This is a genomic window from Actinomadura sp. NPDC048394 (assembly GCF_040651755.1).
Classification (GTDB): domain Bacteria; phylum Actinomycetota; class Actinomycetes; order Streptosporangiales; family Streptosporangiaceae; genus Spirillospora; species Spirillospora montaniterrae.
The window spans coordinates 1-57671 of the sequence record NZ_JBEZJL010000068.1; the positions used below are offsets into that span (position 1 = coordinate 1).

Below are 57671 nucleotides of genomic sequence, written 5' to 3' on the forward strand. Positions count from 1 at the left end.
TCTGCGCCGGCTACGGCCGGATGCAGATCCTGCACGAGATCGACCTGGAGGTCGGCGCGGGCGAGATCGTCGCGCTGGTCGGCGCGCCCGGCCCGCAACGTCCGGCGGCCATTCCCCTGCAGGGCGCACGGTCGTCGCGCGCTCGTCAACCGCGTGGTCCACAACGGACCGTGTGGACACGATCGCCGCCGGCGCCGAACGCCCCGCGTCCGCCGAGGCCCCCCGCCTTCGCGCCACCCGCTCGCTCTTCGTCCGCTGGACGCCCCTCGCCCGCTTCACGGGCCTCGCCGCCCTGCTCGCCGCCGGTGCCGTCGCCGCCCCGGCGCTCCTGCGCTCGACGCCCCTGCGCGCGGCGCTCGCCGCCGTCGGCGACATGCGCTGGGGCTACCTGCCGTTCCTGCTCGTCCCCGCGGTGCTGCACTACGTCTTCGCGGCCATCGGGCTGCGCGGCGCGTCCGGTCACACCCTCCCGCTCCGCGAGACGACGCTCGCCCAGTTCACCGCGGCCGCCGCCAACCGCGTCACGCCGGGCGGGGTCGGCGCCGCCGCCGTCAACACCCGGTACCTCGTGTGCCGTGGCCTGCCCCTGCCGCGGGCGGCCGTCGCCGTCGCCGTGCAGCAGGCCGCGCGTCCGGTAGGCGGCCTGGTGCTGATAACGGCCGCGCTCGCGTGCGGCGGCGGGAGCGGCCGGATGACGGAGACGGTCGCCGGCCACGCGGCGCGTGCGGCGGGCGCCGTCCCGCCCCTGCCGGTGCTCGCGGTCGCCTGCGTCCTGCTCGCCGCCGCGGCGCCGTGGGCGCGCAGAGCCCTGCGGTCGGCCGCGGCGCGGCGGGCCGCCGCGGGCTTCGCCGAGCTGCGCCGGCGGCCCCGCGACCTCGCGGTCACGCTCGCCGCGTCGGCCGGGGGCACGCTCGTCCTCGGCGCCGCGTTCGCGGTCAGCGCACTCGCCGTCCCCGGGACGGGCGCGGGGCCGGCCGACGCGCCCGCGCTGCTCGCCGCCTACCTGGCCGGCGCCACCGCCGGCGCGGCGGTGCCGGTGCCCGGCGGCATCGGCTCCACCGAGGCCGCGCTGGTCGCGGCGCTGGCCGCCGGCGGCGTCGCGCCCGGCCCGGCGCTGCACGCCGTGCTGGTGTTCCGGGCGGTCACGTTCTGGGCGCCTGTCCCGGTCGGCGTGCTCGCCTGTCGGACGCTGCGCCGGTGATCGCCTTTACGTTGTAGATCATTAAATCCGGAAGACCGCGCGGGCGTTGCCGGACAGGAACGCCTCGCGCGCCGCGTCGTCCAGGCCCAGCTCGTCCAGGCCCCTCAGCGCCCGCTCCGGCGCGATCATCGGGAAGTTCGTTCCGAACATGACCTTGTGGTGCCGGTCCTGCGCCATGTATCGGACGAGCTCCGGCGGGTACCGGCGGACCGTGTACGCCGACGTGTCGATGTAGACGTTCGGGTGCTTGCGGCACACCGCGACCATCTCCTCCGTCCACGGGTACCCGATGTGGCCGCCCACGATGACCAGCTCCGGGAAGTCCAGCGCGACCTGGTCGACGTACGGGATCGGACGCCCCGTCTCGCTCGGCCGCAGCGGACCGGTGTGCCCGACCTGCGTGCAGAACGGGATCCCGAGGTCCACGCACGCGGCGAACAGGGGATAGAACCGCCGGTCCGTCGGCGGCAGCTCCCACAGCCACGGCACCACCCGCAGCGCCTTGAAGCCCAGCTCGTCCACGCACCGCCGCAGCTCCCGGACGGCCTCCATCGGCCTGCGCAGGTCGACCGACGCCACGCCCGCCAGCCGGTCCGGCGCCTGCGCGACGAACGACGCGACCTCGTCGTTGCTCACGAGCGCGCCCTCCGGGCCGTACCAGGCGCTGATCAGCCCGACGTCCACCCCGCCGGCGTCCATGGCGCCGACCGTGACCGAGACCGGCACCTCCTCGTCCGGCGGCTTCTGCCCGGTCCACCGCCACAGCGAGTCCAGCATCTCGTGGCGCAGGAACCGGACCGTGCCGTGCTGCATCCACGCGTCGACGATCATCCCGTCTCCTCTCGACGAGCCGATTATCGTGTGGAGCCCGCGCCGCCGGGCTGGTAGCCTCGCGCCCATGTCCGGCCCGGAGGCGAACAGACGCTGACCCCCGGCGCGCCCGGCCCCTCGACGGCCGCCGCGCCGCGGTGCGGGCCGCCCTCCGACGCGATCGCGTCACCGTGAGGGCCTTCTCTTCTCGCCGCCGCCGTCGCTGACGGCCGTCCGCGGCACCGCCCCCACCGATTCAGCGCACCCACCGTTCGCCGTCTCGGGAGTTCCGCCTTGCCTCTCGCCGTCTACGTCCTCGGCCTCGCCGTGTTCGCCCAGGGCACCTCGGAGTTCATGCTGTCGGGCCTGCTGCCCGGCATCGCCGCCGGCCTGCACGTGTCCGTGCCCGCCGCCGGGCTGCTCACCTCGGCCTTCGCCATCGGCATGGCGGCCGGCGCGCCGGCCATGTCGCTGCTCGCGCGGCGCCGGCGACGCCGCCGCGCCCTGCTCGCCTTCCTGTCCGCCTTCATCGCCGCGCACGTGCTCGGCGCCGTCACCACCAGCTACGCCGTCCTGCTCGCCACCCGCGTCGCCGCCGCGCTCGCCAACGCCGGGTTCTGGGCCGTCGCGCTCGCCGCCGCCGTCGCGCTCGTCCCGCCGGACGCCCGGGCCCGCGCCACGTCCGTCGTCGTCGGCGGCGTCACCGTCGCCTGCGTCGCGGGCGTCCCCGCCGGCGCGCTGCTCGGCGGCCACTTCGGCTGGCGCTCGGCGTTCTGGGCGGTGGCCCTCGTATCGCTGCCCGCGCTCGCCGCCATCGCCCGGACGATCCCGGACGACCGCTCCCCCGCCGCGAGCGCGGCCGGCGAGCTGCGCGTCCTGTCCTCGCGGCCGCTCCTCGCCGCCCTCGCGACGAACGCGCTGTTCCAGGGCGCGACGTTCTGCACCTTCACCTACCTCGCGCCGCTCGCGACGCACGTCACCGGCATCGGCACCGCCTGGGTGCCCGCGCTGCTGGCGCTGTTCGGGCTCGGCTCCTTCGCCGGCGTCACGATCGGCGGCCGCGTCGCCGACGCCCACCCGCGCACCCTGATCGTCGCCGGGATGACCGCGCTGGCCGCCGGCTGGACCGCCCTCGCCCTCACCGCGGGCTCCCCCGCCGCCGCCGTGCCGCTGGTGTTCGTCCAGGGCATGCTGGCCTTCGGCACCGGACCCGCGCTCATCGCCCGCGTCCTGCACCTGGCCGACGGCGCGCCGACACTCGCCGGCGGCCTCACCACCGCGGCGTTCAACGTCGGCGCGACGATCGGCCCGTGGCTCGGCGGCCTCACGATCGGCGCGGGCTACGGCTACCGCTCCCCCGCCTGGGTGAGCGCCCTGCTCATGGCCTGCGCCCTCGCCACGGCGTCGGCGCCGCTTCTCAGGTCTGGTTCTGCAGCGACGCCTTCGCCGACCCCGTGAGCGCGGGCAGGTAGCCCAGCCGATGCCCCTTGGCGGTCGGGTGGTAGCTGGAGCCGATCGGGATCGTCACCGCGTGCAGCCAGTCGTCGCCGGAGCACAGCTCGTGCCCGGAGAACTCGTCGCGGACGTCCGACCAGGTGAACCCGGCCCGCCCGGCCGCCGCCTTCACGACGCCGTCGAGCACGTCGGCGGCGCCGTTCAGCGCCGTCCGCTTGGTGTTGCTCAGCCCCACGCACACGCTCACGATCTTGTAGAGGTGCGGGTACCCGAGCACCACCACCCGCGCGCCCGGCGCCTTCGCCCGGACCTTGCCGTACAGCGAGTCGAGCCGGCCCGGCAGCGTGTTCTTCATGAAGCTCTCCGCCGACGCCACCGCGCTCTGGCACGTCGACGCCGAATGCAGCACGCACGTCTCCATCACGTCGCTGAACCCGGCGTCATTGCCCCCGACGGTCATGCTGACCAGCGTCGTCGCCGAGCTCAGCGCGCCGAGCTGCCCCGACGCCACCGTCGCGGTCGTCGCCCCCGAGCACGCGGCGAACGTGAACGAGCTCGTCCCGTTCGCCGCGGCCCACAGTTTCGGATAGGCGTTGTTGCTCCGGTTGCACGACCCGCTGGCCGGGTCGTAATCCCCCGCCCCCGTGCCGGACGAGTAGGAGTCGCCGAGGGCGACGTAGTTCGTCCCGGCCGCCGAAGCGGACCCGGACCAGGTGATCATGCCGGCGGCGAAGGTCACCGCACCGAAAACGGCCATACAGGGGCGGGAGAGGCGCATCTGCACTCCGGGGCGACGTACCGAATCGAGTCCCCCACCACATACCCGCCCCGCCATTCCCCCAAGCCCCGACCTGATCAACTTTATTTCGTCACATTCCGCCATTGAAATGTCGATGCTTCACAATTCCGCCATCTTCGTAAACCGAGTCCTCATGCCACCAAACCCCACCAGCCCCATAGGTCTCATAACCCACAATATCGCCAGTAGCCGTTCACTGAGCTACCGCATATCGGCGGCTATCGCGACAGAGGATCGGCTCGTCCCCGACCACCGAGCACGCGGTTACACCCGTCTGGCGAACCGGGGCACCGGCGCCGGAGCGCAGCCGACCGACCGTACGCTGACTCGAATGACGAGCATCGACCACCTGGCGAAGCGCCTCCGGGCGTTCGCAGCCGAACGCGAATGGGGCAGGTTCCACACGCCCAAGAACCTGTCGATGGCGCTGGCGGGTGAGGCCGGGGAGCTGCTGGCCGAGCTCCAGTGGCTGACCGCAGAGGAATCTTCGAGGGTCATGGACGACCAGGAGGCGGGCGCGCGGGTGCGGTCCGAACTCGCGGACGTCTTCCTCTACACGATCCAACTGGCCGACAGCCTGGGCATCGACCTGCTCCAGGCGGCCCGCGACAAGATGGAGGAGAACGAGAGCCGCTACGACGTGGCCACGTACCGGGGATCCGCCCGAAAAGCTCCCCCGCTGCCCTGAGCTCCTCGCCTGGCGGGTGCTGGCCGACCGTAGCGACGTCGGATCCGTCGTGAGCCAAGGGCATCTGCACACAAATTCGCCATGCCACCCCAATCCCCACTCGGGGCGATCCCAGAGATTTCGTCTTTTCGGTGACATATCAGGCGCTATATTGTCAGTCGAACAGTTGACCTGGCATTCGCCCAGGCGATACCTGCCGTACGTACTGCAGAAGACGCGGGGAGATCCGTGACGTCACCACTGGAACCGGCATATCGCTCGTCCGCTGAAACCTTGTTCAGAGCCCTCACCAACCCCGGTTCGGCAGCCGACCAGGCGTTCGACGACCACCTCGCCACCGCCCTCAGCGAACGGTCGGGGCGCCGGGCCGGGAAAGCGCAGAAGCGAGCGTGGCGCAACAGCCTGACCGCTCTCGCCGGGGACCTCCTCGACGCGGGACTCGGCCAAGTCGAGGTACTGGTCGAGTACCCCATGCCGCACAAGCCCAGTTCCCAGGCCGACGTCGTCCTGGCCGGCGTCGACAGATACACCGGCGGCGATCTCTTCATCATCGTGGAACTCAAGCAGTGGAGCAGTGTCGACTTCTACGAAGGCGACGAGAAGCAGGTCGTCTGGGATCCCAAGTACAGCCCGGTGCAGCACCCGGCCCTGCAGGTGAGGGGCTATCGCGACCAGATCGCCAAATTCTGTGCGACGGTAAAGGACCATCCGGACGCGGTCCGCGGAATCGTCTATCTCCACAACATGCCCGCGCACGAGGCGCGCAAGCTGGTCGGGCTGGCCGACGAGTTGAAGATCGGCGTCTTCACCGGGTCGGACCGCGGCGACCTCCTCCGCTTTCTTCGAGGGCAGTTCGAGGCCGCGTCCGGGGCGAAGGCCGCCGATCGCCTCCTCGACAGCCGCATCGAACCCCGACGCGACCTCCTCGAGCAGGCGCGCCTGGCGTTGAAAGGCCGAGACGGCTTCATACTCCTCGATCGCCAGGTTGACGCGTACCGGGCGGTCCTCCATGCCGTCGACGCCGCCTTCCACGCCAACTCGAAGAGAGTCGTGGTGATTTCAGGCGGTCCGGGAAGCGGGAAGAGCGCCATCGCGCTGGAGTTGCTTGCGAAACTCGTCGGTGAGGGTCTTCGCGTACGGCACGCCACGGGCTCCAGCGCCTTCACCAAGACTCTCCGTTCTCATGTCGCCCAGGGACGCGACAGAGCGAAGCTTTTCACCTTCACTCTCGACTATGCCCAGACGCCGCCGAACGAGATCGATGTGCTGATCGTTGACGAGGCGCACCGATCGCGCAGCAAGTCCTTCAGCCGATACGACCGGAAGAAGCGGAGCGACAGGCCGCAGATCGAATCGATGATCAACGCCGCACGCGTCCCCGTGTTCCTCCTCGACGAGAACCAGACGGTCGCGCCCGGAGAGCTCGGAACGCTCATCGCGATCAAGTCGATCGCCCAACGGCTCTCCATCCCGTTCCAGCACGTCGCGCTGACCGGGCAATGGCGCTGTGGCGGGAGCGAGAAATACGACCTGTGGGTCCGCCGGCTGCTCGGCCTCGGGGACGAGGACGGCGCGTGGAACGAGGACGCACTGCCCGAGGCTTGGACCGCTGACCCGAATTTCACCGTCCGCCTGGCGGAGTCCCCCAAAGAGATGGAGGACTTTCTGAGCGAGAAGCTGGCGGAGCAGTGGTCGGCGAGGATCGCCGCCGGCTACTGCTGGCCGTGGAGCAAGCCGCGGGTCGACAAGACCCTGGTTCCCGATGTGCGCATCGGTGACTGGGCACGCCCATGGAACGCGGACTCGTTGTCGCGGGTCGGCGAAGCGCCTCCGAAGCAGCTGTGGGCCACCGGAGAGGGCGGCTTCGGGCAGATCGGCTGCATCTACACGGCCCAGGGCATGGAATACGACTGGGCGGGTGTCATCATCGGTCCCGACCTCGTGGCGAGGGGTGGCAGGCTCGTCCCCGAACGCTCCGGCAACCTGGATCCCTCGCTGGGCAAGGCATCCCCCAGGACCGTCCCCGACGAACAGTTCAACCAGCTCGTACGGAACATCTACAAAGTCCTCCTCACCCGCGGCCTTCACGGAACAGTTCTGTACGCCGTGGACACCGAAACCCAGCAATTCCTCAGGAAGCTGATCCCTTCCTGATGAGCGAAGCGACGTGCCATTGACTTGGCAGCGGGGCGGCCCCTCAGGGATCACATGAAGGTGGAGAAGCGGTGCGGTTCGGTGAGGGCGAGGGCGGCGTGCTCGAGGTCGGCGAGGCGTTCGGAGAGGGTGGCTTCCGCCAGGTGGCGGGGTAGGGCGGCGGAGAACTTCAGGCCGTGCAGCGCGCGGTCGTCGACCTCGGGGAGCACCAGGTGGTCGGCGAGTGACGCGGCGACCGCGCGCCAGCCCTCGGGACGCAGGTCGTCGCGCAACCGCAGGTGGCTCTCGCCGATCCGCTGGGTGGGGTCGGCGAGGTCTCCGAGCGTCGCTTTCAGGGTCGCGTTGGCGCGGTCGCCGGCCCACGTCCACCAGCGCAGATCCCCGGACGAGCCACGGCAGATGACCGTGCCGCCGGGGTGGACGCTGAAGTCGAGCTCCTCGCGGACGCGGGCCAGCGCGGCTCGGGCGCGGCGGGTCAGGGCGACGGGCGGGTCTTCTCCGAGCAGGACGTCGCGGGCGGCGCGGGCGAGTTCGAAGGAGACGATCCCGGTACCGGTCCCTATCCAGCCTGCCTTGCCGCCGCCTTCGGCCGGTTCGACGTGGCAGCGGCGGCGTTTCCAGTCGATCCAGGTGACGCGCCAGCTGTAGCCGCCGAGGAGGAGCAGCCGGGGGCCGGTGACACGCTCGGTCAGCAGCACGGGATCGGTCCGGCCGACTTCGGTACGGCCGCTCAGCACCGTGAACTGCGGGGCGGCGGTGAAGACGGCGGTGAGATCGCGGAAGTGGATGCGGCCGAACCGCTTCTCGGCCTCCGGGCCGATGAACAGCATGCCGTTGTCGGAATCGAGGTATCCCTGCTCGACGAGATGGCGCGCGATGGGTGCGGCAGCTCGGAACGGCGCGAGGTCACTCCACCATTCGTTCCACAGTTTCTCGCCGACCTGGTTCTCCTGCAGGCAGAGGGCGAGAAGCTGCTGGGCGACGATGTGGCGCGGTTCGGGCGGGGCGGTGACCGGTTCGACGAAACCGCGGCTCCACTGGAGGAGCAGGGCGGTGGTGGCGAGGACGTCCTCCCGGCCGATCGCGAGGAACAGGCAGTTGCGGCTCGATCCGGCGCGGCGTCCGGTGCGGCCGAGGCGCTGCAGGAACGAGGCGACGGTGGGCGGGGCGTTGACCTGGATGACACGGTCGAGGTCGCCGACGTCGACACCGAGTTCGAGGGTGGACGTGGCGACGATGACGCAGTCCCGGGCGTCGGCGAACGCCTCTTCGGCGCGGCGGCGCTCGTCCAGGGACAGCGACGCGTGGGAGAGGAACGTGGTGACGCCGAGGGCGCGCAGCGCGGCGCCGAGCTGTTCGACCAGCCGCCGGGAGTCGCAGAACACCAGGCGCTTCTCGCCCTGATGCAGCGCGGAGATCACTTTGGCCGCGTTCTCGACCGAGCCGACGTGGTCGAGCTCGATGGAGGGCTCTGCGGTCACCCCGGTTTCCGGCGCGACGACCGATCCCGCGCGCCGCTCGGCCGCCGCCCCCTGGAGCCAGGCCAGCAGATCGCCAGGGTTGCCGACGGTGGCGGACAGGCCGATCCGCTGGATGGGGCGTCCTGCGACGCGGGTGAGGCGTTCGAGGACGCAGAGCAGGTGCCAGCCGCGGTCGTCGCCGGCGAAGGCGTGGACCTCGTCGACCACGACGGCCCGCAGCCCTCGGAACAGGTTCGTGTGGTCGACCTTGACGCTGACGAGCATCGACTCGATCGACTCGGGGGTGGTCAGCAGGATGTCCGGAGGGTCGGCGAGGATGCGCTGCCGTCGCGGCTGGGAGACGTCGCCATGCCAGAGCGCCACGCGGCGCCCGAGCCATGCGGCATAGGTCTCCAGGCGCGGCAGGAGATTGTTGAGCAGCGCCTTCAACGGGCAGACGTACAGGATCGACAGGCCGGTCCAGTCCTTCTCTGCCATCGCCGACAGCAGCGGGAACATCGCCGCCTCCGTCTTGCCTCCAGCGGTGGGCGCGAGCAGCAGCGCGTCCGAGCCGTCGAGAACCGGCCCGACCGCCGATTCCTGGAGCGGGCGAAGCGACGTCCATCCCAGCACGTTCACGATGTGGTGCCGCAGGGACGGGTGCAGGCCGTCCATCACAGGTCGAGCTCCACCTCGTCGGCGGTCGCGGCCCGCACTGTGGAGGCGGCGGCGTTGCGTTCGACCTCGCTGAGCTCTGACGAGGTCAGTGTGAGGTGGTAGTCGCGCCGGGGGTCGAAGCCTTCGACATAGTCCACGCGGTCGAGCACGTCGGCGACCAGCTTGCGCAGGAAGACCCGCGGGGCGATGCCCACCTGTCCGCCGAGCCCGCCGCTGACGGCCTTGGCGAGGTCGGTGACGTAGCCGTCGTCGACGAGCGCGGCGACCCGGTCGGGGTGGCGCGCGCCGGCGCGGAAGAGCTCGCGGACGCTGGTTCCGAGTTCGACGAGTTTGGGCAGGTCGAAGCCTGTCAGCCGGAGCTGGATGGCGCGGGGCGAGTCGAAGCGCGGGTCGGTGGAGAAGTCGGTGGCCAGCCGCTGCGCCAGCGGTGGCAGCCGCTGGGCGCCCTGCTGGCCGTCGAAGAAGGCGGGTGTGCCGGTGATGACGAGGAACAGGCCGGGAAAGCGGCCGTTGTCGATCTCGTCGATGAGCTGGCGCAGCGCGTTGAGCGCCTTCTCCCGGACGTCGGAGCGGACCCGCTGGAGGGTCTCGATCTCGTCGAGGACGACCAGCAGCCCCGGGTGGCCGCAGTCGCGCAGCACGGTGAGCAGGCCTTGCAAGAATCCGAGCGCGCCGAAATGGTCGAGGTCGCCGCGGATGCCGGCGGCGCGCTTGGCGCTCGCCGCGACGTTCGGCTGGCCGCCCACCCAGGCGAGCAGCGCTTCGGCGGTGGCGTGGTCGTCCGCGAGCCGTGCCCGCCGGTAGCCGCGCAGGGCGGCGGCGAAGGCGGGGGTGGTGCGGGCGACGTCGGCGAGACGCCGTTCCATCAGCTCGTCGACGCCGGCGGCGAGCACGGCGAGGTCGGGCTGACCGTCCGGGCCGAGGGGCACGGCCCCCGCCGCGAGGACCTCCTCCTCCAGCGTGAAGAACCAGGCTTCCACCACGTCGCGGAGTGCGCTGGGCTGGTAGGACGCGGTGGAGAGTCGTTCGACGAGCCGCCGGTAGACGGTTTCCAGCCGGTGCAAGGGGGTCTCGGTCTCGGAGATCTGGATCTCGGTGGCGGCCATGCCGCGCCGTTTGGCGCGCTCTGCCAGCCAGCGGGCGAAGAAGGTCTTTCCCGAGCCGTACTCGCCGCGGATCGCCCTGAACACCGCGCCGCCGGAGACGACGGAGGCCAGCTCGTCGTCGATCGCGGTCTCGAACCGGCCGAGGCCGACGGCGAACAGGTCGAGACCCGCCTGCGGGACCGTCCCGCGGCGCAACGCGTCCACGACCTCGCGGCGGCGGGCCGCGCTGACCGGCGCCGCCATCAGCCGCCCCCGAGGAACTGCTCGCGCAGCAGCGGGACGTCGAGGGCGACGGTGCGGCCGCCGTCGGTGACGGCGAGCACCTGGTAGCCGTCGACGTTGAGGAGCCGGACCACTGTGGAAACGTACCCGTGCATGCGTGCGGGGAGCTGGCCGGCGCGCTGGGCGGCGACCGCGATCGGCAGCTTTCCGCCGCTCGCGGCCAGGGCGTCGATCAGCGCGGTGAGCCCGCGGTCGTCGACGGAGGTGCGGTTGAGGAGGTCGCGCTGTGCCGCGAACAGTTCGGAGGCGACCACCCGGGCGCCGATGCCGCCGGTCCGCTCCCGGCCGGACGCCGAGTCCTGCGCGGGAACGTCGAAGAGAGGTTCCTCGGCGCGCGGCTTGGCCGCTCTGGGCCCTGGTACCTTGCGAGATTCCGAATCCGGCGCGGGGTCGGAGAACGGTGTCCACCAGACCGGCTCGTGCATGGCCTGGCTGTATTTCTCCCATCCGTCCGGGATGAGGTGGTCCGACGGGACCAGCACCACGATCGGTACGACCATCTCTGCCAGGGAGACTCCGCCGTGGTAGCCCTCCTTGCGCGCGTTGTACCGGATGCGCTCGTTCCACGGCACCACAACGGTGCCTTCGGAGGCCAGCACGCGCGGCCCCGACACCTCGACCTCCCCCTCCCCCGGCTGCCCGGTCCGGTAGCGTGCGGCCTCGGCCTTGACTGTACTGACTGCTTCGCCGCGGTCGAGGACGTGACCGTGGTCTGAGGTGATGACGACGGGGCGCCCCGCGTTCCACGCCTCGTGCATGAGCCGCGGGAGCCCGGCGATCCCGCTCGCGTGCCAGTCGGCGCCGCCGTCCGCGCGCCCCTTGTCGAGGCTGTCGTCGACGGCGTTGAGGACCACGGCGACGACGGTGGCCCGGTCGGCGATCGCGGCCGTGACGTCGTCGCTGATCCCGTCCCTGACGTCGGCCTTGTGGAAGAGCGCGGACCGGCGGGTCGTCCAGAAGTCGCGGAAGCCGCGGTGCTCGTCGGCCTGCTGCCCGGCCGTGAGGTCACCGCACAGCAGGCTCGTACGGGAGAAGGCGGTGATGGACGGGACGGTGGCGAGCGCGCCTTCGCGGCCCTGCGCGTGCCGGCCGATCTCGGTCCACCGGCCGCCGGCGGCGGCGAGTTCGGAGGCGATCTCGCCGGCGATCGCGGCGGTCATCCCGTCGATGACGACGATCAGCGGGGCGATCTCGGCGGTGACGGGCCGGGCGATCGCGGCCAGCAGGTTCTCCACCAGGACGAGTTCGCCGGCGGTGCCGGAGACGCCGCTCCAGGCGGCCAGCCGTTCGGCGAACTCCTTGTCGAAAGCGTCGCGTCGCGCGCGTACGGCGTCGAGGAGGCCGCCGTAGCCGTTCTGGCCGCTGTAGCGGATGCGGGTCACGGCACGGTCGGCCCAGGCCAGTTCCCGGACATGCCGGTCGACGTGCTCGCGAAGGGACCCGGATGGTTCGGGGTCCTGGGCCAGCCACCGGACGAGCCGTGCCGCCATGACGGCCGTTCCCGTCTCGGGACGGACGTCGTGCAAGTGGTGAGCGGTGAGTTCGGCCAGCGCCTCATCGACCGCCGCAACGTCGGCAGGCCGCGGGACGGGGACGGCCTCGTCGACCGCGGCGATCAGGGTGTGCAGGCGCAGAAGGTATCCGGCTTCCAGGATCCTGCTGGTATCGGCCAGGTCACCGACCTGGAGTTCGTCCAGGAGTCGCTGCGCCCGTTCGAGGATCGGCTCGGCCCGTGCGCTGTCGGCTTCGATGCGGCGCAGCAGCAGGGACTCCGACGCCTCGGCGAACGCCGTCAGTGCCGGGATCTCCGGAAGGGCCCCGCCGAAGAGCCGCTCCGCCCGGACCCGCGCGGCCAGGACCGCATGCCGCCGTTCCTTCGTCCCGGTGCCGAACAGGATTCCGACGATCAGACCGACGGCGACGGCGTCTGCGGCGTGGCCGGCCCTGACGAGCCGGAACAGAACGTCCGCGACGGCCCCCATGCTGCGGCCGAGCCATTCGGCGATGCCCTGCTGCTCCTGCTCCGCGAGCGCGGTGAAGCGGGCGACGGCGGCGAGCTCCTCCGACCACTCCAGCAGCCCGGCGGCGTCGCCCGTGCCGTCGAGGCCGAGCCGGGCGGAGGCGACCTCGCCGAGCGCGGTGTCGAGGTCGAGGAGCGCGCCCTTGATCTTGGGCCAGCCGCCGTCCGGCTGGGCCTCCAGCAGCGCGTCCGACAGCCAGGCGTTCTGCGGGGCGGTGAGCCGCGCGTCGAGCTGCTTGGCGCCGAACGCGTGCCGTACCAGGTCCCAGCGGTTGACGGCGATGATGTCGTGCCCGATCGCGTGTGCGAGCAGGGTGTCGCCGAGTTCTCGCCGCTCGAAGGGCGACAGCACCACGAGGTAGTCCGTCGTCCGGGTGGACACCGCGTCGAGGATGGCGAGCAGCGTGGCGCACGGTGCCACCTGGGCGCTGGCACCGTCGATGTGCAGGACGCCGGGCCCGCGCCATTCCGGGGCGGCGCGCAGGAAGAGCGTTCCGCCGCCGGGCGAACGGCGCAGGGCGCGCCTGACCTCGGCGCTGACGATCCCCGGGGTGGCGACCGGCGCGGCGCGGCGGGCCGGTGTGACGGTCACGGGAGGCTCCGCCAGGTGATCTCGAACTCCGCGCCCGGGCGCTCGGCCATGGCGGTGCGGATCCGCTCGACGACCCCGTCGAGCCCTTCGGCGAGCACCTGCGCCTGTCCCGTGACCCGGGCCGGGTCCGGCGGCGGGGGCGGCGGCGGTACCGGGTCGGGGCCGGGGTCCACGATGATGAGATCGAGGGTGCTCTGCCGCGCCTCGGCGAGCGCGGAGGCGAGGGGTGCCGCCTGCTCGTCGCGGCGGGCCACCGCGCGCAGCCGGTCCATGATGAGAGCGGCCCGCTCGGCCTTGTCCCCTCCGCCCTCGACCAGGGTGGTGAGCCGGTCCAGCACCTGCCAGTCGGCCCTGGCCAGCGCCTCGGACACGGAGCGGGCCTCGCGCAGGGTGACGCCGAGCGCGGTCGGCTGGACGTCACCGAGGCCGAAGCCGGCGAGCGAGCGCAGCAGCGGCGTGTCCTCCTTGCCGACGAGGTCCTCGATGAGCCGCTGGGCCGTGCGGGCGGTCGTCGTGCGGTCGTCGTCGCCGAGGCCGAGGAGTTCGGCGTGCCGCTCGAGTTCGGTGACGAGGGCCTCGGTGTCCGGGAGCAGCGGCCCGGCGGCGCGGCGCAGCTGGTCGGCGAGCGCGTGCACCGAGCGGGGGCTGCGCACCTGCTGCCGGCCCAGCTGGAACAGCTCGTGGGCGCGCCGGTCGGCCGCCTCGAACTCCTCGGCTGACGGCAGCTCCTGGGGCCGCAGCACGTAGTCGCCGGGGATGTTCTTCACGTCCGGCTGCGGGACGACGCGGCCGCCGCGCACCCACGCGCGTGCGCGCATCAGCGCGTACGCGCAGACCACTACGTTCGCTACGTCGGTCGGCAGGCCGGGCTGCTCCTCCTCGATCCAGCCGCGGACCTGGGCGACGGTGACGTCCCCTGCCCCCGCCCCGGCTGCGGCGGCGCGCCGGTCGAGCGCCATCGGCCAGTTGTCGTTGAGGACGAGCGCGGCCTCGCCCATGGCGCCGAGGTCGAGCGGGTTGACGATGCGCCGGATGGTCGGGATGTCGGCGGTCGGCGGCTCGTACCGGCGGACGTCGTTCTCCATGGCCTGCTCGATGGCGCCGAGCGCGGTCTGCAGGTCCTTCAGCCGGTACGGGGTCTGCTTGCCCGGCGGAGCGAAGTTCGGGTGCTTGGGGTAGCGGTGGTCGAGGAGCTTGCCGCAGATGTGCTCCAGCGCCGCGTCGAAGCCGAGGGCGGCGGGCGGGCGGATGTCGACGGCGGCGTCCATGCCCATGATGTGCTGGTCGATCTGCTGGCCGATGTCGGCGTCGTCGTGGGCGGCCAGCCCGTACGCCTTCTTCAGGACGTCCCGGAGCCTGGTGTCGAGGGCGTTGCGGCGGCTCTCCAGCTGGGTCCGGGCGTGGTAGCGGTCCTCCTCGGTCAGCAGCGGGGTCTGCTCGCGCAACCGGTCGCGTTCGAGAATGTGCTTGATGACGACCAGCTCGCCGAGGTCGGAGAGGCGGTCGGCGGACAGGAACGACGGCAGCCAGCACAGCGTGGTCAGGTTGGCGCGGCGCGGGTCGGCCCGCAGTTCCTCGACGCGGTTGCGGTCCTCCGCCGGACCGTAGACGTCGTCGAACGGGTAGTCGACGATGACCCGCAGCGCGCCCGGCTCCTCGGCCGCGAACACCTCGGCGGACGTCCGGGGGTCGGCGACGTTGGCGAACACCAGCTCGACGACGCGGGAGGTGCCGCGCCAGGTGACGGCACGGCGGCTGACGAACGGTTCGGTGTCGCCCCCCTTCAGCTCCTCCCAGAGGATCTCCTTGAGCAGGCGCCGCTTGGCGGCGTCGTCGTCGACGTTGCGGACCTTGTCCAGGATGCTCTTGGTGTCCACGCCGATGAGCGCGACGTCCACGGTGGGGTTGCCCTCGCCGTGCAGCCGGATCTCGCCGAACTCGCTGGCGAGGTCGCGCAGCGTCTTGTGGACGACCTCGCCCTGCCGGCCGGGCAGCATCGAGGGGATCCAGCCGTGGTTGAGCGCGGCGAGCCGGCCGGGGTTGAGGGTCTTCAGCGCCGGGACGTTCGGCACCAGCGCCTTGAGCATCAGCGTCTTGACGACCAGGTCGTCGCCGCGGAAGGCGTGCGCGGGCGGCAGCGCGGCGGCCTTCTCCTCGTCCAGCCGGTGCCGGGCCAGCAGCCATGGCCGGAGCCGCTCCAGGTAGAAGTTCTTCGCCTGGTCGAACTCCGATCGGAGCTTGTCGCTGAACGGGTCGACGCCGCCGGTCAGCAGCACGTCGAAGATCGCGCCGAGCGGGACGAGCTGCCCGGCGGGCAGCGTGTCGCGGTGGTCGACGAGCAGCTGCAGCATCAGCTTCAGCGCGGTGCGCTCGCGCTGCAGCGCGCTGGAGATGTCGACCATCGTGTGCAGGAACGCCGGGCTGAACGGGTAGACCGACCGGAACGCGGCCTGGTCGGTGCCGCCGCCCTGGGAGTCCAGCAGCGCCTCCCACACCTGGGCCTGGGCCCGGGTGATCCGCTCGAACCCGGCCTCGATCTCGGCCGCGGCCGCCTGGTCCTTCGGTTTCAGCAGCCGTTGCCGGACGATCTCGGGGAGGTTCGCGTCGGCGAGCTTGATGAAGTCGAAGCGCCCGTCCCAGTGCTTGAGCGTGTCGAACAGCGAGGTCTGCTGCGCGCCGGCGACGTCCCGCCCGACGAGTTCGCGCAGGTCGCGCTGCCGCGGCACGAAGCTGATGATCGGCGCGGGCCGCCGCCAGTCCGCCGCCTCGACGAGCTTGGCGACCATGCTGGCCTGCTCGGCGACGAAGTCGGGCTTGGCGAGGTGGGTGTTGAGCCACAGCACCAGCTCGTCCAGCAGCAGGATGAGGGCGTCGTAGCCGAGGACCTCCTTGGCGTGCCGGCTGATGATCGCCAGGCCCTCGTCGAGCGGGACGAAGGCGCCCGCGTCCCCGGCGACGGCCTGCCGGTACGCCCCGAGGTGCGTGGCGAGCAGGTCGGCGACGAGGTTCTGCCGTTGCGGGTCGCCGTGCGGTGCGTCCAGGGCGGCCTCGAGCGTGCCGGCCGTCCAGCCGGTGGGGGTGCCCCACTTGTTGTCCTGCTTGGACGGCAGCCCGGCCAGGAACGCCTCGTCCCCCATCGACGCCCGCAGCCTCTTGGCGTTCTCCAGCAGCAGGTCGTCGCGGTACACCGGTGCCGGGGAAGCGTCCGGGTGCAGTGCCGCGACATGCTTGACGTAGTCGCCGAGCACGGCCGAGGCGAGGGTCGCCGAACCGCTCAGGTGATAGGGCACCAGGAGGATCTTGCGGCCGGTCAGCCAGGTGTCGTGCTTGTCGACGACCGGGCGCAGCAGTTCCTTGCTGCGCGCGTCCGGGTCGTGTTTCACCAGCGCGTGCAGCATCGCCATGAAATGGCTCTTACCGGAGCCGAACGATCCGTCGATGTAGGCGGCGTGCGACGTCCCGGTCTCCACGGCCGACTGCACGATGCCCAGCGCCCGGTCGAACGACTCTGCGAGCTGCGGCGTCACGACGTACTCGGTCACCGTATGGTGATCGGCGATCCCGGCGGTCAGCTTCAGCACCAGGTCCCCGGAGTGCACCCGCTCGGGGATGTCGATCAGATCGCGTAGCAGCTTGGTCATCGGCTCTCTCAACTCGCGAAACGTTCGCCCAAGTATCCCGCCTGCCGCCCGGTGCGCGAAACCTGATCGCCGGACTCCGCGTCACGTCCCGGACGGCGGCCAGGGGCGGCGCGGGAGGGCGTCGGCGAGGGTCTCGAAATAGGGCAGGTCCCGCCACTGGTCGTGGTTTCCGATCACGAACAGCCGGCGTTTGGCCCTGCTGACGGCGACGTTCAGCAGGTTGGGGGTCTCCGCGGCCCATTTCCGGGCTCCGCCGCCGCGGCGCGCATGGGTGCCGAGCACCAGGAACACCACGTCCGCCTCCTTCCCCTGCATGGTGTGGACGGTCCCGATGCACTTGTCGAGGAACTCGCTGGTCTGGGCGCGGTAGTCGGCTGCACCGGGCGGTGGGACGTGGGTCCATTCCAGGTCTCGCACGGTCCGGCGGCAGCCGGCGACCACGTTGCGAAACGGGCTCAGCACGCGAATGCGGTCGAGGTCGACGCCGGCCTCGCGGTGGAGTTTCGTCAGCATCCGCGCCAGGGCCCGCCCTTCGGCGGGTACCCAATTGCCTTCGACGTCGTCGCTCGTCACGTCCACCCAGCAACTGGCGGGGTAGGGATCTTGGTCCTCCCCTGGGAACGGCGCCTCATGCGTTCCATACACCATGAGTCCGCCATAGGCGATCCCGTTGCTGACGGAGAACATGGGCTTCTCGCAACGGCGGTGGACCCGCAGCGGCGCCCCGACCCAGACCGGCGCCGGCTCCCCGTCCGGCCGTCGGGTGGGAACGTTCGTCCCCCAGCGGTTGACCCGGTCGGCGAGGGCTTGGGCGGAGCCGCGTGCGGGAAGCCATTCGGGTGCCACCTCGTAGCAGACGCGCAGCAGTTCCTGGACTCCCTCGGGCACCTGGATGACAGGCTCCAGTTGGAGGGGGTCGCCGACCACCACCGCCCGGCGCGCTCGCCACAGCGCTCCGGCGGCCGCCTGCGGGGTCGCCTGGCCCGCTTCGTCGATGAGCACCCAGCCCAGCGTCTCGGACCCGAGCGACTCCAGCAGCCGCCCGCATGAGGCGAACGTGGTGGAGACGACCGGCATGACGAGGAAGAGGGTCTGCCAGGCGGCCAGTTCCGCGTCCGGCGGCGGGGCGCCGGGTTCGCGCTTCAGCGTCCTCGTCAGGTGCAGGAGGTTGCGGCGGATCGTGCCGGCGGCCCCGGCCGTGAACGCGCGGTGCAGGTCGAGGGCGGCGAGGAACACCCGGGTTCTGGCGCGCACCCAGTCCGGGTCCGCCCAGGGCGCCGACTTCTCGCGGTCCTCGTCGCTCCGTTCGGACCACTCGTCCAGGTCACCGGGGAACCAGTCGGGCCATCGCTCCCGCGCGTACGCGACCCAGTCCCGTGCGTCCTCCTCTTCCTCCTTCAGTCTTTGCGCATCCCGGCGGGCGCTTTCGGCGGCCGCCCTGGCCGCCGAGACCCGCGCGGCGGCCTCCTGGGCAGCGTTGTAGGCCCCGCGCCACTCGGCATACCGCTGGGAGTAGTCGCCCCTGAGCCGCTGCTCAACCTCGTCCCACACCTGCCGTGCGCTGCCGAACCGGGCGCGCAGCCCGCCCGGACGTACCTGTACGTGCGCCGCCAGTGCCGCCTCTGCCTGCTGCATCGCCGCCGCGGTCGTACCGGTGAGCATGTCCGCATGCTGGTACTGCCGTTGTTCCCGAAGCCACTGCTGTTCGAGCCGGTCGGCCTCGGCGGCGGTCTCCCGCGATGGGGAGGCGGCAAGGACGGCAAGGGCGTGGAACGCCTCCTGGCGTTCCCACCTCAGTTCGGCTTCGTGTTCCAGTGCCGCCTGGAAGCGGCGGACCGCGTCCTGCCAACCAGTCGGTGTTGGGGCGGTGCCAGGCGGTACGGGCGCGGGGGCGTCGCCGGTGTGGCCCTCGGGGAATCGTTCGCTGGCGGGAGGATCGTGGAGCGCACCGCCCTGCTCCAGGTTCTGCAGCAGCCGCTGCATGCCGGTGGCAGACCTGCCTCCCCACCAGAACCGCTGCGCGAACTCGTTGCGTTTCGCCTGGTTCCCGAGCGGGGCGGCGACCGCTCCCCATGCGGGTGCGCCTCCGAGGAGCGCGGATGCCTGGTCGACGAAGTAGGAGGCTTCCGGCCGCCACTCCTCGCCGATGGCGTCCAGCGATGGCAGTTCGGCGGTGATGTTCTCCACCGCGCCGTTGTTGGAGGACGCCACCACGATCTCGAAGCCGGTCACGGCGGGCACCGGCAGATGGACGGTGTGAGTGCGGCCGTCGGCCGCCCAGGTGCGGGTGCCGCGGAATGCCGCCTGCGGCCGCGGCAGCTTCGCCAGCTCACTCGCGCGCTCGACGACGATCGCTGCGATGAGGTCGCGCAGCAGCGTGGACTTTCCCGTGCCGGGCGGCCCGTTCACCGAGAAGAGGCCGGCGCCGTCCATCAGCTCGGTGACGATCGTGTTCACCGCGAACTGCTGGCTGAGCGCCAGCGGATGCTCCGCGGGCGCGGGCCATCTGCCCGCGGGCGTGGAGAGGGGCTCGGTGCCGACGAGCGCGGTAGTCGGATCGGTGCGCACGTCACATCGATCCCGCAGGTCGATCAGCGCGGGATCGCGCAGGTAAGCGGCCAGCGCAGGCCCGTATCCGGCACTGTCCGAGGCGGCCCTCTCCAGATCCGGAGGGAAGAGGCTGTTGAGGAACGCCGGTTCCGGGTCCGGCAGTGACCCGTCCTTCTTGCGCGCGACAGGTCTGCTCTCTACCCGGATCTTCAGCCGATCGATCCCGACCAGGTCCGGCACCCCGCACACGTGCGCCACGTGCGCGGCGAACGCGACCAGGTCGGGCAGTTGGACGGGACGCGCGTCGCCGGGCGCTTCCTCATCGGATGCGCCATCGGACTCGGCGGGCGGTCCGTCCGCCGGTCGTTCCGGGGCTGGTCCGCCGGCGTGTTCCGCGTCCTCGGACTCAGCCGCCCGCCTTCCGTCCCCGCCGGCGTCGGGAGGATTGAGCCTGCGCAGGAGCGGTTTGACGGCGCCGCCGGCCAGCCCGGCGCCGACCGAGCCGAGCGGCCCGGCGGCGAGGCCGCCGATCAGTGCGAGCACCGCGCCCTCGGCGCTGGATCCGAGGATCTCCCTGACCACTCTGCGCCAGCTGGCCGTGCTCCGGCTTGCTGGGTCCTGCCCCGCCGCGACCGCGCTCCTGCCGGAGGGCGGAAGCGGAAGCGTGTAGGGGATGTGACGGCGGGTGAGAAGGTCCACCGCCTGCTCGCAGTCCATGCCGGCCTTCTCGAATCCGTCCAGCCATCCTGGTGCGTCGGGGCCCGGGTCGAAGATCCGGCCGGTGGCCCAGGCGCACGCGTTGAGGATCACGGTGCCTTCCAGCAGGCAACCGCGTTCGTCCACGGTGAACGCGAACAGCGCCGTGTCGCCGGACTTTCGCCGTCCGCCGTAGTCCTGTTCCTCTGCGCCGTTGCCGAATCGTTCGACGAGCGCATCATGGACGGCGGAGACAGGGAACACGCCTCCGAAGACGGTGTGCCGCCAGGAAGCTCCATACCTGCCAGACTCCGGCTGCTCACCGTGGATCGGGTGCCCAGGCTCCCAGGGCAACGGCGACAGCGGCCTTCCGGGGACGGCCTCGATCTCCTGTACCAGTTCCCGGCCGGCTTTCCGGCGTGCACCGGGACGCGTCACGCGGGGGATGGTCTGCGGGTCGAAGAGTTCGATCGCCCGCCAGTACCGCAGCACATCGGCCATTCGCTTCTGCTCGCGCCGCAAGGCCCTCCCCGCTCTTCTCGCCGGCAACGGTCAAAGATCTTGACATCGAGGGTGCGGAGGCCGGACGCGCTGGCCACATGCGGTCTGGGGCCTCAGATCCGGCCATCGACTCGTTTGCACAAGAGGGCTGTTTCCGTCATAACGCTCGCAGGACACACCCTTTCCTGCAGAATCGAGCGAGCTGTGAGCACGCTGACCGCAGAAAACGCTACCGGAGCGCAGGACGCGCCGCCCCTGCAATTGTGCTAACTCACCTCGAGACCGACTGGTTCGTGCCCCTTGAACCCCCCAGTGAGTCGGTCAACCTACTTGGTAAAGTTCTGGCCGCCGCCCACTCCCCCGGTGAGGACGTCCATGACTCTGATTCGCGCCGAGTTCGCCGCCTTCAGCGAAGCGGAGCGCTGTTTCCAGAAAGCTCTGCGAGATTTCGAAACCGTGCTGGACGGGCTTGAGAAGTCGCTTGCGGGGTCGCTCGCGGAATGGGACGGCGACGCGCGGAACGCCTACACCGCGGCACACGCTCGCTGGGACAAGACGGCCAGGGACCTGCATGCCGAGTTGGACCGGCTGCACCGCGCCATCGGGCGCGCGCATCGGAACTTCCGCAGTTCGAGCAGCACGAACGTACGAATGTGGTCGGCGTGAGCCGCGTCTGGATCGATACGGTTTTCGTGCAGGGGGCCGCCCAGCACGTCGCGGCCGCCCAGAACAGGACCGGCGGCACCTGGCACAACCTCGCCGACGCACTTTCCGCGGTGATGGGCATGGCCGGCAATCCGGGCAAGGACGAGGCGGCCGCGAAGTTCGTCAGCGCCTACGCACCGGCCGCGCAGGCCGCATGGCAGGGCTTCGCCGCCCTGCACCGGTCGGTCGGCGACATGTCCCGGGGCCTCGCACAGACCGCGAAGAACCATGCGAAAGCCGACCAGTATTCGATGATCGGCAGCGGCTCCCCGGTGCTGCCGCGCCAGACGGTCCCTTTCCGGGACCGGCTCCTGGGCTATGCGGTCTCGCCTCCGCTGAACCTGCCCGGACCGCCGTCGGCGGCGGGGCCGGGAGAATCGGCACCGCATTCGCTGCTCGGATCCCTGACCGGCATCGAGATCGACATCTCCGGATACTGGCCGACCGGAGACCCGAACGGGCTCGCCCAGGCATCCCATGCCTGGAAGACGGCCCAGGACGCCCTGACAGACATCCGAAGTCAGCTGTCCGCCGAGGTGAAAGGCATTCTGGGGCACGGCGACGCACCTGACATCGACGCCTTCGAGAACTACTGGAAGAGGATCGACGCCGGCGGCGACCAGGCCACGGTGCTCGAGGGCCTCCCCCGGCTCTGCGGAGGAATCTCCGAAGCCTGCGCCCAGTACTCCACCGCACTGAGAGATGCGCAACTGCAGGTCAACGACGCGGCCGGCAATCCCGTCGCGGCGCTGCTCGAGGTCGCCGCTCTGCGCGCCACGCTCGCCTCCATCGCAGGCAAGCTGGTGCAGGTGGTCGGCGGTATCGCGGTGGGCGCTCTGGCCGAGCACCTCGTCACGTCCGTCACCATCGGCGCCGGGAACGCACCGAACCTGCGGATCCTCGAGGCCGAGGTCGAGAGGGAGGTCAGCGAGACGCTCCATTCGACGCTCCGGGGCGGCGACGGGGACCGGGACATCGATCCGAAGGAGGTCATCGAGAACGCGGACGACCTCTACTATGACGAGAACGGCAACCAGGTCTTCGTCTGGCGCCGGGGAGACCGGCAGAGCCAGGTCACCATCCGCAATCCCTCGAACGGGAACATCCTGACCAACCAGTGGTCCTCGGACGCGTGGATCCAGCGGCAGCTCGACAAGGAGAGATGGTACGGCCTCGATGACTGAGAACTCCTACACCGAAGGATTCACCTGCGCATTCTGTGCCGGCAGCATTCCCGCCTCGTCCCCGGAGCTGCGCAGGGTGACGGTCGCGGTGATGGGGGGATTCCCTTCCCAGGAGCTTTTCGCGCACCGCGCGTGCGTGGTGAACGCCATCTCGCCGAAGATACCGCTGGGTGAGGTTCTCGACGAAGACTGATTCGTCAGAGCGTGCCGTTCTTGTAGGCGTGGTACTGCCCGATCAGGGTGGCGGTGTCGTAGTCGGGCCAGAGGATCAGGGCGCCGGTGTTGCGGTCGATGATGAGGACGCGGTCGGGCACGCTGGGCGGCGAGGTGGCCGGCCGGGCGATGAATCCTTCGTCGAAGGACTCGATGGACAGCAGGACGGGGTGGCCGACCGTCGTTGCGTACCAGGCGTCGGCGCGGCGCCAGGCTTCCGACCGGTCGATCGGATGGGTCCGGATGTCGTAGGCGGTGAGGACGTCGGATATGGCGCGGACCGTCCGGCAGTGCTCCGTGCCGCATGCCAGGCAGACCATCCGGTCGTAGGGATCTCGTCCGAACCGGTGCGCGGTGATGATGGTGCTCAGAGCCGCGGACGTCGCGAGCATCAGCGTGCGCGCCGTCCGAAGGAAAGGCAGGGTGAAAGCGTCGAGGCCGTCGGCGTTGTGCTCGGCGAGCGCGTCGAGGGCGTGCGGGTCGGCGCGCATGGCGGTGGTCATCGTGGACCGGACCCGGGCGACCGTGCGTTCGCGGAGTTCCCGGGCGGTCACGCGGCCTCGCACAGGGACACGGCGTTGGGAGTGAACAACGCGGCGACGGTCCGGGAGCGGTCGTTGCCGAACCATCCCCAGCCGGTGGCGAGCAGCGACACGGTACGCAGGCCTCGACCGGATTCAGCGTCGTCGCCGGCGTCGGCGACGGCGGGTTCGGACGGTGCCCCTTCGTCGGTCACGGCGACGGCGACCGAGCCGCCCCAGCGGGCGATCTCAACGGTGAAGATGCCGCCGGGCCGGCCGGATCCGGTGTGGCGCAGCGCGTTCACGACCAGCTCGTCGACGGTGAGCAGGATGTCGTCGAGCACGGGGCAGCCGGGCAGGAGCAGGGTGGTGAAGCGACGGGCGGCCGCGGCCTGGTCGGGAGTGCCGGGGAACGGCCGCCGCCAGCGCTGCGCGTCGGGGGCCGCGGGGAAGACGGGAATGGCAGGGAACATCGGCTACCTCACTGGAAGTGTGCGTCGTCGCGGGTCTGTCGCGCTCATCGTCACAGCAGGTGGCGGGGCGTGCACGCGGTATCGGGGCCGGACTGGGGATTCGCACGCCCAGCCGGTGAACGTTCGGATTCCGCACGCTCGGGAACGTGATTCACCAGGGAATGCACGTTCGGGATTTCGGGGGTCACCGCGGTACTAATATCGCCTTCAAGTAGTCCTTTTCAGACACGGCGGCCGTGGACGACGGCCAGGATCGAGCCACGATTCCGTGAAGACGACCACCCCGCCGGTCGAACGCCTCACCGGCCGGCCCCCGGCGTGCGGCGCACAAGCTGCTCGCCCGCGCCTGGAGAAGGCTGGGCGGCCGCGCACAGTGGCGGCTCGCCCGGCTCCGGCATGACACGTTCCTGGTGTACGCGGCGGGGATCGTCCGGGACGAGCGGGGGCGGATCCTGCTGCTGAGGCACCGGCTCTGGCCGGAGTACCGCGCCTGGGGCCTGCCGGGCGGATACGTCAACGCGGGCGAGCGGCTGGAGGACGGCGTGGCCCGCGAGATCCGGGAGGAGACCTCCCTGGAAGTCGAGGTGGAGGGGACTCCGCTCCGCGTCGCCAGCGGTTTCCGGCATCGGGTGGAGGCCTACTACGAGGCCCGTGTCACCAGCGGGCGGCTCGTCCTCGACCCGGCGGAGATCCTCGAGGCGCGCTGGTGCGGTCCGGATGACCTGCCCGCCGAGATATCGGCCCGGTTGCGCCCCCTGATCGTCGGCTTCCTCCGGCCGTGACGGCGCCTGCCGCACGGCCAGCCGTGGACGAAGCCGCGAAAGCAAATTCATCACTCCCGTTCCCTCCTGTAGGACGAATATCAGCGACCGATCTCACCTTGACTTCAACAAGGTCGGAGAGGGGCAGCCTCGCTGACGCGCACGTGGCGGGTAGACCGTTGTGAGGCCAGGGGCGGCGAAGGTAATGTGATGCCTTCACCCGGGGAAGATCCGTTCTTCCTGCCCAGGTCCAGGAGCCAATGATGGATGACGAGATTCAGCTGCTCAGTGACGGCGATGGCTTAGCGGTCATCGGGAATCCGAAGGCCGTCGACCGTTTCCTCGTCTCCGAAGGGCTGCCGTCGAAGGATCTCGGGCTGAAACGGCTCGGATCCGCTTTCAATGCCGGGGCCGCCGCCGCACAGGCGGGCTCCGAAATCGCCGCCAACTCGGGTCGCTGGGTGAAGTTGACCGAGAAGTCCGCGCGAGCGATGAAGAAGTACCCCCTGATGAAGGGTTCGGAACCGGGTGCCGGCCGCGCCGTGCTGATGGACAACGCCAGGACCAAGCACATCCTTGAGTTGGTGAGGACGCCTGGATCGTTCCTGACCAACCCGGCGCTCCTGGCCGGTGCCGCGGGACTCATGGCGCAGCTGTCGATGCAGCAGACCATGGACGAGATCACCGACTATCTCGCCTCGATCGACGAGAAGGTCGAGGACGTCCTGCGCGCCCAGAAGGACGCGGTGCTGGCGGACATGATCGGTGTGGATCTCGTGATCGAGGAGGCCATGACCATCCGGGACCAGGTGGGCCGGGTCTCCGAGGTGACGTGGTCGAAGGTGCAGTCCACTTCGTTGGCGGTCGCACGGACCCAGGCGTACGCGTTGCGCCGGCTCGACGCGGTCGCGGAGAAGCTGGAGAACAAGAGCAAGATCGGCGATCTCGCCAAGGCGTCCAGGGACGCCAAGGTCGAGGTCCAGGAGTGGCTCGCCGTCCTGGCACATTGCTTCCGGCTGCAGGACGGGATCGGCGTGCTCGAACTCGACAGGGTGCTCGACGCGTCTCCTGAGGAGCTCGACCAGCACCGGCTCGCGCTTCGAGCCGCCCGGCAGGACCGGCTGGAACGCATCTCGCGGTACACCGAGCGTCTGATGGCCCGCATGGACGCGGCCGCCGGCACGGCCAACGCGAAGGTGCTGCTGCACCCGAGCGCATCCCGAGCCGTAGTGCAGTCGAGCAACGATGTCGCGGTCGCCGTCGTCGACTTCCACGGGCGGCTCGGGATCCAGCGCGGCCGGGAATCGTTGGAGGCGAGGCGATGGGGGGACGCGGCCGCGGAGGTGAGGGACAAGGTGCTCGGGACGGGAGCGGAAGGCATCGGCGCCGCCAAGAACCTCGGTAACGAGACCCTCGACCGGGCCAAGTCCGTCAAAGCCAAGCTCTCCAGCGAGATCGCCGAACGAACGGCCCGCCGACGCGCGGACGGCGAGGAACTCGATGCGAAGGGGTGATCCCCGGCGCACGAATGGACAGGTGCTGCGGATGCGTTCCGCGACGGCCGCGGGCAAGGCTCAGGTCGCCTGGCACCCGTCCAGGTCGATGTCCGGCGCTGCGGCACCAGTGCTCGGCATGCCGTTGGCGCTGCGGCACTGCCACCTCCACGTGATGGCCCACTGCGCCTCACGCAGGTATTCGGCCTGGTGCGTAAGAACCAGCGGACGGGCGCGCAGCTATACCTGATGACGCGGCGAGCCGAGCGAATCGACCATTCGCAGTGTCGACGGCCGAGGCAGGGACAGTGACGCCCTGACGGCCTGGTCGAGGGTGACGACCGTGGCGGATGGCCGAACCGAACTCAGGGCGACCGTTCCGTCAGATCGGTTCGCGCGAGCGCCTCGAGCAGGTCGGCTCGCGTGCGCACACCGACCTTCCGGTAAACACGGGTGAGATGCTGCTCGACGGTGCTCGGCGTGACGTGCAGCCGAACGGCGATCTGCCAGTTGGTCAATCCCTTTGCGGCCAGCTTCGCCACTCTCGACTCTGCGTTGCTGAGTTCATGCGATGCCTGCTGGGGCGTCGGGGGCTCTTCCTGGCGTCGCGGCTCGCGCGGTCGGCCCACAGCCATGGCGCGCAGGCCGGGCAGGTCGACGACGGTGATCCTGCGCCAGCCGGTGCGGATCAGGCCGGCGGCGCGCAGCCCGGCCATGGCCCGCGCGACGGTCTCGCGGGAGGCGTCCATCCAGCTGCCCAGCTCCTGCTGGGACAGCGGCGGCCCGATGACGATCGACCCGTCCGGCGCGGGCGGTGCGTGCTGCGCCGACAGTTCGGCGAGGTCGGCCAGCAGCCGCGCGAGCCGCTCGGTGCCGCGGCTGGCGACGTGCGCGCGCAGCCGCCGGTCGGCGTCGTCGATGCGCTGCACGAAGGTACCGGTGACGAGCCTCCACACGTCGGGGTGCTCGTCCAGGAAGTTGGTGAACCGGTTCGCCGGGACGACCAGTGCACGCACCGGCGACAGCGCGGTGACGGTCGCCGAGCGGGTGCGGCCGCCGAGCACCGCGCTCTCGGCGATCAGGTCGCCGGGCCCGCGCACGGCCAGCACGACGTCGTGACCGTCCTCGGTGGACGAGGTCACCTTCGCCCAGCCCCGCTCGATGATGATCACATGTTCGGACTCGTCGCCCTGGTAGACGAGCGGCGCCTTGTCCGCGTAAGTGCGGGGGCGGGCCACCCTGCGCAGCGCGGCCCGCTCCGGCTCGTCCAGGGAATCCCAGAAGCTGTGCTCCATCAGCCGCCGTAGATCCGCGGCAGTGTGTACAGGATGGGCGGTAGCGCCACGATCACGGAACCGATCGCGGTGAGGATCGCGACGGTACGGCCGGAGGGACTGTCGGCGGTCCGGTGGACGACGTATCCGATGAGAACGAATAGGCCGAGGACAACGATCACGACACCCGCGATCAGCGCCAGGGTTACGAACACCTGGCCGATGGGCGCGTCGGGTTGTGGTTGGGGCATCGAAGGGGCTCCTCGCGAGTCTCTGGCTGGGACTTGGTCGGTGCGGGGCGCGGTGATGCTGGCCCGCCGAGCCGGGTCCGCAGGACCCTCGAGGAGGTGGAGGGTGCAAGCCTCTGCCTCTCCCGCGTCGCGGCGGCGAGTTAGTCAGCACGGTAACCCGGAAGGGAGAGAGAGCACCAGAGGCGAGGGAACGCCGAGAAACGCCGAGTAGGCGGGAATCCGGGCTTGCACCTCCGGACACCGCCTACCAGCGGGCACACAAAGTCCCAGCCAGAGACATGGATGCCTACGCCCGATTGAAGACGGCTCGCCCCCCTAGCAGTGCCGTCAGGTGCCACATTTAGGGGGGCCCAAATCTGGCCGCAGCTCTGCTGAGCGCCGCCGGAGCCCGCATCGGGCGCGCGTCGGCGCTTCGCTCGCGCTTGGACGAGAGGCGAACGCCAGGGCGCCGAGTGCGTCGACGACACGCCGGCCACGGACCGGGGAGTCGGATCGGATGAGGCGTGCGGCGGTGCATGTGCCGCCGTCAGCGAGGAGGCCGCCGTTACACCAGCGGATCACGTTCGCCATGCCCGATCGCCTCCCGAGGCCGCAGTGGTTCCGATGGTAACCCCGACGAGCTGGACGGCGCTTTGCTCAGATCGTCGCTGGCGCTGACGCGCAACCATCCGGCCACGGGACGAGTAGCCAGAGAGGCCACCGGAAGGTGGCGCAGGGGCGCCGACACCCGATCGTCGCTGCGAAACCGTGCGGCCCCACCGGGACCCATCGGTGAACCAGGACGGCATCGCGCGACCCGTAGTGGAGGCGGCCGTCCCGGCACCTCGGAACTGGCCTAGAAGCGTGTAAGCCGCAGCACGGGACGCGCAAACGGGCACCGATCGTCGGTGTCTCGCTCTGCCGCACCAGTTCTTTAGCCGATTGACTACATCGCGACGGCGGAAGACGAAGGCACGCGCGCCCGAACCACTTCGAACAACGCGAGCTCGTTCGATACGAAAGTGTGGCCTTGTTCGGCCTCCGACACGGTCCAGTTCAGCGGCGAACCAGCATCCGGTCGTGTACATAGAGTAGTTAAGCTGTCACGATCCTGCCCCGGAGGTCGCCATGGTCAGCCCCTTCGTCCGACGTCGGCGTCTCGCGGCCGAACTCCGCGCCCTCCGCGAGGAGCGCGAGATGACGGCGGACGAGCTCGCCAAGCGCATCCACTACTCCCGTATGAAGGTCAGCCGCCTGGAGAACGCCCACGGCCGCCCCGACGTCGCGGACGTCATCACCATCCTCGACGCTCTCGAAGTGCCTGAACGCCAGTGGACGGAAATCGTCCGTCTCGCCCACGATGCCTCAGCCAAGGGATGGTGGGACGCCTACGGCAACGCGATGGGTGCTCGCCACCGGCTCTACGCAGACATCGAGTCCGGCGCCGACACGATCCACGAGTACAACCTGAGCGCCATCCCGGGCATCCTCCAGACACCGGAACTCACGCTCAGCCTCATCGAGAACTCGAAGAGAGAGGGACGACTCGACTACCAGCCTGAGAAGATGGCAAAAGCCCGGCTCCAGCGGCAGGAGATGATCCTTCGTCCTGGCGGGCCAACGTACGAGTTCATCCTCGATGAAGGACTCATCCGTCGCCGTACGGTCCCTCGCGAGGTCATGGCGCAACAGTTGCTCCACATCGTCAAGATCATCGCAGACGAGCCCCGGTTCACTCTCCGCGTGCTCCCACTCCACGCCGACATGGAGGGGGCTTTGCTCCCCAAGGCCACGTTCGCGCTCTACACCTTCCCAGACCCAGCAGACCCACCTATGGCTGTTGTGGACACGATCACAACGGACCTCATTCACACTGAGCGGCGCGAGGTAAAGCGGTATACACAGAGGTACGAAGACCTCACGCGAGGAGCGCTTGCGCCGGACGACAGCCTTGCGCTACTGGCCGAGGCCGCTGACGAGTTGACCGACAAGGTGGTACGCCGCGAATGAGCAAGCAGTACGCACAGTGGCGCAAGTCCCGGCACAGCGAGCCGAACGGGTCGTGCGTGGAGGTGGGACGGGCGGCGGACGGAACGATCGGCGTCCGCGACACCAAGGCCCACGGCACTGGCCCGGTCCTCGGGTTCTCTCGCACCGAGTGGGCAGCGTTCCTCGACTCGATCAAGGCCAGTCGCTAGGACGTTCCTGACCGGCGGGGTCCTCAGGTCTGCACGGACTCTTCAGGCGCAGCACGCTACGGATGTGTTGGTGCTCGTAGCGTGCTGCGCCTCCGTTCGTTATGCAGCCGTTCATTACCGACGTGCAAGCCGACGGAGGCGAATCGCGGAGGCATCGAACGCCCAGCACAGACGCCGTTCCACGTTCGACGGCACAGCCCGCAATCCAACAACGTCAATCGAGTACGTTGACTTGCGGCGAGTCATCCTTAAGAGCTGTTGGATAACGACGACTCGCCGCTACTCACCGAGGTAGCCGTCTCCAACTGGCTACGTTTGCAGAGCCGCACTGCATGCGCGCGGAAGGACGGTCAGTCCTTCTTCTTGCGGCCGCCGCGCTTGGGCTTCTCGGGGCGCCAGTTCTTGAGGTCGTCGTCTGAGATCCCGTACTCGCGCTGCTTGCTCTCCAGGTACATGGTGTACGCGTCGGCCGGGCTCTGTCCGAATGCCGGATCGACCTCGCCGTGCCACTGCCGGACCCACGGCAGCACCTCGGCAAGCCCCGCGAGCAACGGCGTCAGTCGAGCAGCGTCCCACCCGTCCTGGGTGGCCCGCTCCTCGATCAACATCATGAGCGCCTGGGCCTGCTCCCGGTGGTCCCAGCCGGCCCACCCAAGCAACAGCGAAGAATCCCCATCCGGCCCACTCCCCGGATACGAGATGAACCGCTCCTTGGGCACGTCCAGCTTCCCGCGATTCCGCCAGTACGACGTCTTCATGAAGTCAGCAGACGTGTACTTGGGAGGTACCGGGATGTCGAGCCGCTTGCCCGTCCGGTCCTCCTCGCGCTGCTGTTCCCACACGTCTTCCCACTGCGCCCGCTTCCGCAGCCCAGACGGGCCCTTGTACCGAAGCGCCGCCAAGTGCGGGACATGCTCGTCCTGCGTAATCTCCGTGATCACCTTGACCAGGTCCACATCATCACCCGCGTACAGCCGGGCGACAGACACGAAGTCTTCTCCCCGCCGGAGCTGGTCAGCAAGCTGGCTGACCGTCATCACGCGCGGCTGCTCGGTGCCGTACTCATCGTCCGCGAACCAGAGCGAACGCTCCTCACACCGATCCAGCAGCCAACTACGCAGCGCATCCCTCGCCTGCTTCTCCCAGGGCTCCGTCGCCCACCGCCGCTTGCACTCTGGCCGCTCAATCAGTGCGAGGTCACGTCGACTCTCGATGATCTCGATGCGTCTACCGACGATCTGCCTGTACTCCTCTGGCCAATGCTCAGGAATCTCCGTTGTGGGAGTTGATCCATGTCGGCCAAACCATGCGAATTCAGCTTCTCCGCGCTCTAGCCTGCGTGCAAGCACAATCTCGAAGGCCCGCTGTCCAAGATCAACCTCAGGAATTGATTTACGAGGCATGATGAGATCTTCTTCAATCAGGCCATACAGGTGATACGCCTCCCAGTCGAGCTCCTCTTGCTCAGCAATCAAGCGGCGCCGGATACTCTCCCATAGAGCCTTAGCCTCACAGAGGGTTCCAGCAACCGGTACTCCTCGTCGCGCAATAGCCTCTGGACTGTGACTCTCGAGTTCATTGGCTAGATAATCTAGCCTTTTGGCCCGCGCAAGCGGCCGGCGTTCAGGAAGCGGCAGTTCTTGGACCTTCGTCCCAGTAAATTCGTAAAAGCGCTCCCATTCTTGAGACTTGAATCCCTCATTAATTCCTTGCGAGCCTTTGTCATGACTTACTTGCTTAAGCCAGAAGCAGGCCGTGGAGCTATTAAGCAGGCCTAGAATTTCAAGATGATCATCCTCGGTTGCATGCTTTGGCAGCTTAATGATCGGCGCACTCTGCTTAAAGACTTTGCCAGTCCTATCGAGGGCAAAATGATTGTGAGTAGCAACAAAAGCTAGCGCGATGGTCCATGCATGGGCATTAGAATCCTTGGGAAGCTGATGCCACTCATACCAAGGGCGTCCACGAGTAAAGTACGTTCCACCGTCAAACGTAGCCCGATTTCCGAGATTAGTCCGAAAAGGCCACATGCGCTTCATCATCGAAGAGAAAGCGCTCGGATCCATCAGCTCGTGTGATCCACTATAGGGAAAGAAGACCATTACCTCCGATCTAATTCCCCAGTCGCGGACATTGTCGCCTACCCCGAGAGCTGCCTGTACAGGCGTCTCCGCCTTCGCCCTTCCGAAGGATCGGGCCGGTGCGATCATTACCTCATCCGCACCCGGTATACCAAAAACACCGATTCGGCTGCAGATGTTCTTCAGCTTGGCTTTGCCTTCCTCAATAAGTTCCTGAAGATCGTCCGCGCCGCCGCCACTTAGGTTCCACGGATGGGAAGAAAATCTGTCTCGCCGTACTTTAAGTCCAGCAGCCCATTCCCCTTGGCCCGTTGGGTTAGCCGTTTCGGCAACAATAGCGCGCCAAACCCTACCCTTAGCCGGGTCAGCCGGAATCTCCGGCTCGCCGCGAATACCCATTACCGCATGAATCAGGGTTTCTTGCTTTGGCCATCGACGCTTCCCGATAAGAATTACCGTAGGAGTTCCATGCCCCGGAACATAGGCTCCAGATGTATCGATTATATTTGCAATTTCGATGGTGGGAAGATATTCTTCAATGAGCTTCTTGCCAAACTCTCGCTTCATAAACGAGTTGGCTGTAATCTGACCAACAAAGCCTGCCCGCAGATCCGCACTTTCGGCACGGCGGGCCAACTGAAAGAACCGTTCAATAAACGGAACAGAGAGAGCATATTTTCCAGAACAGGACTTGTACGCCGAACGATAATTGCCGTTCTCCTGCTTGTCCTTCACCGTGATATATGGAGGATTGCCCACCACGACGTGATAACTTCCCGCTCCCAAAAGGTCGAGCGCAATCGAGTGAGCGTCGTCCTCCGCGCTAATGAAGTCGTAGATGTCTTCTGTGGCGTAAGTGTGTGGTTCGGCCGCGGAGAGGAGGTCTTCCTGAATTCCCGGAGCGCCTCGGCCATGGAGGAGGGAGTCGCCGGTGGCGATGATGATGGGGAATTCCGGGACGCGAGGCAGTGTGGTAACTCCCCCGGCCTTCATCACGGCGGCGAGCATGCGGAAGCGGGCGATGTTCGTTGCGAAGGGGTTCTTGTCGACGCCGTGTACCGAGAGGAGCGTCCGGCGGATGAGTTCCCAGATGTCCGTGGCGGGTTCCGCACCCCGCCACTTGTTGAGGATGCGGTGGAAGGCGCCGAGGAGGAAGTGGCCGGAGCCGCAGGTGGGGTCGATCAGGCGCAGGCCGTCCAGGCCGAATTCGTCAACGGCCGGCTCGAGGGTGTAGTCGAGGATGAACTCCTCGACGAAGTCCGGGGTCTGGAGCAGCGCGTACGTCTTCTTCGCGTGCTCGGAGAGGTCCTGGTAGAGGTCGCCGAGGAAGCGGGTGTCCCAGTCGGGGTCGGTGAAGTCGTGGACGATCTCGCCGTCCTCGTCGCGGCGGCGCCAGAAAGCGAGCAGCGCCTTAGCGGCGGGGTGCGGGATCTCGATCTGCCACATGGGGTTGTGGGCTCGATCGAAGAGTCCTGCGGCGACGGAGGAGCGCGACATCTCATTGAAGCCCGCGAGGATCCAGTCGCGGTCGGTGTCGTGCGGGTTCTGGCGGATGTAGTCCGCCTGGCGTTCCTGGGCGAGGTCGAGCTTGTCACCGGGGCCGGCGAGGAAGGGCATCTCGATCAGGCCGTTGTCCTCGCAGAACCGCAGGAACACCGTCCCAAGGACCCAGGCGACGGCGGCCTGGGTCACGCGGTCGTCCAGCCACGTCTCGTAGGTGGCGGCGATGCGGCTCGCCTCGCGGGCCTTCTGCCACTCGCCGTGCAGGCGGGCGTGGGTGTCCGCGTCGTCGGCCGCGCGCTCTCGCAGGTCCCCTTCAAGGGTTCCGACCTGCTTCTTGAGGTCGGCGAGCAGCGCCTTGCGGTCGATCATGAGGCTCTCCCGGCGGAGGATTCGTCCGGCTGCCCGAACAGGCGGGGCAGCACGAAGTGTTCGTTGTCGGTGTTCGTCGGGACGACCGCATCATCAAGCAGCGGCAGGTTCTTCGGGTCCGCCATCGGGCACAGCAGCCACAGCCCGTTCGGCGTCTCGTGCGGGTCGCGTGCCGCTTCGGCGAGGCGGGACAGCAGTTCGGGGCCGCCCTTGTAGCGGGCGAGGGGTGTCGCGTCGTGCAGCAGCGCCACGTTCGCGGTGGCGCGGACGGCCTTCTCCACGTCGGCGAACGCCTGCTCGATGAGCTGGTGGAAGACGGGCGGCGCGTCCGCCGGGTCGGCCTCCAGCATCGTGTCCCAGGTCGGAAGCTCGCGGGCGGCGACGACCTCGCGGAGGGCACGGGTGAATTCCGTCGTCACGTTGATGGGGGTGACGTCCGGGAACGCGGTGAGGGCGCCGAGCATCGCGTCCGCGTTGCGGATGCGGGTCTTGAGGGCGAGGAAGCCGCCGTCGGTGACGCTGCCGAGGAGCCGCTGGGTGATCTGGTCGGTGGAAATGCGCCCGGTGGCGGTGGCCGTCCCGGGACTGTGGCCGCCGCTGTAGGAGCGGGCGGCGATGTCGAACCGGGGGTCGACGAGGCGCTTGCCGTCCTTGCTCCACTCGACTTCATACCCGGCCTTGCGGAGCGCCTTGTAGAGGGCGGCCGGGGTGTCCGGCAGGCGGGTCATGCTGGGGAAGCGGGCGAGGACGCGGCGGCGCAGGTCGGCGGCGGTGATGCCGGTGCCGCCGAGGTATCCGGCGATCTGTGCGAGTTCGAGCGCGCGGACTGGGTCGAGGTCCGTCGGGTACAGCTCCAGGCGGGCGGTGACCGCCGCGTTCGCGGACGCGGCGGCAGCCAGGGCGACGAGCGCCGTGTCGGGCAGCAGCGGCATCCCGGACGGGACGATGACCTCGCGCAGCGTCCCCTGCACGGTAACGGCGCTGGGCAGCGGGTTGAGGCCGGCGAGGGTGTCGGCGCGCTGCCCCAGCTCTTCCGCATAGTCGAAGAGGTCGGGGGCGTCCGGAAGGTCAGCGTCCTCGGGGGCGCGCAGCGCGATGAGGACCTTCTTGCCGCCGGGGCCGGTGCGGCGCTTGGCGAGGCGCGGCTCGTCCAGGCGTTCCTCGGTCTCGATGGCGACGCGCAGGGCGGCGCCGGCGACGGCGCGCCGGGCGGCGGGGTCCGCGAGGCCGCTCCCCCGCCGGGTCAGCAGCTCGGAGGCGAGCTGGTCGGATTCGAGGACGCGTCCCTTCTCGGTGAGGATCGCGACGACGTCCTCACGGAGCGGCTTGATGGCACTGTCGGACGTCCAGCGGCGGCGGGCGGCGGCGAGCGCCTGCGACACGTCCGTGGGCTTGATGCGCTTGTGGTCGGCGATGTCCCGCTGCGACGCCCACGGCTCCAGCGGCGCCTTCGCTCCGTCCGGGCCGGGCAGCGCGAGGGCGAGCGCGACGATCTCGGCGTCCTGCCCTTCCTCCTTGGGGACGAGGCGCCCGGCGATCTCGTCGAGGCTGAGGCGCTTCAGCCGCTCCTTGAGGTCGGCGCCGGCGACGGAGACGTCTTCCCCCGCCTTGCGCTGGTCGTTCGCGACGGCGGCAACCGACTCCTTCGAGCCGAGGCGGTGCCGCCAGTCGCGGCCGAGGCGCAGCAGCTCGTTGCGGGGGCCGGAGCCGATCCCCGCGTTGCGCAGCCGGTGGACGCGGGCGGCCGGGACCGCCATCAGCTCCCCGACCGTCGACACCCCGAGCCCGTCGATCGCGGCGGACAGCGCGCGCGGTGACAGTCCGGCTTCGACGAGCAGCGTGTCCGCGGTGGCGGCCTTCGCCAGGGCCTCGCGGGCCTCGATGACGTCCTCGGTGTCCTCATCGGTGCTGCTCGGCGTGGACGGAGGCGCCGTCTGGTCGAGGGCGAGGAACATGCCGCGCCAGGCGTCCCGCATCTGCTTCAGCGACGCGAACCGCTTCCCGGCGTCGCGGTGCAGGGCCCGCTGGAAGAACGCGGCGAGCGCGTCGCGAAGGCCCGCGTCGAACCGGTCCTCGGCGATCTGCGGGACGGTCTCGGCCTTGTCGATGAACTCCGGCTCGGCCATGCCGTCGCCCCAGGACGGGCGTTCCGCGGAAGCCATCTCGTGCAGCGTCACGGCGATGGAGTAGCGCTCGGCGTGGTCGTCGTAGCGGGGACGGCGGTCGGTGCCGACGAACGGGTCCTTGTAGTCGGGGGTGCCGGCCTTGACGGCGGTGTCCGGGGTGTCCGCCATGGAGAAGTCGAGCATCACCAGGCGGCTCATGTTGTTCGCCAGGCGGCGGATCGCGAGGTTCTCCGGCTTGATGTCGCGGTGCCGGACGCCCTCCTCCTCCAGGTAGTCGACCGCGTCGAACAGCTCGTCGCCGAACTTCTCCAGCTCGTCCGGGGACAGCCGCCCCTGCCGCTTGATGTGCTCGGCGAGCGTGACCTGCCCGGCCTCCTCCAGCACGACGACCGTGCGGTCCGCGACCTCGAACGGGCCCTCGATCAACCCGACGATGCGGGTGCTGCGCAGCCGCGCGAGCAGCGCCGCCTCCGCGTGCAGGCGGTCGGACGCGGCCTCGGTCAGCGCCACCTTCAGCACGCCGGTCTGCTTGCCCTCGGGCGTCTGCCGCTCGGCGAGGAAGGTGCGGGACGTGGAGCCCTGGCCGAGATTGCGCAGCACCGTCCAGCCGTTGACGACCGTGCCGCGGACGGCGTCGAGCGGGTCCGCGTCGGGTTCGGCGTCCGGCGCGGTCAGCTCCTCCTCGACCAGGTCGAGGTACTCCAGGAAGTCCTTCACCGACTCGAACCGGTCGAACACGTCGAGCGCCGTGGCGCCCTGGATCACCTCGTCCATCTGCGGGGTGATGGACTCGTCGATCGCGGACGGGGTGAGCCGGTGCTCCTCGGTCAGCCGGCGGGCGAGCGCGCCGCGGCTGTCGGCGGGCGCGGCGCCCGTCATGATCAGGTAGCCGAGCGCGCCGAGGCCGAACACGTCCAGCGGCACGCTCTCGGCGTCGGCCCGGCCGAACTCTGGCGCCAGATACGCCTCCGCGGACCGCTCGATGTGCCCGGCGGCCGTCGCGACGGCTCCGGCGAGCGTAGAGGTGCGTCCGGGGTGCACGCCATTCGACCCGCCACCGGGACGGGCCGCGGCCTGCCAGTCGATGATCTTCAGGGTGGGGTCGTAGCCGGCGCCGTGGAAGGCGACGTAGACGCTGCGGGCGGCGAGCGCCCGGTGGTACAGGTGGCGGCGGTGCGCGTGGGCGACGGCCTCGGCGAGCTGCCGGATCATCCCGAGGCGGGTCTCGACGTCCAGGCCGTCGCCGTACTGGGCCATGTAGTGGTCGAGGCGCAGCCACTCGGGCCGGTGCGGGAACACGATCGCGGGACCCGCGTCATGGTCGTCGCTGAACTGCTCCGCCTTGACGATCCCCGGATGGTCGATTCCTTGAAGAACCAGGTACTCGCGGCGCGCGGCCCGGCGCGTCGACTCCTGCGCCTCGCGAGACGCGCCTAGCTCCGACAGGTACAGCCTTACTCGCCGATGATCGCCTTCGAGGGCCGTGTTCTCGGCAAGGTAGTCCTCCCAGGTGGGGCCCGCGTCCATCGCCTTGGGCTCCAGGCGCCACGTCCCGACCGTCCGGTGCTTGCGGTAGCCCTGGATGCCGATGGCGTCCATCAGCTCCGGCATCTTGCGGGAGAATGTGATCTCGGTGCGGGACGGCGCGACGGGACGGCGCCTGCCGAGCAGGGCGTCCCAGACGGGAGGCAGCCCGTTGTCCGCGGCGCGGGCGTAGACGCCGGTGCTCTGCACATCGTCCAACTCCGACCTCAACGCCGGGTCGGACAGGAACACCGCCGCCTGGATGAACGGGACCTTCAGCCCCTTGGTGTTCGTCTTCCGCAGCGCCCACTGGAGCTGCTCCTTGAGCTCCTTTGCCTTGCGGTCGGCCAGGTGCAGCGGGTTCTCGATCGTGCTGACCCGCCCCTGGTTGTGGAACATCCAGGTGCTGCCGGAGTTGACCAGCCGGCCCTGATGGCTCTTGATCTCGACCAGGAACAGCCCGGAAGGCGTCACCATCAGCAGGTCGACCTCGCGGACATGGCCCGACTTCGCGGTGAAGGTGAAGGTCGTCCACGCGCGGTAAGGGTCGGTCGTGGGCATCCGCTGCCGGACGAAGTCGAGGGCGTCCTGCTCCCAGGGGAACTCGGACCGCGCCCCCCACCAGCGGTTACCGCCCGTCGCCATCAGCCTGCCATCCCCCAGTCCACTCGTGCCTGGACAGGATAGGAGGCAGGACCGACAGCCCGCACCTCGTCTCGATCACGAACCGGCAACCTTGCCACATGCGGCCCGTCACGCCGCGTTCACGAGTCATGAGGCCCTTGACCGGTTTAACCTCGGACCACAACTCGACAACGCGTACCGAGGAGCGCCGGCGTGCCCTTCGAAACACCCCAGTACCTGTTGAGCGAGCTGGTCGAAATGGTCGATGACGGCCGGATCCAGCTGCCCGACTTCCAGCGTCCCTGGAAATGGGACGACGAGCGGATCGTGTCGCTGCTGGCAACCGTCACCAGGCACTATCCGGTCGGGGTCATGATGGCGCTGGAGACCGGCGGGCCCGGCACGCGGTTCAAGCCGCGTCCGCTCTCCGGGGCACCCGTCGGGCGCGTCGAGCCGGCGCTCCTGCTCATGGACGGCCAGCAACGCCTGACGTCGCTCTACCAGGCCCTGCACTCGGACGCACCGGTCGAGACGATGGACGCGCGCAAGAAGAAGCTGAAGCGCTGGTACTACATCGACATCGCCAAGGCCATCGACGACGACTTCGACCGCGAAGAGGCCATCCTCTCCGTCCCCGAGGACCGCGTCCTGCGCGAAGACTTCGGCAGAGGGGTCACCTACGACCTCAGCACGGTGGAGAACGAGGCCGCAGCCGGCATCTTCCCATTCCAGGCCATGCTGGACACCCAGAAGGTCATGGAGTGGATGTTCGCCTTTACGGCCGGCGATCCGGCCCGGCAGCAGCTCTGGACGAAGTTCACTTCCAAAGTGCTGAACAACGTCAACCAGTATCAGATCCCCGTCATCAGGCTCACCAAGGACACCCCGAAGGAGGCCGTCTGCACGGTCTTCGAGAAGGTGAACACCGGCGGTGTGGCGCTGAGCGTCTTCGAGCTGGTGACCGCCACCTACGCCGCCGACCCGGCGTACTACGACAAGCACGGCAAGGACTTCCAGCTCCACGAGGACTGGGACCGGATCTGGCGCGACCTGGACACCAACACCATGCTGACGGCCCCGCGCGCCGGGCTCAGCAACACCGACTTCCTCCAGGCGGTCACCCTCGTCTCCACTTACTTCCGGCGGAGGGCTCGTCCGGCGTGCAAGCGCAAGGACATCCTCGAGCTTCCGTTGGACGACTACCTGGAGTGGTCGCCTCGAGTGGTCGACGCCTTCCACTGGACGGCGCAGTTCCTTCGCCGGCAGTGCGTCTTCAACGTCGGAGACATCCCGTACATGACCCAGCTCGTCGCGCTGGCTGCGATCCGGACCGTTCTGGGCGAGGAGACCGACTCCGACGAGGCGTACGCGAAGATCTCGCGCTGGTTCTGGTGCGGCGTGTTCGGCGAGCAGTACGGCGGATCCCCCGAGACGCGGCTTCCTCGCGACCTGGAACAGGTCGTCGCCTGGATCCGCGAAGGGCAGGAACCCGCCTCGGTCGGCGAAGCCATCTTCCGTGAAGCACGGCTGGACACGATGCGCAGCCGCAACAGCGCCGCGTACAAGGGCCTGTACGCGCTGGTCATGCGGCAGGGCGCCAAGGACTGGACGCACAACCGGACACCGATCGACGAGAAGATCTTCTACGACCATCAGGTCGGCCTGTATCTGATCTTCCCGAAGAGCTGGTGCGAGAAGAACAAGGTCCCCCGGGAGCAGTACGAGAGCATCGTCAACAAGACGCTGCTGGCACATCGCACCGGACAGCTCGTCGGGCAACGGGCCCCCAGGACGTACCTGCGGTCGCTGGAGACGGACACGGGCCTGCCCGCGAACTGGCTCGACGACATCATCGCCACGCACCTGATCGACCCGGCCGCCCTGCGGGAAGAGGACTTCAAGCGGTTCTACCAGGACCGCGCCCGGCAACTGCGCCTCCTCATCGAGAAGGCGATGGGCAAGGAGGCGATCCCGGCGGCCCAGGCACCCGAGTCCGCCGCCGACTACGAGTCCGACCCGGAGCTGGTGGCATGACGGTCCTCCCCCCGGAACTGGAGAACGCGGCCGCCGAACCGGTCGATCTGACCGTGGCGGAGCTCCTCGACCTGTTCGGTGAGCGCAACCGCGACCCGGAGATCGTCGGCCGGATCGAAAGCGTGCTGTCCGAGGCGGGGCTGAGTTGCGTGCCCAGCCTGATCCACGGCCACCTGGACTCGTCACTCACCGTCCAGGCGGCGGACGCCGCCGGAGGGACCCCGGACACCGGTGGCACGGAGGAGGCTCCCGCCCCCAAGGCACTGCGCATCGGCGACCTGCCGACCGCCCGATTGCCCGAAGGAGCACTCGTCTCCCTGCGCCCCGACGACGACCTGCCGCGCGCCCGGATGAAGATGCTGGAGAACCACTACTCCCAGCTGCCCGTCCTGACCGGGCCGTACGTGCTCAAGGGCGTGGTGAGCTGGCAGTCGATCGCGCTCGCCCACGCCAAGGGAAAATGCGAAACGCTGGCGGACGCGATGGACGAGGCCCGCATCGTCCGCGCCGACGCGGAGCTTCTCGTGACCATTCCCGAGATCAATGAGTACAACTGCGTCTTCGTCCGCGACGAGGACGAGAAGATCTCCGGAGTGGTGACGCCCGCGGACCTGAGCCTGGAGTTCGGCAGGCTGACCGGCCCGTTCCTGCGACTCGGCGAGATCGAGCGGCGGCTGCGCCACTGCGTCAACCGCATGTGCACCACCACGGCCGAGCTCCGCGAGGCGTCCGGGAACAACAAGGCGAAGATCGCCGACGACCTGACCGTCTGGCAGATCCAGCAGGTGTTCGCCAAACCCGACCGCTGGGCACGCCTGACATGGGAGCTCCACCAGGACGAATTCGTCGCCAAGCTCGACGAGGTGCGCAAGATCCGCAACGAGGTGGCCCATTTCCGGCCCAACCCGCTCACGGATGACCAGGTTCATAGGGTCGAAATCTTCGCAAGCCTGCTCAAGCACTTCATGCCGTGAGGAAGGTACCGGCCCAGGAGCTGCTGTGAGCCTGCGGGAGCCGGTATGGATGCGAAGGCTCGGCGGTGTGTCGCTCGCAGAGAAGCCCTCTTTTACGAGCATGAAGAATTGGCTTTTCGTCCAGTTCGGCCCCTATTGCAACGCCAGCGATCACGTGCACCCGTGAACTGCAGTGCGACCAGGCGAACACACGGCGTCAACGCCGACCACAGAGCAGGGTGAGCGCGGCTCTTTCACGGGGCGCAGGCGTGGGAGGATTCCTGGGTGGGTGGTCGGGCTGTGGGGCGGCGGGGGCTTGTCTGGGTTTGGCGGCGGTTGGGCGGGCGGGTGCAGTGGCGGCTCGCGCGGTTCAGGCATGACACGTTCCTCGTCTATGCGGCCGGCGTCGTCCGAGATGAGCAGGGGCGGGTTCTGCTGTTGCGGCATCGGCTGTGGCCCGAGTACCGCGCTTGGGGGTTGCCCGGCGGATACGTGAACGCGGGCGAGCGGCTGCAGGACGGCGTGGCCCGCGAGATACGGGAGGAGACCTCGCTGGAGGTGGAGGTCGACGGGACCCCGTTTCACGTCGCCAGCGGTTTCCGCCACCGGGTGGAAGCGTATTACGAGGCCCGGGTGACGGGTGGGCGGCTGTCGCTCGATCCGGCGGAGGTCCTCGAGGCGCGTTGGTGCGGGGCCGATGAGGTGCCGGACGAGATGTCCGTGCGGCTCCGGCCTCTTGTGGTCTCCCTGTTCCGCCCCTGAGCGTCCGGTCGGACGAGGGACGAACGGGACGGCGGTCGCGGGCGTCGTACCCGTTATGCGCGTCTTGCGGTGGGGTGTGCTCGGTGCGGTCCTGCTGGTCGTCGCCATGGCGTGGCCCGCGCACGCGGCGACGGAGCACATTCGGGATTACCGGGTCGGTCTCACCGTCCGTGCCGACGGGCTCGTGCACGTCCATGAGGTGATCGCCTACGACTTCGGCGACGCCCGGGGCAGGCACGGAATCGAGCGCGTGATCCCCTACCGCGACGGCAGGCGCCTGTACGACATCAAGCGCGTGCGGGTGACGGCGGACGGGAAGCGCGCCACGACGGAAACCGACTATGGAACGGACACGCTGAAGATTCGGATCGGCGACAAGGACACCACGGTCAAAGGCGTGTGGACCTACGCCATCGACTTCGACGTGGCGCGCGCGCTGACTCCGTACAAGGGGCATGACGAGTTGTACTGGGACGCGATCGGTACCGGCTGGAGCGTGCCGATGGATACGGCGACCGTCCGGGTAGATGCTCCCGCAGCGCCGACATACGCGGATTGTTTCGCCGGTCACGAGGGCTCCCCTAGCGCGTGCGGCGGCCGGACCGTCGCCGGGAACAGCGCGTCATTCACGCAGAGACTCGGCGCGCATCAGGGCATCACAGTCAGGGTCGGCCTGCCTAAGGGAGCTGTGCATGTGCCACCGCCGCACTATGCACGCCCCCGGTACGCGGTGACGTGGGTGGGCCATGCTGCGGTCGGCCTGGTGTGCGCGCTCCTCCTGGCTACACGGGCATGGGTCCGTTGGCGCCAGCGTCCGCGTCCCGTGCCGGACCTGCTCGCGCTGGTGGGCCCGGCGGAAGCCCGATACCTCCTCGCCCGTTTCGGCCGTGCCCGGGATGCCAGCTACCACGAGGCCGTCCTGATCGATCTCGCGATCCGCGGCCATCTCCGCATCGACGATGACGGCGAGAAGGTGACGCTGACCCGGCAGGCAAACGAGAACCCACTACGGCCATACGAACAGACGCTCCTGGAGAAGGTGTTCGGGTCAAGGAAGAAGGTCCGGGTCAGCAAGGCGCGGCGGACGGAGGTCCGGTCGTTGCGGATGACCGGCGTCCTTTATGACGCCCTGCGCACGCGCAAGCTGATCCGGAGATTCGACTCGTACGACTACGAGTTGGTGCTGCGCACGCTCGGAATCATCGGCCTCGTGACGGGGGCCGTCTTGGTCATCGTGGACTTGTGGGGGCATTTCGACATCCGGGTCGTCTCCGTCGGCGACCTGACCGCGGTGGGCGTCGCCTTCCTCATCGCGGGCGCGGCCGCGCTGCTCGTTCAGGAGCGGGTCGACAGCCTCACCTTCGCCGGCACGCGAACCAAGGCACTGCTGGAGGGGTACGCCCCGTCCCGGCAACTCGAACTGCCCGATGCCGACCGGCACCTGCCCTACGCCGTCGCCTACCAAAACTGGCCGGCCGTGGAGCGGTTCGGCGCAGACAACGCCGCCCGGCTCGACTGGTACAGCTATACCGGGGACGAGGCGCAGGCGAGCGAGCGCTTCACCGCACTCGGCTGGCTCTTCACCGAACCCGGCGATGCCCCGGCCCGCTCGTCCGACGGCCGGTGGTCCTATCCGTCCCGAGGCACATCCACAGGCAGCAGCGGCGGATATTCGAGTTCGACGACCTACTCCCCTCCCTCGTACGGCGGCGGAGGAGGCGGTCATGTGGGCGGTGGCGGAGGAGGCGGCGGAGGCGGAAGCTGGTGACCAGCCGATCCGCTTCAGCGCAGACCACATCACCACGCCATCCCAAAAACGAAGCGCAACGTCAGGCGGCCAGGCGGCATCCAGGCCGTTCCAGTCGCCGACTTCATTGGCGACTGCAACGATTGGCACCCCGACCGGCTACTGAGGCCCCAGGCAATGAAGCGATTGAGGAGCAAGCACCAGGTGCAGAAGTCCTATCGGTCCGTGCTTGTCTCATTCTGGGCCGCCGGAGCGGTCCTGGCCGCTGCCATGGCGCTGGCGGCCGGTGTCGCAGTCGGTGCAGCCAACCTCGTCTTCTTGGTCGTCGCCCTTCCATTCGCGGTGAACGCGTGGCGGTTCCAGCGCGAGTCGGTCGAGTGCGAGCGTGACGGCGTGGTTATTCGACGTATGAGAACCCGGCGGATCCCCTGGTCGCAGGTGTCAGAGGTCAGGGCCGAGAAGACGCTCATCGGGAGACGTCTGTTCCTGATGCTCAACGACGGCGGGCCGTTGCCCTTCCTGTTCCTTGCGATCTCGGCCCCGTGAAGGAGCGGGACTTCGACGAGATAGCGGACGCTCTGCGCACGTGGCGGAGCAAGAGTCCAACGCGCATCTAGCGGATGCGGAACTCAGGTCGTCGCGGCGGTCAGGTGGAGGCGGAGCGGGGTGGCGAAGGGTTCGCCGCCCGGGGGCTGGTCGGACGAGTGCCGGTCGCCCGAGCTCGGAGCCGAGGGCTCCTCGGTGGGCGGTGGCCCACTGGGTTCGGGTGGCGACGGCTCCTTGGTGGTGGGTGGGGGCGGCTTGGTGGACGTAGACGGTTCCTCGGTAGGAGGCGAGGGCTGCTCGGTAGGAGGCGAAGGCGACTCGGTGGGAGGCGAGGGCTGTTCGGTCGGCGACGACGGGGGCGAGGTGTCGGCTTCGCCGGGTTCGCAGTCGATGCCGTCGTGGTCGCGGTCGATGTACCAGTAGTACTCCGGGTCGACGCCCCTGACGTAGTCGTAGTAGCCGTGCGCGTTGGCCTCTTTGCAGGTGCGGAAGCGCGGGTCGAGGCCCGGGCTGCTCGGGGCCGGGCTGCTGGGGGCCGGGCTGCTCGGGGCGGGGCTGCCGGCGGCCGAGTGATGAGGGGCGGGGACGGTCGTGGTCACCGGTGGCGGCGTGCTCTCAGGAGGGGACTTCGTCACCGTCCGGGTGGGCTCCTGCTGCGTCTGATGCTGGCTCTGCTCTCCGCAGGCGCCGAGGAGCGCGGCCGCGGACAGCCAGGCGAAGGCCGCGGCCAGCCGCCGTGGGCGGAAACCCGGCCGCGGTGGAGTCCGAGAAGGCGCCATGGACTTGACCATTCCACCCCAAAGACCCCTTTAAGGGCATGAAAGACCAAGGTTCCGCCAAAGTCCGTCCAGCCTCAGAGGACGTCCACGAGACAACGAACGACCTCAGCAAGCGCGCGGCAGCCGGGCGAGCGCGTCGCTGACGGAGTGGCGGATCCGGCGCGGGTGGCCGGATCCGCCGTCCTTCGCCACGAGGAGCGGTGTCAGGCCGTCCGCTCGGCGAATGCAGCGCCGCGCTCCACGTCCTCCTCGTAAACCGGAACCCGGTCGATGTGCAACGCCTCAATGAGCGCAGCGGTCGGCACCTTGTAGCGGTGCCCCAGTCGCATCACCGGGCACGGGAAAGCGTTGGCATGGACGAGCTTGTAGGCCGTTCCGATGGAAATGCCCACAGCCCGGCCTGCCGTGCGGAGGTCGACGACCACGGGGAGGTCGAACAATTCGGGGAACGTCACAGGAACCACTTGCCTGAAGCACGGCCCGGCCCTATCGCCTTTTCGGTCTCCGGTGCGGGTCGGGATCACGCCGCGTCCCCCTCTGGACGGAGCTGCACCGGGACCTCCCCTGGTGGAGAGGGCGCCCTCTTGTCGCCTCCGACGAGGAGGTATCCGGCAAGCCGTCCCTCCGCGCGGGCACGACGCTGGTGGCACGCGTGATAACGAAGCCCCATTCTCTCTGCCACCGCGCCGAGACGCTCCCCTTCAAGGCGCGTCTCGTTGATCAGCCTGGCGTCCGAAACGGAAATGACACCTTCGTGAACGGCCTCGGCGAGCGCGCCCGGTTCGTGGTCCCGGCGTTCGCGCTCAGCGGCGACCAGAGCGATTTCCTCGCTCGGGATCTCGCGGGCCCTCCTCAAGCGGACTTCCGCCGCCCGACGCCGCGCCGCCCACCACAGCGAGGCACCGATCCTCGGCCGACGGGCGTCGATCCTGTGCAGCTCTTCGAGGAACCCGGCCACCGCCTCGGACTCGACCTCCCCGTAGTCCGTTTCCCGCCCTCCACCGCAGCGACCGACGATCTTGCGAAGGCCCGGGAGCATCATCCAGATCGCGGCGAGTTGCCACCGCTCCTCGCCTTTCCGCGCGAGCGTCACGAGTTCCCGCCAGACGGCGTCCTGGGCCTCCGGCGCGATGCCGCGGTCGAGTATCAGTTCGCGGATTCGCTCCAGGGAGATCCGATGGCCGTCCTCTCTCGGTTCGTCGAGCGTCAGGGTCGCCATTCGAGACTCGCGGAAACGCATCTCGATCGCGTCGAGAAGGCCCTTTGATCGCGAATTGGACATATACACCTCTGCCTCTCGTCCCGAAGCCCGCGGCGGAAGTCCCGCCACGAGTTCACTGAGCCGTCGCCAGAGATAAACCGTCAATCGGAGTCAGAATTCAACATCCGGGCGAGAAATTTTACGCAGACGCGGTTCCCGCGCATGCAACACGGCCGCGAATACCGGTATTTTTCCGTAACGACACGGCGCCGTCTCCTCGGTGCGGCGCCGTGCGAACGAACGGCTGGTTCGCGCGACTCGCTGCCGGGCCGGGCGACGCGTGGCACGATTCCGCGTTGAACCACCCAGGTCTGATGTCGGTGGAGCGGAGCGCCCTGTCGGCACGCGTCTTCACCGGCCGCGCCAAGGCCAATCAGACATGAGACAAGCTCCTAGCCCTTGCTCGCCGCTACGCGGGTGGTGAAGGAGCCGTGGAAGCCCATCGGAATGTGGTGGCGCAGGTGGGCGACGGCGAGCGGCTCGGCCTCGACGTCGCGGGCGTCCAGGACGAGCAGCCGCGATCGGTGCTCGTCCGGGTCGTAGGCGAGGATCAGCAGCCAGCCGTCGCCTTCGTCCGCATCGGGCGCTCGGGGCACGAACACGGGCTCGCCGAAACCATGCCCCGGCGGCAGTTCGTGAGCCGTGCGGCGGCCGGTCACGTGGTCGTACGCATGAATACCCGTACTGGTCGGCGTCCGGCCGGCGAAATAGGTGTAGCGATGTGGGCGTCCCGCCTGACGGACGTCGGCGTGCGGCAGCTCCATGGGCCCGCTGCACACCTCCTGTTCCTCGATCCTTTCGGACGAGGAGACGCGATACCGCATCAGCGCGTCCCCCCAGGGAAAATCGCTGGTGCGGAAATCGCGGAAACGGGTGGCCACCTGGCCCCAGTCGGCGAAGCGCACGAACTCCACGACCACGTCGTCGCCGTCCTCGAACGCGTTGACGAAATGGAACCCGAGCAGCGCCTTGTGCTCGATGATCCGCGCCTTGCCGCCGTCCCGAGGGACGATCGCGAAACACGTCGGGCGATGCGGCTCGTAGGTCAGGGCATCCGCTATGGACCCGGTTCCCAGCAGAATCGGCGCCGCCTTCGGAATGACGGGGTTGATGACGAACACCAGATACCGGCGAGTGAGCGCGAAGTCATGATTCCACGGACTGTAGGGCAGCGATATCCGCGGCATGTGCCGCAATTTCCCGCGCGGATCGACCCGGTAGCATCGCAGGCTCCGCAGCCGCGTGAAGTCCATTCCGAAGTTGAACAGCTCGCCGGTCTCCGGGCAGCGCGACGGATGCGCTGAGAAGGCCGACATCAGCTTCAGCCGCCCGTCGAACGAGTGCTCGCCGATCGTCTCCAGGCTGTCCGGGTCGAGCCGGTAAGGCCGTCCGCCCTCCCATAGCGCCAGCAGTTGCCCGCCGTGCAGCACCACTCCGGTGTTGGCGACGTTCGCCGGCGGCCGGAGCATGTTGCCCAGTACGCCACCAGGCCGCTGAGTGCCCAGCCCTCGCAGCCCGACCCGCCCTTTCCGCTGCCCGTAACGGTAATGCCTCGTCCTCACATACCGATTCCGGTAATGGATTCTGCCGTCACCCGGAAACGAGAAGAGCGACACCATTCCGTCGCCGTCGAAAATGTGGTCGAGCAGCGTCTCACCGACCTGCCAGCGTCCGGGACCATTCCGGTAGAGCGTCCCGACCAGACCGTCTGGAAGCCGCCCGTCGATCTCGCCGATCTCGTAGTCGTGCTCCTCGGCGAGCGCATCGTAAAGCCCGTGCCACGCCTCGACACCCTCGGCTGCTGCGGTCACGCGCGACTCCTCACCCGAAGAGGTCCCAGTCAGGAGAGCGTGCCACAAGGTCTATGCGTAGTTCAACAGCTAACGACTACCATCCAACTTCCCCGAATGTAGCGTCCGCCCGCGAGGCTGCGCACCTCAGGCGCCATAAACGCTCGGAGTGTCCGTATCTTCTGCACGCGCCTTGCCTGCGACGTTTCCCCCCGGAAAGATCGCTCTCCAAGTCTCCGCGCCCCCTGGCTTGTCACCGCACTGCGGGCTCGTACCGCAACCCTCAGCATTCCCGCCGGACGCGCCACGCTGGCCTGGAGGGCCTCTCAAGCGGAGCGGAGGACGGCCTCGACGGCTGCGGGGGTGATGGGGTCGGGTATGCGCCAGTGGACGCGGGCCGCGTTGATCTTGGCGGTCAGGGAGGCGATGAGCCGATCCGGCGGATACGGGTAGGGGCCGCCGCGCGCGAAGAGCTGGGAGTAGCGGACGGAGTCGACGATCGCCGACTTGATCCGCTCATGGGCCAGGTAGGCGTCCAGGTCGCTCTTCCAGCCCGCGGTCCGCTCGGCGGGCATCGCGGCGCGCCAGCGTTCGACGAGGGCCTCCTGCTCGGCCGGCAGGTACCCCATCTTGTGGATGTGGACGGCCAGGTCGTAGACCGGGTCGCCCCAGAGCGCGAGTTCCCAGTCGAGGAATGTGGTCGAGCCGCCGCCGACGATCATGTTGCGCCGGTGGACGTCGGCGTGCACGCAGGCGAACGGGCGGGCCGTGAGGCGGCGCCACAGGGCGCCTACCGGTGCGAGGGGCTCCGCGGGGATCGCCAACGCTCGGAAAAGCTCGCCGTACCCGGTGCTGTAAGTGTCGTGCACATGCTGGGTGAGGTCCGACAGGAGCCGCGCGAAAGCGGCCGTGTCCTTGTCGGCCGGCCAGGACGCGGGGACGTCGGGGAGCCGGGGTACGCGGACGAGCTGGGTGAAGAGCCGGACGGTGTCGTCCAGCACATGGGAGGGAACGGGGACGCCGCGGGGGGCCACATCGTTGAGGACGTCGCCCGCGATGAACTCGTGGACCTGGAACGGCGGGTCGGCGGAGACGTGCAGGAGCCGCGGAGCGTCACGGACGTGCGGGGCGATAGCGGCGAGCACGCGGTCCTCGCGCCAGGGGCGCAGGTCCATCATGTCCGCACCGTGGATCGGGATACGGACGATGACCGGCCCGTCGGGGGTGTCGATGCGTATGTTGTCGTTGTAGTAGCCCGCCGCCGCGTCGCCCTTCTCGCGCGCGCGTTCGTACAGGTCCTGCCAGTTCATGCGTCCTCCAGCATGGCCGTCACGAGCGCGCGTGCGCGGTCGTCCAGGGATGGCAGCAGATGGGCCGGGCTGATCTGTGCGCGGGCTCGTGCGGTCACGGCGGCCAGGTACTCGCCGCCCGCGCCGAGCTCGTCCAGCAGATGACCCGCCACCATGATCAGCGTCGGGTAGACCTCGGCGGCGACGAGTTCGGCGACGGCCCAGCGGGCCGACGAGGACGCCGCGCCGGGGTCGCCGAGCCGAGCGTGCAGAAAGGCCCGGAACAGTTCCGCGCGGGCACGGCCCGACCGGTAGCGGGCCCGTTCCAGTGCCTCGGCCGCCGCCTGGAAGGACATCCCCGCCGGGGCATGCTGCCCTAGGCGGAGCTGGGCGATGGCGAGCGCGGTGTACGCCTTGCCGATCTCGTGGTGCGCCCCCAGCTCGGTCTGGACCTCGATCGCCTCGGCGGCCGCGTGGAGCGCGCGCGAGGGATCGGTCCAGGCGAGCAGCTCCGCGCGGTTGGTCTTGATGTCGGCCTGCCCGATCGCCGTGCCCGCCCGCGCGTAGAGCGCGGCCGCGGCGTCCAGGGACCGGCCCGAGGCCTCGAGGTCGAAGGAGAACCGGTGCCCGAGGTGCAGAAGCCGGACGACGTCCCCGCGCAGCACGAGGTCGTCGCCCGGGGCGTCGGCGAGGATCTGCTCCGCCGTGGCCGACGCGTCCCCGAAACGCCCCTGGCACATGTCCAGGTCGGCCATGCAGAACCCGGCCCGCAGCCGTGCCGGGCCGGTGTGCTCCGTCCATACCCGCGTGAAGATCCGCTGGGCTTCGCCGGTCGCTCCGGCGATGCGGCGGCCGTGCGCACCCGCCAGTGCCAGGCGTGCGCCCGGGGTGCCGCGCAGCGACCAGTCGATGGACGGGGTGAGCCGCGTGGCGGCCGCCGCGTCCCCGAGCAGGACGGCCGCCTCGGCTTCGAGGCACCGGGCCGTCTGGCCGAGGTTCGCGTCGCCGCGGCCCATGTCCAGGTAGTCGCGCAGATCCTGGGCGACACCGTCCATGCCCTGCTTGCCGCCGTGCACCATCGCGCGGTCCGCGTACAGCAGGACGTCCTCGCCCTGCAGGGTCCCGGCGTGCAGGCCGCAGAACGCCGCCTCGCGTACGGCGCGGGCCCGGGTGGCGACGCCGTCCTCCGCCGCGTGGTCCCGTGCGGCCCGCGCGTCCCACACCTTCTGGAGAAGCATCTGGACGTCCCGGACGGTCTCCTGAGACAGCCGCTGGTGCAGGGCCGCCCGCATGAGCTGGTGGAGACGCCTGCCGTACGCGCCCGCCGGATAGACGAACGAGTAGGCGGTCAGCGACTCCCACGCCATCCGGTGCCGGGGCAGGTCGAACGCGTCCGCCATCGCCTGGAAGATCTCGAAGTCGAAGACCCGGGCGACGCTGAGCAGCTCGAGGGTGCGGATCTCGTCAGAGGGGACATGCGTGAGAAACCGCTGCAGGATCTCCTCGGACGAGACCGTCGCCGCCGCCTGCCGAGCCGTCGTGCGGGTGTCGACGGCCAGGTGCAGGTAGAACGGAAGGCCCTGGCTGGCGGTGGCGATCGCCTGGCGCGCGGCGCGGTCGGTGATGCCGCCGTCGGCGAGGAGCTCCAGCCGGGCGGCCATGGGCAGGCCGTCCACCCGCTGGTGGCGGATGACCTCGGTCCAGGCCGGGTCGTGCGACTCCCAGGAGAGGGGTTCGGGGCTGGCCACGACGACCACGCCCCGGTCGAGCTGGGCGATCAGGTCGCGGAGCCAGACGTCCTGGGTCAGCGGCCGGCCCGACCGCTCCGCGGCCGGCACCAGCGCCTCGTAGGCGTCCACGAGGATGACGTAGGGGCGGTCGGAGCCGTCGCGCAGGTCCTCGGCGAACAGGTAGGTGACCGCGTCGGCGAGCTCGGCGTTGGTGAGGTCGTCGAGATGGCTGAGCGTGTCGTCGGCCTTGATCCGGTGGCGTTGCCGCATCCCGGTCGTGGCCTTGCTCAGCAGGCGCAGCAACCCCACGCCGGTGCCGAAGACCGGGACGCCGGACGCGCCGTCGAGGATCTGCGTCAGGGCTTCGCTCTCGTCCACGAAGGGCAGTTCCTTGCGCGAGAGCCGCAGGTGCGGGTGGAGCCGCTGCCAGAGCACGGCGTAGGCGATGTCGAAGCGATCGAAGCGGACGCCCTGCCGGCCGAGTTCGACGCGCAGGACGGCGAGGGCGTCCTCCTGCTGCCGCATCGCGGGCACCTGAAGGTCGATCGTCGCCCCGCGATGCGTCGCGGTGGTCCGTTGCGCGAGCTCCCTGAGCAGGCGCGACTTGCCGATTCCTCCCACGCCGACCACGTTGAACACACGCGGAGAGTCCTGCGGAGCGGATAACGCCTCGGCGAAGGCGGCCATCACCTGTTCCCTGTCCACGAATGGACGGTGGAAAGCGGCCACCCGCCGGAAACGGGGTTCGAGGGGCATCGCGTCTCCCGGGCGACGGAGGTTCTTTCCGTCCGACGCAGTGCGGACGGCGACACGTTCCACGCCGACGATAGCGGGCCCGCTCGGCGCCGCAGGAGCCGCTGAACGCGGCCCGCGGCGAGGGTCGCCCTTGCGACCGAGCGCGCGTAGGGGCGGGGGTTAAGTGGTGCGGGTTCGGGGGCGGGGGGATAGGGCGGCTCGGAGGACACCTCCGAGGCCCTTGGCGGAGGCGGCGAGGAAGGTCGTCCAGTCGAAGTAGTCGCGCCACAGGGTGATGAGGCCGTCGTGGACCTCGAAGGTGCCGCAGACCCAGAACTCGGCGCGCCACGAGCCGGCCTCGAGGACGTCGGTGCGTTCGGTGAGGACGACGGGGCCGTTCGCGGCGATGTTGTGGACGCGGGCCTCGAAGCCCGTGCCGTAGCGGGTCATCGCGCGGAGGGTCTTCTCGACGGCGGGGAGGCCGCGGGCGGGAGGAAGCGGGACGTTCTGGTAGACCATGCCCGGGGCGGCGAGGGCGAGGGCCCGGTCGACGTCGAGGGCCTCGAGGGCGGAGAGGAACTCGCGGACGATCTGGATCTCGGTCATGGACGACCACGGTACTTGAGGGGATACGCCACAATCAGGGCCATGCTGTTCGGGGTTCTGGGGCCCGTCGAGGCCCATGGCGAGGCGGGGTCCGTCGCGGTGGGGGGTCCGCGGGTGCGGGCGCTGCTGGCGATGCTCGCCCTGGACGCGGGCCGCGTCGTGACGAGCGAGCGGCTGATCGACGGCCTGTACGGGGAGGAGCCGCCGGCCGGGGCGGCGAACGCGCTGCAGTCGCAGGTGTCGCGGCTGCGGCGGGGGCTGGGCGACGCGGCGCTGGTCGAGGGGCATCCCGCCGGGTACCGGTTGCTCGCCGAGCGGGACGCGGTCGACGTGCACCGGTTCGAGGGGCTGGCCCGGGACGGACGGCGGGCCCTGGGCGCGGGCGATCACGTGCGGGCGGCCGCGCTGCTGCGGGAGGCGCTGGAGCTGTGGCGGGGCCCGGCCTTGGCGGACGTGCGGTCGGCGCAGTTCGCGGACGCGCAGGCGGCGCGGCTGGAGGAGGCGCGGGCGGCGGTCGCCGAGGACCACGCGGAGGCGCGGCTCGCGCTCGGCGAGTTCGACGCGGTGATCCCGGATCTGCGCGACCTGCTGGACGCGCGGCCGCTGCGGGAGCGCGCGCGGGCGCTGCTGATGCGGGCGCTGTACGGGGCGGGGCGGCAGGCGGAGGCGCTGGAGGCGTTCGAGGACGGCCGGCGCGTCCTCGCCGACGAGCTCGGCGCGGACCCGTCACCCGAGCTGGCGGACGTGCACATGGCGATCCTCCGCGGCGACGTGGAGGGGCCGAAGGCGGCGGAGGCGGCGGAGAGCGTCCGGCTGAACCTGCCGGCGCAGTTCACCAGCTTCGTCGGCCGCGAGGAGGAGGTCCGGCGGGTCGGCGCGATGCTGGCCGGCGGCCGGCTCGTGACGCTGCTCGGCCCGGGCGGCGCGGGCAAGACGCGGCTGGCGGTCGAGGCGGCGGAACGCGAGGACGGCGAGGTCTGCTTCGTCGACCTCGCCCCGGTCGACCGGGCCGAGGTGACCAAGGCGGTGCTCGGGGCGCTCGGGCTCCGCGAGAGCGGGATGATGGCGGGCCCCGGCGAGCCGCCGGCGGACGCGGCGGAGCGGCTGGTCACGGCGTTGAGCGGGCGGCGGATGCTGCTCGTCCTGGACAACTGCGAGCACGTCGTCGCGACCGTCGCGCCGCTGGCGCACCGGCTGCTGAGCGCCTGCCCGCTGCTGCGGGTGCTGGCGACCAGCCGGGAGGCCCTCGCGATCACCGGGGAGGCGCTGTGGCCGCTGCCGCCGCTGGCGCTGCCGCCCGAGGGCACGCCCGCCGCGGAGGTCACCGCGTATCCGGCGGTGCGGCTGTTCGCCGACCGGGCCGCGGCGGTGCGGCCGGGCTTCGCGGTCGACGAGGGCAACGTGGACGCGGTGCTGCGGATCTGCGGGGCGCTCGACGGGCTGCCGCTGGCGATCGAGCTGGCGGCGGCGCGGCTGCGGTCGCTGCCGGTGGAGCAGGTCGCGACCCGGCTGGACGACCGGTTCCGGCTGCTGTCGCGCGGCAACCGGACGGCGGCGCCCCGGCACCAGACCCTGCGCGCCGTCGTCGAGTGGAGCTGGGAGCTGCTGGACGACGCGGAGCAGACGCTCGCGCGGCGGCTGACGGTGTTCTCCGGCGGGCTGACGCTGGAGGCGGCCGCGCGGGTCTGCGACCTCGACGACGCCGACGAGCTGCTCGTCGAGCTGGCCGACAAGTCGCTGCTGCAGAGCGACGGGACCCGGTACCGGATGCTCGACACCGTCCGGGCGTTCTGCGCCGAGCGGCTCGAGGAGGCCGGCGAGGACGAGCGGTTCCAGCGGGCGCACGCCGAGTACTTCCTCGACCTCGCGCGGCGGGCGGAACCGCACCTGCGGGGCGCCGAGCAGCTGGAATGGCTCGGGCTGCTGGCCGCCGACCACGGCAACCTGCACGCGGCGCTGCGCCGCGGCGTCCGCCTCGACACCGTGCTCGCGCTGCGGATGGTCGCGGCGCTGTCGTGGTACTGGTGGCTGCGCGGCCGGATCGAGGGCGCGTCGATCTCGGCCGAGCTGCTGGACGTCGTCGGCCTCGACCCGCCGGAGGGGTGCGAGGAGGAGTACGTCCTGTGCGTCATGAACGCGGTGTCGGCGGGCGTGACGGGCGACCGCGCGCAGATCTGGCTGGACCGCGCGGAGACGCTGCTGCACGGCATCCGCCGGGTGCTGACGTACCCGTCCACGATCGTGCAGTACGCGCTGACGGCGGGGCCGAGCCGGACGCAGTTCGCGGTGTTCGCGATGCACGTCGGCCAGGACCCGTGGGCGCAGGCGCTGATCCACATGAGCGACGGGTTCCTGCGCCAGTTCAGCGGGGAGATCGACCGCGCCGAGGAGTCGTGCACGGCGGCGGTGAACGGGTTCCGGGAGTGCGGCGACCGGTGGGGCACTGCGAACTCCCTCGACCCGCTCGCGCAGATCGCGGACTGGCGCGGCGACCGTGAGCGGGCGCTGGAGCTGCTGGACGAGGCGCTCGAACTCACGGGGCAGCTCGGCGCGCTGGAGGACACCGCCGACCTGCTGTACCGGCGGGCGGAGGTCCTCGTCCACGCCGGCGACCCGGACCGGGCGGCCGCCGAGCTGGAGCGGGGCATCGAGCTGGCGCGCCGGGCGGGCGCCCCCGACAAGGTCGCGGGCGGCCACACCGGGCTCGCGGGGATCGCGCGGCTGCGCGGCGACCTCGCCGAGGCGCGGCGGCTGTACGAGGCGGCGCTGACCCAGTTCGCGTCGGAGCGGTTCATCGCGCGGGCGGTGCGCGGGACCGCGCTGGTCGGGCTCGGCTGGATCGCGGCGGCCGAGGGCGACGCGGCGCGCGCGCGGGAGCTGTTCCTGGAGGCGCTGAGCATCTCGTCCGACCATCCGATCTTCACCTACCAGGCCGGGGCGGCGGTGGGGCTCGGCGGTGCCGCGCTCGCCGAGGGCGACGCCGAGCGCGCCGCGCGGCTGGTGGGCGTCGCGGCGCTGCTGCGCGGCCCGCAGGTCCCCGGGGACGCCGACGCCGAGCGGGTCGAGGCGGACGCCCGCGCCGCGCTCGGCGACGCGCGCTACGAGGCCGCCTTCGCCGAGGGCGCCGCCCTCGGCCGCGACGAGGCCCTCGCGATGCTCGACGTGGGCGCCGGCCTGCCCCCGTCCGACTCCTGGCGCGAGCTGACCGGAGACTGACCCGGCACCCGCCGCCGGCCCCGCGCCCCGCCGCGCTCACGCCCCCGCCCGATCCAGACCCGCGCCCCGCCCGATCCAGACCCGCGCCAGGCCCGCGCCAGGCCCGCGCCCGGCCCGCGCACCGCTTGCGCACGGCCGGGCCCGGGACGGTCAGCGGACGGTGCGCGCCCCGTCAGCGCGCCCCGCGAACCTTGCGGACATGTACTCCTCAGCCCGCAAATGGGGCACGTTCGCGATCTGCTGCCTCCTCGCCATCGTGCCGAACATCGACCTGACCGCGCTCAACCAGGCCATCCCCCACCTGAGCGCCGACCTGCACCCGTCCGCCACGCAGATCCTGTGGATCGCCGACGCCTACGGGTTCGCGCTGGCCGGCCTGCTGATCACCATGGGCGGGATCGGCGACCGGATCGGGCACAAGAAGCTGCTGCTGACGGGCACCGCGCTGTTCGCCGTCGCGTCCACCGTCACCGCGTACGCGCCGAGCGCCGAGCTGCTGATCGCGGCGCGGGCGCTGCTCGGCGTCGCCGGCGCGACCCTGATGCCGTCCGGGCTGTCGCTGATCCGCCGGGTCTTCAGCGACCCGAAGGAGCGGACGATGGCGATCGGCATCTTCAGCGGCGTCGGCGGCCTCGCGGTCGGCCTCGGGCCGGTCATCGGCGGCGCGCTGCTGGACCACTTCTGGTGGGGCTCGGTCTTCCTGATCAACGTGCCGATCATGGTCGTGGCGTTCGCCGCCGGGGCGTTCGTGCTGCCCGAGACGCGCACCGCGGTGACCGGACGGCTGGACCTGGTGAGCGTGCCGCTGTCGATCGCCGGCGTCCTCGGCCTGGTGTACGCGGTCAAGGAGGCGGCGGCGCACGGCGTGGACGAGCCCCGGGTGGCCGTCGCCGCGGTGATCGGCGCCGCGGCGCTCGCCGCGTTCTGGATCCGGCAGACGCGGATCGCCGAGCCGCTGATCGACGTCCGGCTGTTCCGCCGCGCCGCGTTCTCCGGCTCCGTCGGCACCAACATGTTCGCGATGTTCGCCCTGGTCGCCCAGTCGCTGATCTTCTCGCTGTTCTTCCAGCTGGCGCTCGGCTGGTCGCCGCTGAAGGCGGGCCTCGCCGGGCTGCCCGGCGCCGCCGGCGCCATGGTCGGCGGCGCCGCCCTCGCCCCGCCGCTGATCAACGCCCTCGGCCGCGCCCGGGTCGTCGCGATCGGCATGCTGGTCTCCGCCGGCGGGTTCTCCCTCTTCGTCACCGTCGGCCTGGACACCTCCTACTGGGTGATGCTGGCGGGGATGCTGTGCTCCGGCATCGGGATGGGGATGGCCCTGACCACCACCGCCGACACCGTCCTCGCGTCCGTCCCGAAGGACCGCTCCGGCGCCGCGTCCGCGATCTCCGAGACGGCGACCGAGCTGGGCGGCGCGCTCGGCATGGCGATCCTCGGCAGCGTCCTGAACGCCGTCTACCGCGACGCCCTGCACGTGCCGGCGAACGTCCCCGCCCCGGCCGCGTCCGCGGCCCGCGACTCCCTCGCCGGCGCCTTCGAGGCCGCCTCCTCCCTGCCCGCCAAGGTCGCCGGCCCGTTCCTCGGCGCCGCCCGCGAAGCCTTCGTGGACGGCATGCACGGCGCCCTGCTCTGCAGCGCGGGCCTCGCCGCCTTGGTCGCCGTCTTCGCCCTGGTCACCCTCCGCTCCGTCCCCAAGGTCATCCCCGACACCACCGACGAAACCCCCGACGAGACCCCCGTCCCCACCCCCCGATGACCCCGCCCGCCCCATGCCCGGTCCCGTACCAGGGGCCGGGCATCGGCATTTGGAAAAAGTGATATCACTTTGCTATGTTGGTGATAACCGAGGAAGAGGTGGGCAGGGATGGTGGACGGGACGGCGCAGGTGGAGATGCCGCGGCCGCGGGTCGAGGAGCGGGCGGCGCGGGACCGGGGCGGGTGGCCGATGTTCGGGCTGGCCGTGGTGGTGGTGCTCGTGGGGATCGGCGCGCTCGTGGCCGGGCTCGCGGGTGACGGCGCGGCGTCGGCCGCCGGGGTGACGGCCGGGATCGTGCTGATCATCGCCGGGCTGGTGATCGCGCTGGGGCTGACGCCGGTCGCGCCGGGCGAGGCGCGGGTGCTGCAGCTGCTCGGACGGTACAAGGGGACGGTCCGCGAGGACGGGCTGCGGTGGGTGAACCCGCTGACGGACCGGCGGAAGGTGTCGACGCGGATCCGCAACCACGAGACCGGGCTGGCGAAGGTCAACGACCTGGACGGCAACCCGATCGAGATCTCGGCGGTGGTCGTCTGGCAGGTGCGCGACACGGCGCGG

General features: G+C 70.0%; 39 protein-coding genes (1 of these 39 running past the window's edge). 19 read left to right on the forward strand and 20 right to left on the reverse strand.

Annotated elements, in window-relative coordinates; all coding sequences use genetic code 11:
* The first annotated feature begins 172 nt into the window (after nt 1–172).
* Nucleotides 173–1201, forward strand: coding sequence for a lysylphosphatidylglycerol synthase domain-containing protein (locus AB0C78_RS37350; protein ID WP_360757555.1), 1029 nt, complete (start codon nt 173–175; stop codon nt 1199–1201).
* A gap of 21 nt (nt 1202–1222) precedes the next feature.
* Here the strand turns inward: AB0C78_RS37350 and AB0C78_RS37355 are convergent, their stop codons facing one another.
* Nucleotides 1223–2032, reverse strand: coding sequence for an amidohydrolase family protein (locus AB0C78_RS37355; protein ID WP_360757557.1), 810 nt, complete (start codon nt 2030–2032; stop codon nt 1223–1225).
* A 273-nt stretch (nt 2033–2305) separates the two neighbouring features.
* Between AB0C78_RS37355 and AB0C78_RS37360 the strand changes: the two genes are divergently transcribed.
* Nucleotides 2306–3469: a Cmx/CmrA family chloramphenicol efflux MFS transporter gene (locus AB0C78_RS37360; RefSeq protein ID WP_360757559.1), complete on the forward strand. Its 1164-nt coding sequence runs from the start codon at nt 2306–2308 to the stop codon at nt 3467–3469.
* Here the strand turns inward: AB0C78_RS37360 and AB0C78_RS37365 are convergent.
* Nucleotides 3429–4223: an SGNH/GDSL hydrolase family protein gene (locus tag AB0C78_RS37365; RefSeq protein WP_360757562.1), complete on the reverse strand. Its 795-nt coding sequence runs from the start codon at nt 4221–4223 to the stop codon at nt 3429–3431. The genes AB0C78_RS37360 and AB0C78_RS37365 overlap by 41 nt on opposite strands.
* A gap of 373 nt (nt 4224–4596) precedes the next feature.
* On the opposite strand from AB0C78_RS37365, the gene AB0C78_RS37370 reads away from it, so the two are divergent.
* Nucleotides 4597–4953, forward strand: a complete 357-nt coding sequence (locus AB0C78_RS37370) for a nucleotide pyrophosphohydrolase (protein WP_360757564.1) — start codon at nt 4597–4599, stop codon at nt 4951–4953.
* 228 nt (nt 4954–5181) lie between these two features.
* Nucleotides 5182–7107, forward strand: a complete 1926-nt coding sequence (locus AB0C78_RS37375; protein WP_360757567.1) for a DUF2075 domain-containing protein — start codon at nt 5182–5184, stop codon at nt 7105–7107.
* Nucleotides 7108–7157: 50 nt separating this feature from the next.
* Here the strand turns inward: AB0C78_RS37375 and AB0C78_RS37380 are convergent, their stop codons facing one another.
* The 5 genes from AB0C78_RS37380 to AB0C78_RS37400 form a co-directional block, all read right to left on the reverse strand.
* Nucleotides 7158–9242: a DEAD/DEAH box helicase gene (locus AB0C78_RS37380; protein ID WP_360757570.1), complete on the reverse strand. Its 2085-nt coding sequence runs from the start codon at nt 9240–9242 to the stop codon at nt 7158–7160.
* A complete protein-coding gene (gene brxD, locus AB0C78_RS37385; protein ID WP_360757572.1) occupies nt 9242–10594 on the reverse strand; it encodes a BREX system ATP-binding protein BrxD in 1353 nt (450 codons plus the stop codon). Before brxD ends, AB0C78_RS37380 begins: the two co-directional genes overlap by 1 nt.
* Entirely contained in the window at nt 10594–13245 is a 2652-nt protein-coding gene (pglZ, locus tag AB0C78_RS37390) for a BREX-2 system phosphatase PglZ (protein ID WP_360757575.1), read from the reverse strand. Before pglZ ends, brxD begins: the two co-directional genes overlap by 1 nt.
* Complete coding sequence (locus AB0C78_RS37395) at nt 13242–16886, reverse strand: phage resistance protein (RefSeq protein ID WP_360757577.1); 3645 nt, start codon at nt 16884–16886, stop codon at nt 13242–13244. The genes pglZ and AB0C78_RS37395 overlap by 4 nt, the downstream gene beginning before the upstream one ends.
* A gap of 81 nt (nt 16887–16967) precedes the next feature.
* Nucleotides 16968–20633, reverse strand: a complete 3666-nt coding sequence (locus tag AB0C78_RS37400) for an ATP-binding protein (RefSeq protein WP_360757580.1) — start codon at nt 20631–20633, stop codon at nt 16968–16970.
* Between the two features lie 375 nt (nt 20634–21008).
* Between AB0C78_RS37400 and AB0C78_RS37405 the strand changes: the two genes are divergently transcribed.
* The 3 genes from AB0C78_RS37405 to AB0C78_RS37415 are packed head-to-tail and all read left to right on the forward strand — an operon-like array spanning nt 21009 to nt 22715.
* Nucleotides 21009–21299: a WXG100 family type VII secretion target gene (locus AB0C78_RS37405; protein WP_360757583.1), complete on the forward strand. Its 291-nt coding sequence runs from the start codon at nt 21009–21011 to the stop codon at nt 21297–21299.
* Nucleotides 21296–22522 (forward strand): hypothetical protein, encoded by a 1227-nt coding sequence (locus AB0C78_RS37410; protein WP_360757585.1) that lies wholly within the window; start codon nt 21296–21298, stop codon nt 22520–22522. The genes AB0C78_RS37405 and AB0C78_RS37410 overlap by 4 nt, the downstream gene beginning before the upstream one ends.
* Entirely contained in the window at nt 22515–22715 is a 201-nt protein-coding gene (locus AB0C78_RS37415) for a hypothetical protein (protein ID WP_360757588.1), read from the forward strand. Before AB0C78_RS37410 ends, AB0C78_RS37415 begins: the two co-directional genes overlap by 8 nt.
* A 4-nt stretch (nt 22716–22719) precedes the next feature.
* On the opposite strand, the gene AB0C78_RS37420 is transcribed toward AB0C78_RS37415, so the two are convergent.
* Both AB0C78_RS37420 and AB0C78_RS37425 read right to left on the reverse strand, forming a co-directional pair.
* Nucleotides 22720–23289 carry a hypothetical protein gene (locus AB0C78_RS37420; RefSeq protein WP_360757591.1) on the reverse strand — a complete coding sequence of 190 codons (570 nt, stop codon included), beginning with the start codon at nt 23287–23289 and terminating at the stop codon, nt 22720–22722.
* Nucleotides 23286–23729 (reverse strand): ATP-binding protein, encoded by a 444-nt coding sequence (locus AB0C78_RS37425; protein WP_360757594.1) that lies wholly within the window; start codon nt 23727–23729, stop codon nt 23286–23288. Before AB0C78_RS37425 ends, AB0C78_RS37420 begins: the two co-directional genes overlap by 4 nt.
* Before the next feature lie 410 nt (nt 23730–24139).
* On the opposite strand from AB0C78_RS37425, the gene AB0C78_RS37430 reads away from it, so the two are divergent.
* Both AB0C78_RS37430 and AB0C78_RS37435 read left to right on the forward strand, forming a co-directional pair.
* Nucleotides 24140–24511, forward strand: coding sequence for an NUDIX domain-containing protein (locus tag AB0C78_RS37430; protein WP_360757598.1), 372 nt, complete (start codon nt 24140–24142; stop codon nt 24509–24511).
* A gap of 242 nt (nt 24512–24753) precedes the next feature.
* The gene (locus tag AB0C78_RS37435; protein WP_360757601.1) at nt 24754–26004 is read left to right on the forward strand and encodes a hypothetical protein; all 1251 of its coding nucleotides are present in this window, start codon (nt 24754–24756) and stop codon (nt 26002–26004) included.
* Between the two features lie 344 nt (nt 26005–26348).
* On the opposite strand, the gene AB0C78_RS37440 is transcribed toward AB0C78_RS37435, so the two are convergent.
* On the reverse strand, nt 26349–27278 hold the full coding sequence (locus tag AB0C78_RS37440; RefSeq protein ID WP_360757603.1) for a cyclic nucleotide-binding domain-containing protein: 930 nt from the start codon (nt 27276–27278) through the stop codon (nt 26349–26351).
* Nucleotides 27278–27508 (reverse strand): hypothetical protein, encoded by a 231-nt coding sequence (locus AB0C78_RS37445; protein ID WP_360757606.1) that lies wholly within the window; start codon nt 27506–27508, stop codon nt 27278–27280. Before AB0C78_RS37445 ends, AB0C78_RS37440 begins: the two co-directional genes overlap by 1 nt.
* 1107 nt (nt 27509–28615) lie before the next feature.
* On the opposite strand from AB0C78_RS37445, the gene AB0C78_RS37450 reads away from it, so the two are divergent.
* Entirely contained in the window at nt 28616–29497 is an 882-nt protein-coding gene (locus tag AB0C78_RS37450) for a helix-turn-helix transcriptional regulator (protein WP_360757608.1), read from the forward strand.
* Nucleotides 29494–29685: a DUF397 domain-containing protein gene (locus AB0C78_RS37455; RefSeq protein WP_360757610.1), complete on the forward strand. Its 192-nt coding sequence runs from the start codon at nt 29494–29496 to the stop codon at nt 29683–29685. Before AB0C78_RS37450 ends, AB0C78_RS37455 begins: the two co-directional genes overlap by 4 nt.
* Before the next feature lie 350 nt (nt 29686–30035).
* Here AB0C78_RS37455 and pglX read toward each other — a convergent pair whose 3' ends face one another.
* On the reverse strand, nt 30036–33638 hold the full coding sequence (gene pglX / locus AB0C78_RS37460) for a BREX-2 system adenine-specific DNA-methyltransferase PglX (protein ID WP_360757613.1): 3603 nt from the start codon (nt 33636–33638) through the stop codon (nt 30036–30038).
* Nucleotides 33635–37933, reverse strand: coding sequence for a BREX system serine/threonine kinase PglW (pglW, locus tag AB0C78_RS37465; RefSeq protein ID WP_360757616.1), 4299 nt, complete (start codon nt 37931–37933; stop codon nt 33635–33637). Before pglW ends, pglX begins: the two co-directional genes overlap by 4 nt.
* A gap of 192 nt (nt 37934–38125) precedes the next feature.
* On the opposite strand from pglW, the gene AB0C78_RS37470 reads away from it, so the two are divergent.
* The 5 genes from AB0C78_RS37470 (at nt 38126) to AB0C78_RS37490 (ending at nt 43954) form a co-directional block, all read left to right on the forward strand.
* Complete coding sequence (locus tag AB0C78_RS37470) at nt 38126–39946, forward strand: DUF262 domain-containing protein (protein WP_360757618.1); 1821 nt, start codon at nt 38126–38128, stop codon at nt 39944–39946.
* Nucleotides 39943–40920: a CBS domain-containing protein gene (locus tag AB0C78_RS37475; RefSeq protein WP_360757620.1), complete on the forward strand. Its 978-nt coding sequence runs from the start codon at nt 39943–39945 to the stop codon at nt 40918–40920. The genes AB0C78_RS37470 and AB0C78_RS37475 overlap by 4 nt, the downstream gene beginning before the upstream one ends.
* 327 nt (nt 40921–41247) lie before the next feature.
* Nucleotides 41248–41661: an NUDIX domain-containing protein gene (locus tag AB0C78_RS37480; RefSeq protein WP_360757623.1), complete on the forward strand. Its 414-nt coding sequence runs from the start codon at nt 41248–41250 to the stop codon at nt 41659–41661.
* 76 nt (nt 41662–41737) lie between these two features.
* Nucleotides 41738–43429: a DUF2207 domain-containing protein gene (locus AB0C78_RS37485; RefSeq protein ID WP_360757626.1), complete on the forward strand. Its 1692-nt coding sequence runs from the start codon at nt 41738–41740 to the stop codon at nt 43427–43429.
* 183 nt (nt 43430–43612) lie between these two features.
* The gene (locus AB0C78_RS37490) at nt 43613–43954 is read left to right on the forward strand and encodes a PH domain-containing protein (RefSeq protein WP_360757629.1); all 342 of its coding nucleotides are present in this window, start codon (nt 43613–43615) and stop codon (nt 43952–43954) included.
* An 83-nt stretch (nt 43955–44037) separates the two neighbouring features.
* Here AB0C78_RS37490 and AB0C78_RS37495 read toward each other — a convergent pair whose 3' ends face one another.
* The 7 genes from AB0C78_RS37495 to AB0C78_RS37525 form a co-directional block, all read right to left on the reverse strand.
* Nucleotides 44038–44733, reverse strand: a complete 696-nt coding sequence (locus tag AB0C78_RS37495; protein ID WP_360757631.1) for an excalibur calcium-binding domain-containing protein — start codon at nt 44731–44733, stop codon at nt 44038–44040.
* A gap of 203 nt (nt 44734–44936) precedes the next feature.
* Nucleotides 44937–45188 (reverse strand): DNA-binding protein, encoded by a 252-nt coding sequence (locus AB0C78_RS37500; RefSeq protein WP_360757633.1) that lies wholly within the window; start codon nt 45186–45188, stop codon nt 44937–44939.
* Between the two features lie 65 nt (nt 45189–45253).
* On the reverse strand, nt 45254–46015 hold the full coding sequence (locus tag AB0C78_RS37505) for a hypothetical protein (protein ID WP_360757635.1): 762 nt from the start codon (nt 46013–46015) through the stop codon (nt 45254–45256).
* A gap of 371 nt (nt 46016–46386) precedes the next feature.
* Complete coding sequence (locus AB0C78_RS37510) at nt 46387–47805, reverse strand: carotenoid oxygenase family protein (protein WP_360757638.1); 1419 nt, start codon at nt 47803–47805, stop codon at nt 46387–46389.
* Nucleotides 47806–48110: 305 nt separating this feature from the next.
* The gene (locus AB0C78_RS37515) at nt 48111–49094 is read right to left on the reverse strand and encodes an aminoglycoside phosphotransferase family protein (protein WP_360757641.1); all 984 of its coding nucleotides are present in this window, start codon (nt 49092–49094) and stop codon (nt 48111–48113) included.
* Nucleotides 49091–51442, reverse strand: a complete 2352-nt coding sequence (locus tag AB0C78_RS37520; RefSeq protein WP_360757643.1) for a hypothetical protein — start codon at nt 51440–51442, stop codon at nt 49091–49093. The genes AB0C78_RS37515 and AB0C78_RS37520 overlap by 4 nt, the downstream gene beginning before the upstream one ends.
* 276 nt (nt 51443–51718) lie before the next feature.
* On the reverse strand, nt 51719–52144 hold the full coding sequence (locus AB0C78_RS37525) for a limonene-1,2-epoxide hydrolase family protein (RefSeq protein WP_360757646.1): 426 nt from the start codon (nt 52142–52144) through the stop codon (nt 51719–51721).
* A 42-nt stretch (nt 52145–52186) separates the two neighbouring features.
* Here AB0C78_RS37525 and AB0C78_RS37530 point away from each other — a divergent pair, with 42 nt between their 5' ends.
* The 3 genes from AB0C78_RS37530 to AB0C78_RS37540 form a co-directional block, all read left to right on the forward strand.
* Nucleotides 52187–55360, forward strand: coding sequence for a BTAD domain-containing putative transcriptional regulator (locus AB0C78_RS37530; protein ID WP_360757649.1), 3174 nt, complete (start codon nt 52187–52189; stop codon nt 55358–55360).
* A 199-nt stretch (nt 55361–55559) separates the two neighbouring features.
* Nucleotides 55560–57113 carry an MFS transporter gene (locus tag AB0C78_RS37535; protein ID WP_360757652.1) on the forward strand — a complete coding sequence of 518 codons (1554 nt, stop codon included), beginning with the start codon at nt 55560–55562 and terminating at the stop codon, nt 57111–57113.
* Between the two features lie 108 nt (nt 57114–57221).
* Nucleotides 57222–57671, forward strand: the beginning of a protein-coding gene (locus AB0C78_RS37540) for an SPFH domain-containing protein (protein WP_360757655.1). It continues 462 nt past the right edge of the window; the window shows 450 of its 912 coding nt (coding positions 1–450); it begins with the start codon at nt 57222–57224; the stop codon falls past the right edge of the window.

Bases quoted from the DNA above. Each gene is read 5' to 3' on its own strand.
- AB0C78_RS37355 (WP_360757557.1), bottom strand. From the start codon at position 2,032: ATGATCGTCGACGCGTGGATGCAGCACGGCACGGTCCGGTTCCTGCGC.
- AB0C78_RS37365 (WP_360757562.1), bottom strand. From the start codon at position 4,223: ATGGCCGTTTTCGGTGCGGTGACCTTCGCCGCCGGCATGATCACCTGG.
- AB0C78_RS37370 (WP_360757564.1), top strand. From the start codon at position 4,597: ATGACGAGCATCGACCACCTGGCGAAGCGCCTCCGGGCGTTCGCAGCC.
- AB0C78_RS37380 (WP_360757570.1), bottom strand. From the start codon at position 9,242: ATGGACGGCCTGCACCCGTCCCTGCGGCACCACATCGTGAACGTGCTG.
- brxD (WP_360757572.1), bottom strand. From the start codon at position 10,594: ATGGCGGCGCCGGTCAGCGCGGCCCGCCGCCGCGAGGTCGTGGACGCG.
- AB0C78_RS37395 (WP_360757577.1), bottom strand. From the start codon at position 16,886: ATGACCAAGCTGCTACGCGATCTGATCGACATCCCCGAGCGGGTGCAC.
- AB0C78_RS37400 (WP_360757580.1), bottom strand. From the start codon at position 20,633: ATGGCCGATGTGCTGCGGTACTGGCGGGCGATCGAACTCTTCGACCCG.
- AB0C78_RS37405 (WP_360757583.1), top strand. From the start codon at position 21,009: ATGACTCTGATTCGCGCCGAGTTCGCCGCCTTCAGCGAAGCGGAGCGC.
- AB0C78_RS37415 (WP_360757588.1), top strand. From the start codon at position 22,515: ATGACTGAGAACTCCTACACCGAAGGATTCACCTGCGCATTCTGTGCC.
- AB0C78_RS37425 (WP_360757594.1), bottom strand. From the start codon at position 23,729: ATGTTCCCTGCCATTCCCGTCTTCCCCGCGGCCCCCGACGCGCAGCGC.
- AB0C78_RS37435 (WP_360757601.1), top strand. From the start codon at position 24,754: ATGGATGACGAGATTCAGCTGCTCAGTGACGGCGATGGCTTAGCGGTC.
- AB0C78_RS37440 (WP_360757603.1), bottom strand. From the start codon at position 27,278: ATGGAGCACAGCTTCTGGGATTCCCTGGACGAGCCGGAGCGGGCCGCG.
- AB0C78_RS37445 (WP_360757606.1), bottom strand. From the start codon at position 27,508: ATGCCCCAACCACAACCCGACGCGCCCATCGGCCAGGTGTTCGTAACC.
- AB0C78_RS37450 (WP_360757608.1), top strand. From the start codon at position 28,616: ATGGTCAGCCCCTTCGTCCGACGTCGGCGTCTCGCGGCCGAACTCCGC.
- AB0C78_RS37455 (WP_360757610.1), top strand. From the start codon at position 29,494: ATGAGCAAGCAGTACGCACAGTGGCGCAAGTCCCGGCACAGCGAGCCG.
- pglX (WP_360757613.1), bottom strand. From the start codon at position 33,638: ATGATCGACCGCAAGGCGCTGCTCGCCGACCTCAAGAAGCAGGTCGGA.
- pglW (WP_360757616.1), bottom strand. From the start codon at position 37,933: ATGGCGACGGGCGGTAACCGCTGGTGGGGGGCGCGGTCCGAGTTCCCC.
- AB0C78_RS37475 (WP_360757620.1), top strand. From the start codon at position 39,943: ATGACGGTCCTCCCCCCGGAACTGGAGAACGCGGCCGCCGAACCGGTC.
- AB0C78_RS37495 (WP_360757631.1), bottom strand. From the start codon at position 44,733: ATGGCGCCTTCTCGGACTCCACCGCGGCCGGGTTTCCGCCCACGGCGG.
- AB0C78_RS37505 (WP_360757635.1), bottom strand. From the start codon at position 46,015: ATGTCCAATTCGCGATCAAAGGGCCTTCTCGACGCGATCGAGATGCGT.
- AB0C78_RS37515 (WP_360757641.1), bottom strand. From the start codon at position 49,094: ATGAACTGGCAGGACCTGTACGAACGCGCGCGCGAGAAGGGCGACGCG.
- AB0C78_RS37525 (WP_360757646.1), bottom strand. From the start codon at position 52,144: ATGACCGAGATCCAGATCGTCCGCGAGTTCCTCTCCGCCCTCGAGGCC.
- AB0C78_RS37530 (WP_360757649.1), top strand. From the start codon at position 52,187: ATGCTGTTCGGGGTTCTGGGGCCCGTCGAGGCCCATGGCGAGGCGGGG.
- AB0C78_RS37535 (WP_360757652.1), top strand. From the start codon at position 55,560: ATGTACTCCTCAGCCCGCAAATGGGGCACGTTCGCGATCTGCTGCCTC.